A 57671-nucleotide genomic window follows, 5' to 3' on the forward strand; every position below is an offset into this window, starting at 1 on the left:
GAACCGGCGGACCTGCCGTCCGCCGACGAACTGGGCCGGGAGTTCGAGCGGTTCCTCGCGGAGCGCGAGGGAGACCTCTGACGAGGGCCGGGCGTTGACCGCCGTAGTCGGCGAGAGGTCCGCGGGTCGCGCCGCCCGCGGACCTCTTACCGATGGCGCGGGCGGCATCCCCTAGGCTGCCGCTCATGCTGAAGGTGGGCCTGACCGGCGGAATCGGCGCCGGCAAGAGCGAAGTGTCGCGGATGCTCGTCTCCTACGGGGCGGTGCTGATCGACGCCGACAAGATCGCCCGAGAGGTCGTCGAGCCCGGAACAGCGGGTCTGGCGGCGGTGGTCGAGGCGTTCGGCAGCGGGATCCTCGCGGCGGACGGCACCCTGGACCGTCCCGCCCTGGGCGCGATCGTCTTCGCCGACCCCGCGAAGCTCGCGGTCCTGAACGGCATCGTCCATCCGCTGGTGGGCGCGCGCTCGGCGGAGCTGGAGGCGGCCGCGGGCCCGGACTCGGTCGTGATCCACGACGTCCCGCTGCTGACCGAGAACGGCTTGGCGCCCCTGTACGACCTCGTGGTGGTCGTCGACGCCGCGCCCGCCACCCAGCTCGACCGGCTGACCCGGCTGCGCGGCATGGCGAAGGCCGAGGCCGAGGCCCGGATGGCGGCCCAGGCGACGCGTGAACAGCGCCTCGCCGTCGCGGATCTGGTCATCGACAACGACGGCCCCCTGGAGGCGCTGGAGCCGCAGGTCGCCGAGGTGTGGGCCGAGCTCGTGGAGCGCGCCGACGCCCGCTAGGCTCCGTCGGCGGGAAGTCTCAAATCGCCGCCCCGCCGCGCCTCCCGGGATTACGATCCCGGTGTGCTCTTCGTACTGGCGGGTTTCACGGTCTTCGGCGGGCTGGTGGCGCTGCTGGCCGGTGCGTACGGACTGCGCGAGACCCGGCGCCTTGCGGCGGCGGGCGACGCCGTCTGGGCGCTGGTCAAGCCCGCCCCGCCCGGGTCCGGGCGCCCCCTCCTCCAGTACGAGACGGCCGACGGCCGCGTCCTGGAGCTGCCGTCCCCCGTACCGCCCACGCGCCGCGAGCCGCTGACGCCCGGCGGCCGCGTCCACCTCTCCTACGACCCGGCCGACCCGCGCGAGGTCGTTCTGCTGGGCCGGGAACGAACCGGCCTCGACCGTACGTTCATAGCGGCGGGAGCCGCCGTAGTGGCAGTGGGCCTGATCCTGGCGGTCGCCGCGCTGTGAGCGGGCCTCGCACTCCGCGACGGAGGGAAGGAGTACGGAATAGGGGAACTGGGCAGTGCGTTGTCAACGCGCAGCGAGGGAAAGGACTCGACCGTGGCCGAGAGCACCCCGGAAACGCACGTCATCGACTTCCGCGCGGCGGAGCAGCTGCTGGCCGCCCGGGATCCTCGCGGCGCGGTGAAGCTCCTCGACTCGGTCATCGCGGCCCACCCGGAGAACACCGCCGCCCGCCTCCTGCGCGCCCGCGCGTTCTTCGCCTCGGCGCAACTGCGCGCGGCGGAGCTGGAGTTCCAGCTGGTCCTGGAGCGCGAACCGGACAACGCCTTCGCCCACTTCGCCCTGGCCCGCACCTACGAACGGACGGCCCGGCCCGACCAGGCCGTCCGCCACTTCCGCCTCGCCGCCGCCCTGGACCCCAAGCCGGAGTACGTGGAGGCGGCCCGGTTCGACACGGACGAGGGCTAACGCCGTCGCGGCGGCTCGTACGGGGGGATGTCCGGGCCCGGCTGGTAGTGAGGTCCCTGGTGGATGTGGTGAACGATCATCGCCAGGTCGACGGTGACCAGCAGGGCGAGGGCCGCGCACGCGGCCGTCCACCCGGGGCGGCCCTCCAGGGCGAAGCCCGCCGTGCCCGCCAGGGCCCAGATCAGACCCCACACGCTCAGCCAGAACCGCATCCGCAGCGGACTGCGTGCGGTCGAGGGTTCACTCCCAGTGCGCATGGTCATCGCCTCTTCCAGGGAAATTTTACCCATGGGGTGGCTGGTTCGAGCGGTCCGGTGGGAGCCGGCTTCTGGGGTGATCCGCCCCTTCCTCACCCGAGTCCCGCATAGGGTGACGCGCATGGTGGACGAGGACGCCCGGTTACCGGCGGGGGACGAGCTGCCCGAGATGCTGCTCGACCTCGCCGTGCCGCACGAGGACATCGACGAACTGGTGGGCGTCGCGCGGCGGGTGGAGAGCGACCCGGACGCCCGCAGGCTGCTGGGGGAGTCCGTGCGGGCGCTCGTCCGCGAGATCGGGAACGTGGGATTCCAGCCGGACCTTCCCCCGGTTCCGCAGGACCTGGGGGGCTCGCAAGGGGGCCCGGGGGCGGCGGTCCGGCGCCTCTTCCCCGTCCTCACCCTGCTCGCCGCACTGCCGCATACGCGCGCGTACCACGAGGAACGGGCCGTGCCCGCGGACATCGCCCGCCGCACCCTCGCCGACTTCGGACGCTGTCTCGCCCTCACCCGCCGGCGCCACGGCAGCACCGGCCTGATGGCGCCGCACTGGCTCTGGCACCACTTTCGCGGTGAGCTCTACCAGCTGGGACGGCTTCAGTTCCAGCGCGCCCGGCTTGGCCGGCGCACCGGAGAGGCGGTGCGGGCCGCCGGGCTGCCGCTCGGCCCCGGAGACGCCTGCCTCAGCATCCACGTCCCGGGCTGCCGCGGACCGCTGACGCCCGAGGCGTGCGATGCCTCCCTCGCGCTGGCCAAGGACTTCTTCGCGCTCCACTACCCGGAGGAGTCCTATCGCGTCGCCGTCTGCCACTCATGGCTGCTGGACACACAGTTGGACAGATACCTGCCCGAGCAGTCGAACATCGTCCGCTTCCAGCGCCGGTTCCACATCCCGTACCGGGAGACGGAACCGGACGACGGAACTCCGGTCTTCTTCGTCTTCGGGGATCCGGACCTGCCCGTGGAGACCCTGCTCCAGCGGACGGCCGTGGAACGCGCGGTCGCGGGCCATCTGCTCGCGGGCGGGCACTGGTACGGCGGCCACGGATGGTTCGAGCTGTGACCCGGCGGCCGGACGGGCGGGATGGTGCCGGGCAGTGGCCCCCGCGCCGTCAGTGCACGAACGCGTAGCTGCGCCAGGGCGGTGTGTTGGGCGCGATGTTGTCGCCGAGGCGGCTCGGGACGTACGTCATCTCCTTGCCGCGGCAGTCGAGGGTCCGGTACAGGCGGACGTCCGCCAGCGTGTTGTTGTGGACAGTCGTCGCACCCGTCGGCGCCATCCGGTGGCAGCCCTTGACGGGCGGACTGCCGATCTTGACGACCCGCTCCGCCGACGTCGCGTACGAGAAGGTGCCGACCGCCGTACGGTCGAGGTTGGCGCAGGCCGAGGCGGCGAGCGTGAGGAGCGCGGCCCCGCCGGTGAGGGCGAGCCGCCCGGCGGACGCCGATCGCGGCCGGGGGGAGCGCCGGGCCGCGGACGGGGACGGCTCGGAGGGGCGCGGCGCGGGCGGGGACACAGGCACGGACATGGGCGGTCCTCGTCTGTACGGAGTACGGCGGGTGGTACGGCGGTCAGTACCGTCACCCTGCCCGCTCGGCGCCACCCGGGCATCCCGTGCGCGGCCGGCCGGGCGACCCGCCCCCTGCGGCCCCGGCCGATGGCTCCCCATGTGAGCGTCCCCATACCCGCCGGTCCGCTTATGTGGTGCGCACACATCCCGTACTCCCGTACCGCCTGCCTAGCGTCAGGGTCGTAGCCAGATCAGCCTAGGCAAGGGGGCCCGGACGTGCGCAGCAGACACCGTGGGGGATGGAGAGCGGCTCTGGCCGTGACAGCGGCACTCGGCGCGCTCCTGGCGTCCGGAGGGGCCGCCAGCGCCGGAAGCACGGCCGTCACCACAAGCACCGCCACCGCCGGGGCCACGGCCGCGGGGAGCGGCACCGCCGCCCCGCCCTCGTACCTGTCCCTGGAAGCCTCCTACGGCTCCGGCACGGTCACCAACGGCTGGGAGAGGGTCGAGCGCTACCGCGACACCACCCCGGGCTTCCAGACGGCCGGCGCCGAGGGCTATCCGCCGGACGGGCGGGGCAACCAGGACGGCGTCCGGGTCACGTACTTCGGAGGCGTCGCCCGCCCCACCTCGGACCGCTTCCTGCTCTACTCGGCGCCCGGCTGGAACACCGGCGCCAAGGCCACCCCCGTCCTGCTGGTGCACGGCGCCAACGACTCCGCCGACCGGGCCTGGGCCAACCCCGGCGAGTCCGGCGGCTACGGCTGCGGCGCCCTGTCGTGCCCCTCGACCGGGATGATGCAGTACCTCGCGGCCCGTGGTCACCGTGTCTTCGCCATCGGTTTCGCCCACAAGCAGGGCGACAACCTGATGCAGGCGCAGGCCGTCGGGGACGCCGTCGCCCTCATCAGGGCGAAGCTGGGAGTCGCCCGCGTGGATCTGGTCGGCTGGAGCAAGGGGGAGCTTTCCGCGCGCGCGTACGTCTCGTCCCTCAAGCCGGCCTGGGGGCGCGCCTATGCCGGTGACGTACGGAAGCTGATCACGCTCGGCGGCCCCAACGGCGGCTTCGACTACCCGTACGCCCACGGCTGGGCGCACGACTTCTCGATCTGGCCGGAGTGCGGCGGCAAGATCAACGCGCCCTCTCCGCACTCCCGGATGACCTGCTACGGGACCTACACCGCGCACCCCGAGTTCTCCATGACGCCCTCCGGCGGCTACGACGACTACCCCGGGCAGCGACAGATGCTGGCCCGCTGGGACGGCGTGTACGGCGTCGACCAGGCGGCGCAGGACTGGTACACGACGTACTACGGAGGCCAGGGCTTCTACACGGCCGGCGACGGCATCCAGCCGGCCATCGACGCGGGTTCGCTCGTCGCCCCGTTGCAGCGGGCCGGAGTCCCCGCCTCCGTCACCACGTACCTGCTGGCGGGCGGCTCGCCCGACGTCGTGGGCATCTTCAACGAGAACCGGGGCCCGAGCGACGGCGTCGTCTTCGTCTCCAGCGCGCTCGACACGACCGGTGTCGCCACCGTCGGCGGCAAGGCGACCGTGACCGGCGCCAACCACCTCGAACTGGGCTGGGACAGCGCCTCGCAGGCCCAGGTCGCCACCTGGCTGGGCTGAGCCCTCACCGTCCCGCCGCATCCGTACCACTGCCTCCGCAGGAGAGCCCGAAGTCGAAGGACGGCCCGTATGCCCCCGCTCACCGCACGCCGGGTACCGACCGCCCGGCTCACCCAGCACATCCTGGAGGACGCCTCCAGGAACGCGGGTGAGCCGGTCGTCTTCGTGCACGGAAACGTCTCCTCGTCCGCCTTCTGGCAGGACGCCATGCTCGCCCTGCCCGAGCGCTACCGCCCGGTCGCGGTCGACCTGCGCGGGTTCGGCGGCACCGATCCGCTGCCGGTGGACGCCACCCGTGGGCTGCGCGACTACGCCGACGACCTGGCGGCACTCCTTGAGGCGTTGCATATGGAGCGCGCACACCTCGTTGGCTGGTCCATGGGCGGCGGTGTGGTGCTGCAACACATGCGGGACCGGCCCGCCCTGGTGCGGTCACTGACACTCGTCAACCCGGTGTCCCCGTACGGCTTCGGCGGCACCAGGGGGGTGGAGGGCCGCCTCAACGCGCCGGACGGGGCCGGTTCGGGCGGTGGCACCGCAAGCCCCGAGTTCGTGCGGCGGCTGGCGGAGGGCGACCGGGGCGAGGAGTCACCGCTCTCGCCCCGCAGCGTGCTCGCGCGCTGCTACGTCCGGCCGCCGGTACGGCCGGACCGGGAGGACGACTACGTGGAGGCGATGCTGAGCACCCGGCTCGGCGATGACCACTACCCCGGTGACAGCAGGCCCAGCGAGGCCTGGCCCGGCGTCGCCCCGGGCACGCGCGGGGTGCTCAACTGCCTCGCCCCGACCCACTTCCGCCTCGACGACCTGCACACCGCTCTCGCCGGGCTCCCCGCGAAGCCACCGGTGACCTGGGTGCGCGGCGAGGACGACGTGATCGTCTCCGACACCTCGCTCTTCGACCTCGCCCATCTGGGCGCGATCGGCGCGGTGCCGGGCTGGGACGGCACCCCGGCGCAGCCCATGATCGCCCAGACACGGCATGTTCTCGCCCTTTACGCGCGCGTGGGCGGCGCGGTACGAGAGATCACGGTGCCCGGCGCAGGGCACGCGGTGCACGTCGAACGCCCCGAGGAGTTCGGCGCCGCCCTGCTGGAGACGCTGGCCGAAGGAGTCTGAGGCGCGGATGGAACCGATCAAGCCGGTGGGACCGATCAGGCCGGTGGAACCGATCAAGCCGGCCGAGGCCGGGGCGCCCAACCCGGCCGAGCCCATGGCACCGACCGGGCCCGAGGGACCCACCGGGTCCGTGGCGCCGCGCAAACCGGCCGAGCCGTCCGCCACGCGCGTGTGCGCGACGCGACAGGGCCTGGTGCGCGGCCGGGCCGTGAGCGAGGCGGTGACGGCCTTCCTGGGCATTCCCTACGCGGCCCCGCCCTTCGGCCCGCTGCGGTTTCGCGCACCGGCTCCGGCCGCTTCCTGGGAGGGCGTACGGGACGCCTTCGAGCACGGCCCCTCGGCGCCCAGGGCCCCGTACGCCCCGCCCATGGACGCCCTGATCCCGGACGCCGACGGCGGCCAGGGCGAGGACTGCCTCAACCTCAGCGTCTGGACCCCGCACCCCGGCCCCGGCGGCGGTCTGCCGGTGATGGTCTGGCTGCACGGCGGCGCGTTCTCCAACGGATCCGGCGTGGGCCCCGCGTACGACGGCACCGCCTTCGCGCGCGACGGCGTGGTCTGCGTCAACGTCAACTACCGCCTCGGAACGGACGGCTTCCTGCGGCTGCCGGGCCGTCCGGACAACCGGGGGCTGCTCGACCAGATCGCCGCCCTGGAGTGGGTGCGCGACAACATCGAGGGCTTCGGCGGCGACCCGGACCGCGTGACCGTGTTCGGCGAGTCGGCGGGCGCGATGAGCATCGGCGTCCTGCTCGCGCTGCCCCGCGCGCGTGGACTGTTCCGCCGGGCGATCCTCCAGAGCGGCGCCGCCCACCACTTCCTGCGGCCCGCCACGGCCGACCTGATCACCGCACATTTCGCGGCCGAGCTGGGCATCGAGGCGACCGGGACGGCGCTGACCGAGGCGTTCACCCGCGTGCCCTTCGCGCGGCTGCTGCCCGCCCAGGCCGGACTGCGGGCCGCGGTGGGCGCCCGCCCGGACCCGCGGCTGTGGGGCGAGGCGGTGCTCAACATGATGCCCTTCGAGCCCGTCCTGGACGCCCTGCCGCTGCCATCCGCCGACTGCGGGGTGGACCTGCTCGTCGGCAGCAACCGGGAGGAGTACCGCCTCTTCCTGGTTCCCACCGAGCGGCTGCGCCTGCTGGGCGAAGGGAAGCTGCGCGGCACGGCCGAGGCGTACGGCCTCGACCCCGACAAGGCACTGCCCGTCTACGCCGGAGGCCGTCCCGGCGCGGCGCCCGGCGAGCTCTTCGACGCGATGGCGACCGACTGGTTCTACCGGATCCCGGCGATCCGCGTCGCCGAGTCCGTCCCCGGTACACGGGTGTACGAGTTCGCCTGGCGCTCGCCGCGGTATGACGGGGAGCTCGGCGCGTGCCACGGCGCCGAACTCGGTTTCGTCTTCGACAACCTGCGCGACCCCGTGTACGCCCCGATGCTCGGCGACCGGCCGCCGCAGGATCTCGCGGACGCGATGCACGGCGCGTGGGCCGCCTTCGCGGCGACCGGCGACCCGGGCTGGGACGCCTACGACCGCACGACCCGTACGACGATGGTCTTCGGCGGCTCGCCCCGCACCCCGACCGAGCTGGTCCGGGACCCGCGTCCGGCGGAACGTGCCTTGTGGGAGGGGGTGCGCTGAGGCGCGGTGCCCGATTGTCAGACCCCGCCCGTAAGGTCGTAGAGCAGTCGCGGACGACGCGCTGATCCACGGCCCTGCGCACGAGGGGAGGTGACCTGACATGACGCGATCCGAGCGGACGCCGCCGCCCACGGCGCGGCCCGGTGTGTCCGCGGCGGCGGTGTTCCTGCCCGCGGGACTGCCCCGTGAGGGCAAGGTCGCCTTCTGGGACCCCGCGGGCGGCCCGCTGCCCGGCGAGGAGGGCGGCGTGGGGGAGGTCGCCGAGCTGACCGTGGTGCGGCGCCACGGCGGCGGCGCCGCACGGCGTGTCGTCATGGCCCGTCTGCTGCCCGTCACCGAGGCGCTCCCCCTGCTCGTCCGGGCCCGGCACCACCCCGCCGCTCACCCCGCGGCCGCCTGCTGGGGCGCCGCCGCGCTGCACGCCCTGCACCTGGTCGCGCGCGGCAGGCTGCTGCCCGGCCTGACCGGCACCGACCATGACGCCTGGCGGGCCGGCCCCCTGGACGCCGACGACATCGCCCAGCTCCGCGCCATCGCCGCCGCCATGCCGTACGAGGCCTACGGAGTGCCGGTGCCCGGCCGGGGCCCGCTGCGGCTGCCCGACCCCGAGGCGCTGGTGCGCGCGTTCCTGGACGCGGTGGCGGACGGCCTGCCGCGCACCCCGGCCGCCGCCCACGCGGTGGGCCCGGCGTTCGCGGCGGCCGCGCCCCAGCACCTGCCCGGCGCGCGCGTCTGGGCGGCCGAGGCGGCGGCGGGCATGGACGCGGGCGTGCGGGTCTCCCTGCGCCTGGACCTGTCCGGGTACGGGCTGTTCGACAGCGGCGACGAGGAGGACGCCCGGCGCGCGGGCTCCGCGATCGTCCAGGTCCACAGCCTCGCCGACCCCACCCTGGTCGTCGACGCGGCCGAGCTGTGGGAGGGGCAGCGGCCCGAGGCGTTCGGACCGCGCGCGCGGATCGACGCCCTCCTCGCGCTGCGCCGGGCCGCGCGGGTGTGGCCGCCGCTGGGGCTGCTCCTGGAGCGGCCGGTGCCGGACGTGCTGGCGCTCACCGAGAGCGAGCTGTACGACCTGCTCGGCTCCGCCGCGACCCGCCTGGACGCGGCGGGCGTCGCCGTGCACTGGCCGCGTGAGCTGGCCCGCACCCTGAGCGCCACCGCTGTCGTCCGCCCCGCGCCGGGTTCGGCAACGGACGGCACGGCGTTCTTCGACGCGGGGGAGCTGCTCGCGTTCAACTGGGAGCTGGCGCTCGGCGGCGAGCCGCTCAGCCAGTCCGAGATGGACACGCTCGCCGAGGCCCACCGCCCGATCGTGCGGCTGCGCGGCCAGTGGGTGGTGGCCGACCCCGAGCTCGTGCGCAGGGCGCGCAAGCGCGACCTGGGGCTGCTCGACCCGGTGGACGCGCTGTCCGTCGCGCTCACCGGCACCGCCGAGGTCGACGGCGAGACGGTGGAGGCGGTGCCGACCGGCGCGCTGGCCGTGCTGCGCGACCGCCTCACCCAGGGTCCGCGGGCCGCGGTCCAGCCCCCCGGCCTGGACGCCACCCTCCGCGACTACCAGCTGCGCGGCCTCGCCTGGCTGGACCTGATGACCTCGCTCGGCCTCGGCGGCTGCCTCGCGGACGACATGGGCCTGGGCAAGACGATCACCGTGATCGCGCTCCATCTGCGGCGCGCGCGTCCCGAGCCGACCCTGGTGGTCTGCCCGGCCTCGCTGCTCGGCAACTGGCAACGGGAGATCGCCCGGTTCGCCCCGGGCGTCCCCGTGCGGCGCTTCCACGGCAGCGACCGGAGCCTCGCGGACACGGAGGGCGGCTTCGTCCTCACCACGTACGGCACGATGCGCGGCAGCGCACCCCAACTGGCCGCGCACATCTGGGGAATGGTCGTCGCGGACGAGGCGCAGCACGTCAAGAACCCGTTCTCGGCGACGGCGAAGGCCCTGCGCACCATTCCGGCGCCCGCGCGGATCGCCCTCACCGGCACACCGGTCGAGAACAACCTCTCCGAGCTGTGGGCCCTGCTCGACTGGACGACTCCCGGGCTGCTGGGCCCGCTGAAGTCGTTCCGCGCCCGCCACGCGCGCGCGGTGGAGAACGGCGAGGACGCGCAGGCGGCCGAGCGGCTGGCCCGGCTGGTCCGCCCCTTCCTCCTGCGAAGGAAGAAGTCCGACCCGGGCATCGTGCCCGAGCTGCCGCCCAAGACGGAGACCGACCACCCCGTCCCGCTCACCCGCGAACAGGCCTCGCTCTACGAGGCGGTCGTCCGGGAGGCCATGGCCGGGGTCGAGGCCGCCGAGGGCATCGCCCGCCGAGCCCTCATCATGAAGCTGCTGACGGCCCTCAAGCAGATCTGCAACCACCCCGCGCAGTACCTGAAGGAGACGGCGCCCCGGCTGCACGCCCGCTCCGGCAAGCTCACCCTCCTCGACGAGCTGCTCGACACGATCCTCGCCGAGGACGGCTCGGTCCTGGTCTTCACCCAGTACGTGTCGATGGCCCGGCTGCTCTCCGCGCACCTCACCGCGCGCGGAGTCCCCTCCCAGCTCCTGCACGGCGGGACGCCGGTGGCGGAGCGGGACCGGCTGGTGGACGCGTTCCAGTCCGGCGAGGTCCCCGTCTTCATCCTCTCCCTGAAGGCGGCCGGCACCGGCCTCAACCTCACCCGCGCGGGCCATGTCGTCCACTACGACCGCTGGTGGAACCCGGCCGTGGAGGAGCAGGCCACCGACCGCGCCTACCGCATCGGCCAGACCCAGCCGGTGCAGGTCCACCGTCTGATCGCCGAGGGCACCGTGGAGGACCGCATCGCCGAGATGCTCGCCGCGAAACGCGCGCTGGCGGACGCGGTCCTGGGCTCGGGCGAGAGCGCCCTGACCGAGCTCACCGACCGCGAGCTGGCGGACCTCATCTCCTTGCGGAGGAGCGCGTGAACGGATACCCGCGCCCCGAGCGGCCCGCGCCCACGGCAGGCGCCCCCGCGCGCACGACGGGCGGCGCCCCCGCGCGCCCGCACGGCCATCCGGCAGGCGGGCACCCGGCGCCCGGCTCCGACCACCCCGCCCCCGGAAGGAGGCCCGTATGAGCCCGCTCCCGGCGACCCGGTACGACGACCGCCGCCGCACGTTCCCGGCCCTGGGTGCCCGGTCGGAGCGGACCGGCACCTGGTGGGGCGGGGCCTGGATCGAGGCGTTGGAGAGCCTCGCTCTCGACCCGGCCCGGCTGGCCCGCGGCCGCAGGTACGCGGAGGCGGGCCATGTGGACGCGATCACCGTCACGCCCGGCCGCATCACCGCGTACGTGCACGGCTCCCGCCCCCGCCCGTACCGTACGGAACTGCGCCTGCGCACCCTGCCCGACCGGGCGTGGGAGGACTTCCTCGACACGGCCGCGCGGAACCCCTCCCACATCGCGGCGCTGCTCGACAAGGACCTGCCGCACGCCCTCGCCGACCAGGTCGACCTGCTGCCCGCCTCCGGCGACCTGGTCCCGGACTGCTCCTGCCCCGACGACGGCTATCCGTGCAAGCACGCGGCGGCGCTCTGCTACCAGACGGCCCGGCTCCTCGACGAGGACCCGTTCGTCCTGCTGCTGATGCGCGGCCGGGGCGAGCAGGAGACGCTCGCCGCGCTGGCCCGCCGCAACACCGCCCTGTCGGCCGTGGAGCGGCGGACGCCCGCGCCCGAACTGCCCACCGTCGCCGCCCGGGAGGCGGTCCGGTCCGGCACCCGGCCCGAGCTGCCGCCCCCCTTCCCGCCCCCGGAGCGCGCGGGTCATCCGCCGGCCTTCCCCACCCTCCAGGGCGCCCCCGACCCGCTCGCGCTCGACCTGCTGGCGACGGAGGCGGCGGCCCGGGCGCACGCCCTGCTGACCACCGGCGAGGACCCGATCGCGCGCCTGTCGACCTGGCAGGACGCGGTCCGCCTTGCGGCGGCGCACCCCGGCTCCGGCGTGACCTCCACGACCCGGGCGCTGTACGCGGCGCTGTCCCGGGCCACCGGCCGCACACCGACCGACCTGGCCCGCGCGGTGGCCGCCTGGCGCCAGGGCGGACCGGCGGCGCTCGCCGTCCTGGAAGCCCCCTGGGACCCACCGGCGGGCCCGTTCGACCGCGCCCGCCCCGCCCTGACGGCCGCCGGCCACCCCGGCTTCCGCCCCTGGCGCAACCACCTCTCCACCGCCGCCACCCAGCTCCGCTACGGCCGCGACGGCCTCTGGTACGTGTACGAGTCCGACCCGGGGAGGGAGGACTGGTGGCCCCGGGGGATACCGGCGACGGACCCGGTGGCGGTGCTGGAAGCCCGGTCGGACCGTTGAACCATCGCCGAGGGAAGGGGAGGTCAGGCGGTGGCTTCCAGCATCGGCGCGGACTTGGGGCGCCGGGGGGCCCGCTGGTCCAGCCTGGCCACGACCGTGGTGTGGAAGCGGTCGACCGCCGCGTCCACACTGCGGATGAAGCCGCTCTCGGAGTTGCCGCGGGTATTGCCGACGCTCTTGGAGAGTGACAGCCGGAATCCGGTGATGCGCTCCGGTCCCTTCGCGAGCAGGTCTCCCGGCTCCAGCCGGAGCTTCTCCAAGGTTCCGCGCGGCCCGGCCACTTCGCCCTCCAGCAGTGTCTGTACATGGAGGTCCGCCGGCGCTTCGCTGAGCTGCTTCATCAGCCGCTTCACCCAGGAGAGCGGGTAGCCCTGCTCGGGGGCGGCCACCTCGATGGAGGTCCGCAGCCTGCCCATGCGCAGGTCGGCACTGATGGCGAGAATGCCGGGTACGCCGTCGATCCGGATCTCGGCGTCCAGCTTTCCGTCCACGCAGAACCGGTCCGCCACCTCGATGCGCCGCGCCCGCGGGTCGGTTCCGCGCTTGGCACGCTGGACCGGTACGACCTTGGCGCCGAGTTCCCCGCCGATGCGGAGGCAGACCTGGCGTACCAGCCGCTCCCAGCTCTCCACGACCTGCACCGTCCGGGGGTCGCCCGGCGACAGGGTCTCCTCGTCGATCCCGTTGCGCACCGGGACCCAGGCCGGGCCCATGTTCTGGAAGCCGTGGCAACCGGAGTTCTCGTGCTGGAGGTAGTGGAGGAGTTCCTGCAACAGCCAGGCGTGCGACTCCTGGCGCACGCCTTCGTGGCGGAGCAGCATCTGCGCCTGCTGGGTCACCTCGGCCCAGGAGAGGTGCCACAGCGTGACCTTGTGCTTGCGCCGTCCGTCGACCTTCACGTCGACGAGAGGGCTTCCTTCGAGGGCCACGTCGTTCGAGAGCGTGATGACGGCCTCGTAACCGCGGCGTGAGGCGATGTCCATGTAGTCCTGGATCTGCTCGGGCTTGAGCGCGTTGCCGTTCGTCTTCGTCTCCACGAGAGCGGTCCACAGTTTCCCGGCCCGCTCCACACGGAGGATCCCGTCAGGGCGCTTCGGGCTCTCGCCGTGGGGAAGCGAAACCTCGGTGAAGGTCTCCATGCGTCCGGCGGGCGCGCCGAAGGCGGCGGTGAGCCGACGCCCGAACTCGGGGACCTGGGCCATCACCGACAACAGGATGGATGTCGCCCGCACTTCGCGCTCACGGTCGCTCTTGAGCGAGGAGGCGGGGAAGAGACGGGCTGTCCGCCAGCTGTCGTTCTCCGCCAGGGAGGGCTTCACCGTCCGGGGGAGGGTGACCTTCTGCTTGGCCGTACGCACCCGGCGCGCCGGGGCAGGGGCTGTCGGCTCCGGTCCCCGGGGCGCCGGGATGGGAAGGGGTGCGGCGACGGGCTCCGCGACGGCCGCTGTCCCGGCCACGACCGGCCGCCCGCCGAGCGAGGGGGCGGCCGGACCGTGCTCCTCGGCGTCCCGTGCGCCGACATCCTGGGCTTCGACCGCACTGACGGTCCCGTCGTCCGGGTCGTCGTCCTCGTCGACCTCGATGCCGTAGTCGGTGGCCAGCCCCGCCAGACCGGTCTCGTAGCCCTGGCCGACGGCCCGGAACTTCCACTCGTCGTTGCGCCGGTAGATCTCACCGAAGACGAAGGCGCTCTCCACGGTCGCGTCGTCGATGGAGAATCCCAGGACGTCGTCGCCCGAGCCGTCCTTGAGGGTGAGCCGAATGCCCTCCAACTCGCCGAAAGGGGCTCGTCGGTGCCGGCTCGCGGCGATGACGGCGCGGTCCACGTCGGCGGGGAGCGGCGTGAGATCCAGCCGGATGCGGTCCTCGGTGCCGTTCTCGGTGGGAGTCGATCCCAGGAGCTGCACACTGCCGTCGGCGGCGGTGGGGTTGTTGTAGAAGTAGAAGTCGCCGCTGCCGCGGACCTTCCCGTCGGCGCCGAGCAGGAGTACGGAGACATCGGCGTCGCCTTCGCCGCTGGGACTGCTCCAGCTCAGACTCACCATCACCGAGTCGGCGTGCTCGCTGAGCGAGGACAGGCTGACGTTGGAACCCTTGGCCATTTCGTGCACGCGAGATCCCCCCACGGGACGCGAGGGCGGTACGGGCAGAGCCGAACTGCCCTCTCTTTCACGGGATGTTGCGGCTCTCTCCCCAAGAGCCGGAAGTGCAGCTTACTGATCCGGAAGCCGCAGACCACGTCATATGAGGAAAGACGTCACACCGTCATCCATGGGGCCCGGACCTGCCGGACGGGTCGTCGGTGAGAAGCGCGCCGCTCGACGGACCGCCTCCAAGCGCTACGCCCGCCCCGCGGCCCACCCCTCCAGCACCCCCGCGACCCGTGCCGCCACCCGCGCCCGGGCCCGGTTGCGCGGGACCCTGGACATCAGGAGTTCGTCGTAGGGCGTGTCCAGGTGGCGTACGGAGGCGCGGACCGCCGCCGTCACCGCCTCCTCGTCCAGGGCGCGGCCCGCCGCGGTGCGGCCGACCCGGCCGCTGCCGCGCACCGAGGTGTGGACCGCGATGTCATGGGCCCGCTCGGGTGGGCAGCCGGGGAACAGGCGCAGGATCTCGGCCTCCAGTGCCGCGGTGAGGCGGACGTCCTCGGCGGCGCGTCGGAGCGCGTCGCGGGCGCGGCGGCGTGCGCGGGCCTCCGCGTCGGCCAGGCAGCGCTCCTCGGCGGCGGCGAGCGCCGCCTCCTCGACGAGTACGCCCTGGCGCTCGTAGCGGCGCCGGCGGCGGTGGTAGCGGACCACGACGGCCGAGAGCGTGCCCTCCTCGCGGGCGCGGCGCGTCAGGGCCGTGTCGCCGCGCGGCAGGAACACGAGGTGCCCGAGGTCGGCGCAGTCCAGGCAGCGCGGGGCGCCCGTGTCCAGGACCAGCCGGGGGAGCGGGCCCCGGTCGCAGTCGGCGCAGCGGTGCCGCCTTCGGGGTTCTATGACGAGAATGGGCCGCCTCCCTCGCGCGCCCCCCGGCTCCCCTCTCCTCGATCCCTCAATGAGCGCCCGGCCAAACCGTGCCGGGCACGGCGGTGCTCACTGGCGGTATCCGCTGAGGAAGCGCCCGATCCGGCTGATGGCCGCGTCCAGGTCGTCGGCGTGCGGCAGGGTCAGGATCCGGAAGTGGTCCGGGCGCGGCCAGTTGAAGCCCGTCCCCTGCACCACCTGGATCTTCTCCCGCAGCAGCAGGTCAAGGACGAACTTCTCGTCGTCTTCGATCGGGTGAACCTTGGGGTCGATCCGGGGGAACGCGTACAGGGCGCCCTTCGGTTTCACACAGGACACGCCGGGGATCTCGTTCAGCTTCTCCCAGGCCCGGTCGCGCTGCTCGTGCAGCCGCCCGCCCGGCGCGGTCAGTTCCTTGATGGACTGACGGCCGCCGAGCGCGGCCTGGATGGCGTACTGGGCGGGCGCGTTGGGGCACAGCCGCATGGAGGCGAGCATGGTCAGCCCCTCCAGGTAGTTCCTGGCGTGCTGCTGCGGACCGCTGACGACCAGCCAGCCGGAGCGGAACCCCGCGACACGGTACGTCTTGGACAGCCCGCTGAAGGTGAGGACGACCAGGTCGGGAGCGAGGGCCGCGGCACAGTGGGCGACGGCGTCGTCGTAGACGATCTGGTCGTAGATCTCGTCGGCGAACACCATCAGCTGGTGGCGGCGGGCCAGGTCGAGGATGCCCTCGATGACCTCCTTGGGATACACCGCGCCCGTGGGGTTGTTGGGGTTGATGATGACGACGGCCCGGGTGCGGTCGGTGATCTTCGACGCCATGTCGTCGAGGTCGGGGTACCAGTCGGCGGACTCGTCGCAGAGGTAGTGGACGGCCCTGCCGCCCGCGAGCTTCGTGACGGCCGTCCAGAGCGGGAAGTCCGGAGCGGGGATGAGGACTTCGTCCCCGTCCTCCAGGAGCGCCTGCACGGCCATGGAGACCAGTTCGGAGACGCCGTTGCCGAGGAAGACGTCGTCGACGGAGACGTCCGGCAGGCCCATCGCCTGGTAGCGCTGGGCGACGGCGCGGCGGGCCGAGAGGATGCCGCGCGAGTCCGTGTAGCCGTGCGCCCGCGGCAGCATCCGGATCATGTCCTGGAGGATCTCCTCCGGTGCCTCGAAGCCGAAGAGCGCCGGGTTGCCGGTGTTGAGGCGCAGCACGCTGTGGCCCGCCTCCTCCAGCGCGTTGGCGTGCTCGATGACCGGGCCGCGGATCTCGTAACAGACCTCGCTCAGCTTGCTCGACTGCCGGAACTCCATGCCGTGGCCCTCCCGGGGTGCCCAGATTTCTCTGGCGTGACTCGCCTGTCCTGCGTCACTCGAATTGCGTCACTTGGTTTTACCAAGTGGGAGCTTGGAAAGTCCAACATGTTGTCTAGACTGCGTCGTATGCCACGTCAGCCACGCCGTCGAAGCTACGACCAGTACTGCGCCGCCGCCCGCGCCCTCGACGCGGTCGGGGACCGGTGGACGCTGCTGATCGTCCGGGAACTCCTCGCGGGACCGCGTCGTTATACGGATCTGCACGCGGATCTCCCCGGCGTCTCCACGGACGTGCTGGCCTCCCGCCTCAAGGACATGGAGCGCGAGGAGCTGGCGACCCGCCGCAAGCTGCCCCCGCCGGCGGCCGCGACGGTGTACGAACTGACCGCGCGCGGACGCGCGTTGCTGCCCGTGCTGACCGCGCTGGCCGCCTGGGGCGCGCCGGACCTCGCCGAGCGCCGGCCCACGGACGCCGTGCGGGCGCACTGGTTCGCGATCCCGCTGATCCCGCTGCTGCGCCGCCTCCCGCACGGCCCGGCGGTCCTCGACGTACGCCTGGACGAGGGCGAGTTCCACGTCCGGACCGATGGGGGCGAGGGAGACGGCGCCGGCGGTCCGGTGTACGGGGAGGGGCCGGCGCCGGACGCCGACGCCCGGCTCGTCCTGGACGCCGACACCTGCCGTGCGCTCGCCGAGGGGACGCTGACGGTCGAGGAGGGCGTCAAGGACGGACGGATCGAGGTGACGGGCGAGGGGCCCGTCGCCGCGGCACTGCGGGGCGCGTGAGCGCGGCCGCCCTCCGGGCGGCCGCCGCGTGCGCCGGAGCGGACCGCATCATGGAGGCGTGCGACTCGAAGCGATCACCTGGGAACGGCTGACCGAGGCCCTGGCGGAACGGACCGTGGACGCGCTCTCCGAGGGCGGCGGCCCCTGGCTGCGCGTCGGCGTCGACGGCGCGCCCGCGGCCCGGCCCGGCGAGCTGGCGCAGTCGCTGGCCGAGGCGCTGCGCGTACGGGGGCGTTCGGTGCTCGTCCTGTCCACCGAGGGATTCCTGCGGCCCGCCTCGCTGCGTTTCGAGTACGGCCGCGAGGACCCGGACACGTACGCCGACGGCTGGTTCGACACGGCGGCCCTGTGGCGGGAGGTGTTCGACCCGCTGGAGGCTCAGGGCAGCGGCCGGGTGTTGCCCGACCTGTGGGACCCGGTGACCGACCGGGCGACGCGCAGCGGCTATCAGGTCCTGCCCAAGGGGGGCGTGCTGGTGGCGCACGGGCCGCTGCTCCTGGGGCGCTGGTTCCCCTTCGACCTCACCGTCCACGTCCGTCTCTCGCCGGGCGCGCTGCGGCGGCGCACGCCGGAGCGGGACCGGTGGACGCTCCCCGCGTTCGAGCGGTACGAGGAGGAGGTGCGGCCGGCCGAGAGCGCCGATGTCGTCGTGCGCGCCGACGACCCGAGGCACCCGGCGTGGGACGGCGGCGACCGCTAGCGGATCAGTCGCGTAGGGGCGGTCAGTCGCGCAGAGGCGGCCGGCCGCCCACCACCGTCACCGCCCGCGCGCCCGCCCGGCAGCCGGCCCCGGCAGCCTCGACCGGACCCGCGCCCGCCAGGAGGGCGGCGAGGAAGCCGCCCGTGAAGGCGTCACCCGCGCCCGTGGAGTCCACGGCGGCCGTGTCCGGCGCCGGAGCGGCCACCCGGGCGACCACCTCGCCGCCCACCGCCACCAGCGCCCCCGCCGCCCCGAGCGTCACCGCGACCAGCGGGAACCTGCGGCTCAACGCGGCCGCCGCGCCTTCCGGCCCGGCGACGCCGCTGAGCAGCCGCGCCTCGTCGGCGTTGGGCAGCAGCGCCTCCACGCCCTCGGCCGCCGCCAGGAACCGCTCGGTGCCCAGCTCGGCCAGGAACCCCGCCGACGCCGGGTCCAGGCTCACCGGAATCCCGGCCTCCACCGCGGAACGGCACGCCGTGAGGGCCAGTGCGCGGCTCGCGTCGGCGAAGAACAGATAGCCCGAGAGGTGCAGCCGGCCGACGCCGTCGAGGAAGGCCGGGTCCCAGTCGGCGGGGGATATGCGCAGCACGGCGCCGCTGTCGGTGAGGAAGGTGCGCTCGGCGGTCGCGGTGTCGACCAGCGAGACCACGGTGGCGGTCGGCGCCCCCGGATCCGCGACCAGCAGCGGCCGTACGCCCGCCTGCCGCAGCAGCCGCTCGTGCCAGGCCAGCGCGTCGCTCCCGACCCGGCCCAGGACCCGCACGTCCGCACAGCCCGAACGGGCCGCCCAGCAGGCCGCGTTGGCCCCGGCGCCGCCCGGGACCGTGCGGATCTCGGCCGCCGTGTCCGTGGCCGGAGCCAGTGGCCCCCGGTGCCGGGCGACGACGTCGGTCACCACGTCCCCGACGACCAGGAGGCCCCGGGCCGGGGCGGCCGGCCCGGACGGCGCGTCCCTCACAGCGCCGCCGCGATGGCCGCCGCCAGCCGTACGTTGCCGCGCACGGCCGCCACGTTCGCCTCCAGCGACGCCCCGCCGGTGTGCCGCACCAGATGGTCGAGCAGGAACGGGGTGACGGCCTGGCCCGTGACGCCCTGCTCGCGGCAGGCGGCCAGGGCCTCGCCCAGCACGCGGTCGTGCAGCTCCGGATCGAGCTGCTCGGCCTCCGGGACCGGATTGGCCACGATCAGCGCCGAGTCGGGGCCGATGGCCTCATGGGACCGCAGGACGTCGGCGACCTCCTGCGGGGTGTGCACCGTCCAGTCGACCGGCTCGCCGGAGTCGGCCAGATAGAAGCCCGGGAAGCGGTCCGTGCCGTAGCCGACCACCCCGATCCCCAGGGTCTCCAGCCGCTGGAGCGTCGCGGGCACGTCGAGGATCGACTTCACCCCCGCGCAGACCACCGCGACCGGTGTACGGGCCAGGAGCTGGAGGTCCGCCGACTCGTCCTGGGTCTCGGTCCAGCCGCGGTGGACACCGCCGAGCCCGCCGGTGGCGAAGACGCGGATGTCCGCCCAGTGCGCCAGATAGGCCGTCGCGGAGACGGTGGTGGCCCCGCTCGCGCCCGTGGCCAGTGCCATCGGCAGATCGCGGTGGCCCAGCTTGCGCAGACCGCCGCCCGCGACCCGCTCCAACTGGTCCTTGTCCAGGCCGACATGGGGCCGCCCGTCGAGCACCGCGACCGTGGCGGGGACGCCGCCCCGCTCCCGTACCAGCTCCTCCAGCTCCGTCGCCACCCGCAGATTGCGCGGGCGCGGCAGTCCGTGCGCGATGATCGTGGACTCCAGAGCGACCACGGGACGCCCCTGGGCCAGGGCTTCCCGCACCTCGGCGGACACCTTGAGTACGTCGTCGTAGGACATGCCCCCATCCCTGGCGCGCCCGCGCACCGCGTAAACGTCCCCGGGGCGATCACCTGTGCGAGGCGCGCGGAGGCGGCGGCCGCGAGGGCCTACGGGGCCCGCCCCCGCGACCCACTCACCCGGAGTCTGCTCCCGGCGGGCCGTTCCGGCCAGAGGCGGCGTCGGGGACTCCGCGGCGGCTGGCTAGATTGGCGCGCCATGACGACCCATGACCCCCTCGCGACCCCTTCCGCCGACGCCCTCGCACCGGCCTCCTTCGTGGTCCACATCCCGGACGCCGAGCTGGAGCCCGAGCCGCTGGACCCCGCCCAGATCGTCTCCGGCACCCCGGAGGTCACCGGCAAGGTGCTCTGGGAGTCGGCCGACGGCACGCAGGTGCGCGGCATCTGGCAGATCACCCCAGGCGTGGTGACAGACACCGAGGCCAACGAGCTCTTCGTGGTGGTCAGCGGGCGGGCGACCGTCGAGGTGGCGGGCGGCGACACGCTGGAACTCGGGCCCGGCGACGCGTGCGTGCTGCGCGAGGGCGACCGGACGACCTGGACCGTCCACGAGACGCTGCGCAAGGCGTACCACATCAGCCTCTGACCCCCGGGGGGCCAGCGCCGGCCGGGGGCTCGCCCCGGAGCGCTCAGAACAGCGGCTGCGGCAGCACCCCTTCCAGGGCGAGCAGCCGCCGCTTGGTCTCCAGGCCGCCGCCGAACCCGCCCAGCCCGCCGTCGCTCTCCACCACCCGGTGGCAGGGCACCACCACGGGCAGCGGATTGGACCCCATCGCGGCGCCCACCGCCTGCGCCGCCCGGGGCTGGCCGACCCGGTCGGCGAGGTCGCCGTACCCCACCACCGTCCCGTACGGAACGGTCGCCTCCAGCTCGCGGAGCACCTGGCGGTTGAAGCCGGAGGACAGCGACCAGTCCAACGGCAGCGCGAAGGCCCGCAGGTCTCCCGCGAAGTACGCCCGGAGCTGCCGTATGGGCTCGGCGAGCGGGCCCGGCCGGTCGGGGCGGGCCGGGGACGGTGCGGCCCCCAGCCGGGCCGCCAGGGCCCGCAGAGCCCGGTCCCTGACCGCGTCCTCCGCGTGGAAGACCACGCTCACCAGCCCCTGGTCGGTCGCGGCCAGGAGCAGGGGGCCGATGTCGCTGCCCACGACCGCCCACTCCACCCGCCCGGTCCCCCGCGGGGGCCCCTCCAACCGCTCGTCGCTGTCCATGCCGTCACCGTACGGCCCGCCACTGACAACGCCCTCCGGTGACCGGACGGACCGGCCCCGGGCGCCGGTCCGTCCGGTCACCGGAGGGCCGTGGGCCGTCCATCGGACGGGTCCGTTCGCGACCGGGAAACCACGGAGAATGAGCCCCTCGGGTTCAAGGTGTCGACAAATTGGCGCGAAAATGTTTGCCTGGCGCTCGGCGCGCCTTAATGTCGCCCCGAAACCAGGGCCTCCGCGACAGCAGTGGGCCTCTTCAGTCGGTAGTCGGTACGGGGTGAAGGGCACACGATATGCACGGGACGGTCGACGGCTTCACCTACGGCCTCGTCACGCCGGTAGTGGCGTTTCTCATGGCCTGTCTGGGCGGCGCGCTCGGGCTGCGCTGCACGGCCAGGTCCCTACGGGCCGACCGGCCCTTCAGGGCGCTCTGGCTGGCACTCGGGGCCACCTCCATAGGCTCCGGCATATGGACCATGCACTTCATCGCGATGATGGGCTTCTCGGTCCGCCAGGAGGTGCTCGGCTACGACCGGCCGATCACGTTCGCCAGTCTCGGCCTCGCCGTCGTCATGGTCGGCATCGGCATCTTCATCGTCGGCTACCGGGGCGCCACCCCCATGGCGCTGGTCACCGGCGGGACCATCACCGGGCTCGGGGTGGCGTCGATGCACTACCTCGGGATGGCCGGAATTCGCCTGCACGGTGAGTTCGCGTACAACACCCTCACCGTCAGCCTCTCCGTGGTGATCGCGGTCGTCGCCGCCACCGCCGCGCTGTGGGCGGCCGTCTCGGTCCGGGGCTTCCTCGCCAGCCTGGGCGCCAGCGTCGTCATGGGTCTGGCCGTGAGCGGTATGCACTACACGGGCATGGCCGCGCTCAGCGTCCATCTGCACGAGGGCGCGGGCACCGCCACGGGGGAGTCCCCGGCCACCGTGCTGGCGCCGATGCTGATCGGTCCCGTGGCCTTCCTGGTGCTCGCCGGCGTCGTCGTGATGTTCGACCCCCTCGTGGTGATGGGCAGGCCCGAGTGGGAGAAGCGGCCGCCCCGCCCCGCGCCCGTCCCCCGCCACCTGCCGTCCTTCCCCGAGCGCACCCAGTGGGCCGCCCCGCACCGGCCCGGCGAGGGCTCCTCGTCCCCGCACGACTGGTGAACCGGGGCCGCGGGCACCCCGCCCGCGCCCCCGCCGACGGGCCGATCCCGCCCGACTGTCAGTGGGGGGTCGTACGGTGGTTGCATGCGGCCCGTTTCCAAGATCGAACGTACGGTGGCGCCTTTCGAGGTCGTCAGCCCCTACCAGCCCAGCGGCGACCAGCCGGCGGCCATCGCCGAGCTGGAGCGGCGCATCCGCGCAGGTGAGAAGGATGTCGTCCTGCTCGGCGCGACCGGCACCGGAAAGTCGGCGACGACTGCCTGGATGATCGAGAAGCTCCAGCGCCCCACGCTGGTCATGGCGCCGAACAAGACGCTGGCGGCCCAGCTGGCGAACGAGTTCCGCGAGCTCCTGCCCAACAACGCCGTCGAGTACTTCGTCTCGTACTACGACTACTACCAGCCCGAGGCGTACGTCCCGCAGTCGGACACGTACATCGAGAAGGACTCCTCGATCAACGAGGAGGTCGAGCGGCTGCGCCACTCGGCCACCAACTCGCTGCTGACCCGCCGCGACGTGATCGTGGTGGCCTCCGTCTCGTGCATCTACGGCCTGGGCACGCCGCAGGAGTACGTGGACCGGATGGTGCAGCTGAAGGTCGGCGAGGAGATCGACCGCGACCAGCTGCTGCGCCGCTTCGTCGACATCCAGTACACACGCAACGACGTCGCCTTCGCGCGCGGCACGTTCCGGGTGCGCGGCGACACCATCGAGATCTTCCCGGTCTACGAGGAGCTGGCCGTCCGCATCGAGATGTTCGGCGACGAGATCGAGGCGCTGTCCACCCTCCACCCGCTGACCGGCGAGATCATCAGCGAGGACCGGGAGCTGTACGTCTTCCCCGCCAGCCACTACGTGGCGGGACCCGAGCGCATGGAGAAGGCGGTCACCGGCATCGAGCAGGAGCTGGAGCAGCGCCTGGCCGAGCTGGAGAAGCAGGGCAAGCTCCTGGAGGCCCAGCGGCTGCGGATGCGCACCACGTACGACATCGAGATGCTGCGCCAGATCGGCAGCTGCTCGGGCGTCGAGAACTACTCGATGCACTTCGACGGCCGCGAGCCCGGCACCGCGCCCAACACCCTGCTCGACTACTTCCCGGACGACTTCCTGCTCGTCCTCGACGAGTCGCACGTGACCGTCCCCCAGATCGGCGCGATGTACGAGGGCGACGCCTCCCGCAAGCGCACCCTGGTCGACCACGGCTTCCGGCTTCCCTCCGCGATGGACAACCGGCCGCTGAAGTGGGAGGAGTTCCTGGGCCGCGTCGGCCAGACCGTCTACCTCTCCGCGACCCCCGGCAAGTACGAGCTGTCGCGCGGCGACGGCTTCGTGGAGCAGATCATCCGCCCCACCGGCCTGGTCGACCCCGAGGTCGTGGTCAAGCCCACCGAGGGCCAGATCGACGACCTGGTGTACGAGATCCGCAAGCGCACCGAGAAGGACGAGCGCGTCCTGGTCACCACCCTCACCAAGAAGATGGCCGAGGACCTCACCGACTACTTCCTGGAGATGGGCATCCAGGTGCGGTACCTGCACAGCGACGTCGACACCCTGCGCCGGGTGGAGCTGCTGCGCGAACTGCGGGCGGGCGAGTACGACGTGCTGGTCGGCATCAACCTCCTCCGGGAGGGCCTGGACCTGCCCGAGGTGTCGCTGGTCGCCATCCTCGACGCCGACAAGGAGGGCTTCCTGCGCTCGGGCACGTCGTTGATCCAGACCATCGGCCGCGCGGCGCGCAACGTCTCCGGCCAGGTCCACATGTACGCCGACAAGATCACCCCGGCGATGGAGAAGGCCATCGAGGAGACCAACCGCCGCCGGGAGAAGCAGGTCGCGTACAACAAGGAGCGCGGCATCGACCCGCAGCCGCTGCGGAAGAAGATCAACGACATCGTCGCGACCATCGCGCGCGAGGAGGTCGACACCGAGCAGTTGCTCGGCTCCGGCTACCGCAAGGCCAAGGACGGCAAGAGCGCCAAGGCGCCGGTGCCCGCGCTCGGCGCCAAGGCGGCCAAGGCGAAGGCCAAGGCGGGCAAGGGCGGCGCGGTCCTCACCGACCGCCCCGCGGCCGAACTCGCCGAGCAGATCGAGGAGATGACCGAGCGGATGCGCGCCGCCGCCGCCGAGCTCCAGTTCGAGATCGCCGCACGGTTGCGCGACGAAGTCGGGGAGCTGAAAAAGGAGTTGCGCCAGATGCGGGAGGCGGGTCAGGCCTGACCGTCCAGGCCCCGGTGTGTTGCAAGACCGACACAAATCCGCCCCGCGCGGTGGCGCACATCGCGCCACTGCGTAGGGTCGGGGCCGAGAACGTAGGAATGCGGAGAGGGGACAGCGCGTGACGGTCAATCTGACCAAGGGCCAGGCCATCAGCCTGGAGAAGCAGGGTGGCGGCACCCTGACCGCGGTGCGGATGGGGCTCGGCTGGCAGGCGGCGCCGCGCCGCGGCCTGTTCGGCTCGCGCACCCGGGAGATCGACCTGGACGCGTCGGCGGTGCTCTTCGCCGACAAGCAGCCGGTGGACGTGGTGTTCTTCCGCCACCTCGTCAGCGACGACGGCTCGGTGCGCCACACCGGCGACAACCTGGTGGGCGGCGCGGGCCAGGGCGGCGACGACGAGTCGATCCTCGTCGACCTCCAGCGGGTCCCGGTCCACATCGACCAGATCGTCTTCACGGTGAACTCCTTCACCGGCCAGACGTTCCAGGAAGTGCAGAACGCGTTCTGCCGCATCGTCGACGAGACCAACGGCCAGGAGCTGGCGCGCTACACGCTGGACGGCGGCGGCCAGTACACCGCGCAGATCATGGCGAAGGTGCACCGCGCGGGCGCCGGCTGGCAGATGACCGCCATCGGCAACCCGTCCAACGGCCGCACCTTCCAGGACCTGATGCCGGCGATCCTGCCGCACCTGTAGACGCGGCTCCCGCAGGCACCACCGGCCCACCACGGCCGCAACCGCAGCTCCCGGAGGCAAGGCCGCCGGGAGCTGCCCCGCACCACCGTGCACCACCGGCACTCGACGAGGGGACGAAGCGATGACGGCCGAGCTGGTACGGGGGCAGAACCACCCCCTGCCCCGGACCCGACTGGAGATCCGGGTGTCGGCCGGCACACCGATCGTCGCCGGAGCCACCCTGGGCGACGAGCACGGCACCGTGCGCGGGACCGAGTGGGTGGCCCACCCCGGCACGCCCACCCTGCCGGGCCTGGAGGTCTCCCGGCAGGCCGCCGCCGACCACCGCCTCGCCGTGGACCTGGAGGCGCTGCCGCAGGGCGTGCACCGGGTGAGCGTGCTGCTGGCGCTGCCGCCCGGGGCGGGCCCGAGCCGCTTCGCGGCCGTCGCCGCGCCCTTCGTGGCCGTCACCGGCCTCGACGGCACCGAGGTCGCCACCTACACGATCACCGGTCTGGACGCGGAGTCGGCGGTGGTCGCCCTGGAGCTCTACCGGCGCGCCGGCGTCTGGAAGGTCCGCGCGATCGGCCAGGGCTACGCGGGCGGCCTCGCCGACATGCTCGTCGACCAGGGCCTGCCGCAGGCCCGCGAACTCGCCGCCGTCGTCCTGGACGCGGTCGCCCTGGGCGCCTCCCGCTCGGTCGCCGCGCCCCCGCCCCGTACGGCCGACGAGGGACGGGTGCGCACCGGTGGCGCCTCCGGCGCGCGCGGGAGCGACGAGGTCCCCGCAGGCGCCGCGCCCTCGTCCGAGGCGCCCCAGCAGCCCCTGACGGACAGCGGGCCGGTCGACTACGCCCACCCGCGCCGCAAGAACACCGCGCCCCCGCCGCCGCCTCCCACCGCGCCCCCCGCGGCGCCCGGTGAGCCCGCGCCCCCGGTGGCGGGCGACGCCACCGGCTGGTCCATGGAGGAGCGGCTCTACAACCAGGTGTGGGGCATGTTCGAGGACCTGGCCCGGACCACCGCCGCGTACCGCAGCGCCGTCGACTTCGCGGACTCGCGGATGGAGCAGGAGCTCGACCGGGCCCTGGCCGATCCGCGCAGCCGGATCGGTTCCACCGGCGACCTGGCCCGCCAGGAGGCCGCGACCCGCCGCGAGCAGCTCGTCGACCGCGCGCGCGAGGCGTTCGACCGGGACGTGGCCCACCTGACCGCCGAGTCCGAGGTCGTCGAGCCCGCCCTGCCGGCTGCCTACGCGCGCTGGGACAACCCCGTCTGGCACGCCTACCGGGTGCCGATGGAGATCCCGATGGCCCTGCGCGTCGGCGACCTGCGCCTGCCGGAGCGGCCGGAGCTGCGCATCCCGATGCTGGTGCGGCTGCCGCTGGAGCGCGGGCTGTGGATCGACTCCGGCCGCTCCGGCTCCGAGGCCGCCGCCTTCATGGACGCCGAGCAGGTCAGGCGTCTCGCCGGGGAGACGGCGGTGGCGCTGGCGGCCCGCCTCCTCGCGGTGTACCCGGCGCACGAGTTCGCGGTGCACGTCGTGGACCCGGCCGGGACGGCGGCCGGGGCGTTGGCGCCCCTGACGCGCGCGGGGGTGCTCGCCGCGCCGCCCGCGGCCGGGGCCCAGGGGGTTGCGGACGTACTCGCCCGGCTCACCCAGCGCGTCGACCTGCTCCAGATGGCCGCCCGGGGCGGCGCCGGGGCGGACGCGCTGCCGCCCGGCACGGACACCGCCGAACAGCTCCTGGTCGTCAACGACTTCCCGCACGGCTTCGACGACCGCGCGGTCAACCAGCTGCGCTACCTCGCCGACGAGGGCCCCTCGGTCGGCGTCCATCTGCTGATGGTGGCCGACCGCGAGGACGCCGAGGCGTACGGACCGGTGCTCCAGCCCCTGTGGCGTTCGCTGCTGCGGCTCACGCCGGTGCCGGAGGACCACCTGGCGGACCCCTGGGTGGGCCATGCCTGGACGTACGAGCCGCCGCTGGTGCCGGCCGGCAGCGCGATCCTGGAGCAGGTGCTCGGCCAGGTCGCGGACGCGAGGCGCGCCTGGCCGCGCTGACGTCCTCCCCTCCTGCTCAGCGGCTCGCACGACAGCCGTCTTGGTTCTTCTTTACCCTTCCCTTTACCTTCTCTTGGTGATTGGGGTAGGGTTCTTGGTGCGGAGGGGAGTACTCCCGACTGCGGCGTTCCCGTCAGTACGGACCGACCTGACCGGTTCCGGGGCGCCGGCCCACGTGCGAGAGCACGACCGGGTGGAGGAGACCTCCGGCAGCGACGACGCTGATCTGTAGCGGTACGAAGCCGGAGGCACCGTGGACGTTTCGATGACCCTGTGGGTACTGACCATTCTTGGTCTGTGCGCCCTGATCGCGGCCGATTTCTTCATCGGGCGCAAACCCCATGACGTGTCGGTCAGGGAAGCCGGGATCTGGACGGTCGTCTGGATCGTGCTCGCCGCGCTCTTCGGCGTCGGCCTGCTGGTCTTCGGCGACAGTCAGGCGTCCGGCGAGTTCTTCGCCGGCTTCATCACCGAGAAGTCGCTCTCCGTCGACAACCTCTTCGTCTTCATCCTGATCATGGCGAAGTTCTCGGTACCGACCCACCTCCAGCAGCGCGTCCTGCTCTTCGGGGTGCTGATAGCCCTGGTGCTGCGGGCGGTCTTCATCGCGGCCGGCGCCGCCATCATCGCCAGCTTCTCGTGGGTCTTCTACCTCTTCGGCGCCTTCCTGATCTACACCGCCTGGAAGCTCATCCAGGAGGCGCGCTCCGACGAGGAGGACGAGGAGTTCGAGGAGAACCGGCTGCTCAAGTCCGTCGAGCGCAAGTTCGGTGTGGCCGACCGGTACCACGGCACCAAGCTCTTCATCCAGGAGCACGGCAAGAAGGTCATGACGCCGCTGCTCGTCGTCATGCTCGCCATCGGCATGACCGACGTGCTGTTCGCGATGGACTCCATCCCGGCGATCTTCGGCCTGACCCAGGACCCGTACATCGTCTTCACCGCCAACGCCTTCGCGCTGATGGGCCTGCGCCAGCTGTACTTCCTCATCGGCGGACTGCTCCAGAAGCTGGTCCACCTCAGCTACGGCCTCTCGGTGATCCTCGGCTTCATCGGCGTGAAGCTCGTGCTGCACGCCCTGCACGAGAACGGGGTGAACGTCCCCGAGATCTCCATCCCCGTCTCGCTGGGCGTCATCTGCGGCGTGCTGGTGATCACCACGGTCACCAGCCTGATGGCCGCGAGGAAGCAGGCACCGGCCGAGGCCGACGACAAGAGCGGCGTCGGGGTCTGACCCCGCAGCGCGCGGTGCGTCCGCACCGGCGCGCGCACCGGCCGAGCGGGCGCCCGGTTGCCGGACCCGCCGGCCGGTGCTTGCTTGGACGGGAGGAGCTCCCGGTCCGCGGGGGCACCGCGGACCAGGAGGACCCCATGAAGTTCGCGCAGATCATCGACTTCGAGACCGAGCGGGCGGACGAGATGCGCGAGCTCATCCGTCAGTACGAGGAGCGGGCGCGCTCGGAAGGCCGCAAGCTCGGGCCCACGCACCGCACCCTGCTGCGCGACCGGTCCAACCCCAACCGCTATCTGGCCGTGGTCCAGTTCGACTCGTACGAGGAGGCCATGGCCAACAGCGACGCTCCGGAGACGACCGAGCTCTCCCAGCGGCTCGCGGCGCTGTCGACGCGCCCACCCGCCTTCACGGACTGCGACGTGGAGGAGTCGGAGGCGCTGTAGCTACCAGCCGCGCGCGTGCCACTCCGGCAGCTTCGGGCGCTCGTCGCCGAGCGTGGTGTCGTTGCCGTGGCCCGGGTAGACCCACGTCTCGTCCGGGAGGACCGCGAAGAGCTTGGTCTCCACGTCGTGCATCAGGCTGGCGAAGGCCCGCGGGTCCTTGTGGGTGTTGCCGATCCCGCCCGGGAAGAGGCAGTCGCCGGTGAACAGGTGCGGGTGGCCGTGCGGGTCGTCGTAGACCAGGGCGATCGAGCCGGGGGTGTGGCCGACCAGATGGCGGGCGGTCAGCTCGACCCGGCCCACGCGGATCGTGTCCCCGTCCTCGACGGGGACGTCGGTCGGTACGGGGATGCCCTCGGCGTCGTGGCGGCCCGCGTAGGTCCTCGCGCCGGTGGCGGCGACGACCTCGGCGAGCGCCTGCCAGTGGTCGCCGTGGCGGTGGGTGGTGACGACGGACTCGATGCCGTCGTCACCGATCAGCGTCAGCAGGGTCGAGGGCTCGGCCGCCGCGTCGATCAGGAGCTGCTCGCCCGTGGCCCGGCAGCGCAGCAGATACGCGTTGTTGTCCATCGGGCCCACCGCGACCTTGGAGATCATCAGATCGCCGAGCTCGTGGACATCCGCAGGACCGCCGACCTTGACCGCTCCGCTGTACGTCATGGACTCAGCGTAGCCCGGCGCCTACAGGGGCGGCAGGGCGGGCAGCGGGCCGCCGGTGACCTCCAGGGCCGTCCCGCTCCTGCGGCCCGCGAGCCAGCCCAGGAGGTCCCACGCGGGGCCGCCCACGGTCACCGCGGGGCCCTGGGTGCCGCCCGTGCGCAGGGTGTGGCCATTGCCGCCGGTGAGGGTGACGGGCGGGAGCGAGGCGTGCCCGGAGAAGCGGTCGGCCAGGAACTGGATCTCGCGCCGGACGAACTCGTCCGGCAGGTCCTCCAGCTCGTAGCCGGTGCCCAGGTCGACGTGGTGCAGCTCGACCTCGATCAGCCGCCGGAAGGGGATGCGGGCGGCCTGGTCCAGGACGCCGTTGCGCAGCTCGACGGTGCGGGTCCAGTCGGCGGCCCTGGCGCCCTCCTCCTGGAAGCGGGCCGCGCTCTCGCGCAGGTCGGCGAGGTGGACGTCGAGCGGGCGCGCGGCGTCGCGCGCGATGTCGGCGTCGCGGGCCTCGGCGCTCTCGTACATGGGGCGCCCCGCGAGCACGTTCACCAGCGCGTCGGCGTTGCGGGCGAGGTGTGCGAGCACGTGCCCGCGGGTCCAGCCGGGAAGCCGTGACGGCTCGGCGAGCGCCGCGTTGTCCAGTTTGCCCGCTGCGGTGAGCAGCCGTTCGGTGGCTTCCCGTACAGAGTCCAGGTCGTGCGCATGATCAATCATGGCGCCGACGATAGTCCCGCCACTCATTCGGGTGAAGCCGCTGGGACGAGTCCGTAAATCGAATGCGCGTGCTATAGGCTCGTCAGTGGCATCAGGCATCCTTGGTAATAGCAATCCATCGCCCAGGCGACCCCCCATAGTCTGAGACGGGGGCTCCGCCCCCTGCTTCTCTTCAAGAAAGGTGCGGACCGGCGTGGCCGACCGTCTCATCGTCCGTGGCGCGCGCGAGCACAATCTCAAGAACGTCTCGCTCGACCTCCCGCGCGACTCCCTCATCGTCTTCACCGGGCTCTCGGGGTCGGGCAAGTCGTCCCTCGCGTTCGACACGATCTTCGCCGAGGGGCAGCGCCGCTACGTCGAGTCGCTCTCCTCGTACGCCCGCCAGTTCCTCGGCCAGATGGACAAGCCGGACGTCGACTTCATCGAAGGTCTGTCGCCCGCGGTCTCCATCGACCAGAAGTCGACCTCGCGCAACCCGCGCTCGACGGTCGGCACCATCACCGAGGTCTACGACTACCTGCGTCTGCTCTTCGCGCGCATCGGCAAGCCGCACTGCCCCGAGTGCCGCCGGCCGATCACCCGCCAGTCGCCGCAGGCCATCGTCGACAAGGTGCTCGAACTGCCCGAGGGCAGCCGCTTCCAGGTGCTCTCGCCGCTGGTGCGCGAGCGCAAGGGCGAGTTCGTCGACCTCTTCGCCGACCTCCAGACCAAGGGCTACAGCCGCGCGCGCGTGGACGGCGAGACGATCCAGCTCTCCGAGCCGCCCAAGCTCAAGAAGCAGGAGAAGCACACCATCGAGGTGGTCATCGACCGCCTCACCGTGAAGGACTCCGCCAAGCGCCGCCTCACCGACTCGGTGGAGACCGCGCTCGGCCTGTCCGGCGGCATGGTGGTGCTCGACTTCGTCGACCTGGCGGCCGACGACCCCGAGCGCGAGCGGATGTACTCGGAGCACCTGTACTGCCCGTACGACGACCTGTCCTTCGAGGAGCTGGAGCCGCGCTCCTTCTCCTTCAACTCGCCCTTCGGCGCCTGCCCCGACTGCACCGGCATCGGTACGCGCATGGAGGTCGACCCCGACCTGATCATCCCGGACGAGGACAAGTCCCTCGACGAGGGCGCCATCTCCCCGTGGTCGCTGGGCCACACCAAGGACTACTTCGCCCGGCTGGTCGGCGCCCTCGCCGACGAGCTCGGCTTCCGTACGGACATCCCCTGGGCGGGGCTGCCCCAGCGCGCCAAGAAGGCGCTGCTGAACGGCCACAAGACCCAGATCGAGGTGCGCTACCGCAACCGGTACGGACGGGAGCGGGCCTACACCACCGCCTTCGAGGGTGCGGTGCCGTTCGTCAAGCGGCGCCACTCGGAGGCGGAGTCCGACGGGGCGCGCGAGCGCTTCGAGGGTTACATGCGCGAGATCCCCTGCCCGACCTGTCAGGGCTCGCGACTGAAGCCGCTGGTCCTCGCGGTCACCGTGATGGACCGCTCCATCGCCGAGGTCGCCGCGATGTCGATCAGCGACTGCGCCGACTTCCTGGGCGAGCTCAAGCTCAACGCGCGCGACAAGAAGATCGCCGAGCGCGTCCTGAAGGAGGTCAACGAGCGACTGCGCTTCCTCGTCGACGTCGGCCTCGACTACCTCTCGCTCAACCGTGCCGCCGGGACGCTCTCGGGCGGCGAGGCCCAGCGCATCCGCCTCGCCACCCAGATCGGCTCCGGCCTGGTCGGCGTGCTCTACGTACTGGACGAGCCCTCGATCGGTCTGCACCAGCGCGACAACCACCGTCTGATCGAGACGCTGGTCCGGCTGCGCGACATGGGCAACACCCTGATCGTCGTCGAGCACGACGAGGACACCATCAAGGTGGCCGACTGGGTCGTCGACATCGGCCCGGGCGCCGGTGAGCACGGCGGCAAGGTCGTCCACAGCGGCCCCTTGAAGCAGCTCCTCGCCAACAAGGAGTCGATGACCGGGCAGTACCTGGCGGGCAAGAAGTCCATCCCGCTGCCGGAGCTGCGCCGTCCCGTGGACCCCTCGCGCAAGCTCACCGTGCACGGGGCCAAGGAGAACAACCTCCGGGACATCGACGTCTCGTTCCCGCTCGGCGTGCTGACCGCGGTCACCGGTGTCTCCGGCTCCGGCAAGTCGACCCTGGTCAACGACATCCTCTACACCCACCTCGCGCGCGAGCTCAACGGCGCGCGAACCGTGCCCGGGCGGCACACGCGCGTGGAGGGCGACGACCTGGTCGACAAGGTCGTCCACGTCGACCAGTCGCCCATCGGCCGTACGCCCCGGTCCAACCCGGCGACGTACACCGGTGTCTTCGACAACGTGCGCAAGCTGTTCGCCGAGACGATGGAGGCGAAGGTGCGGGGCTACCTCCCGGGCCGCTTCTCCTTCAACGTCAAGGGCGGCCGCTGCGAGAACTGCTCGGGCGACGGCACCATCAAGATCGAGATGAACTTCCTGCCGGACGTGTACGTGCCGTGCGAGGTCTGCCACGGGGCGCGCTACAACCGGGAGACGCTGGAGGTCCACTACAAGGGCAAGTCCATCGCCGAAGTCCTCGACATGCCGATCGAGGAGGCGCTGGAGTTCTTCGAGGCGGTGCCCACGATCGCCCGCCACCTGCGGACGCTGAACGAGGTGGGGCTGGGATACGTCCGGCTCGGCCAGTCGGCGCCGACGCTGTCGGGCGGTGAGGCCCAGCGAGTGAAGCTGGCCTCCGAGCTCCAGAAGCGGTCCACGGGCCGGACGGTGTACGTGCTGGACGAGCCGACGACCGGTCTCCACTTCGAGGACATCTCGAAGCTGATCAAGGTCCTGTCGGGGCTCGTCGACAAGGGGAACTCGGTGATCGTCATCGAGCACAACCTCGACGTCATCAAGACCGCGGACTGGGTCGTGGACATGGGGCCCGAGGGCGGCAGCGGGGGCGGACTGGTGATCGCCGAGGGTACGCCGGAGCAGGTCGCGTCCGTGGCGGCGAGCCACACCGGGAAGTTCCTGCGGGACATCCTGGGGGCGGACCGGATCAGTGACGCGGAGTCGGTCGCGCCCGTGTCGTCGGGGCGGCGGGGGGTCAAGCGGGCGCCGGCGAAGAAGATGGCGGCCAAGGGGGCCGCCACCGCGGCGGGTGCGGGTTCTGGCAAGGCTTCTGCGAAGGTGCCGGCCAAGAAGGCGGTTTCGCGGGCGCGGAAGGGCTGAGCGTCTCTGTCCCGGGGGGTTCGGCCCCCCGGGGGCCCCTGGCTGGCCGGTTTGTTTCCTGCGGATCCGGCTGGCTGGGTGGGGCGCCTGCGGCGGGCTGTTTTTCCCACCCCGCCCTTCCCGTAAGCCCTCGCCGGGCGGCCGGGTTTTTGGCTGCGGGTTGTGGGGGGCTGGTTGCGCAGTTCCCCGCGCCCCTGGGGGGTGGGGGAGGCGGTCGGTTTTTGGGTGCGGGTTGTGGGGGGCTGGTTGCGCAGTTCCTCGCGCCCCTGGGGGGTGGGTGAAACGGTCGGTTTTTGGGTGCGGGTCGTCAGGGGCTGGTCGCGCCGTTCCTCGCGCCCCTTGGGGGTGGGGGGGTGTGGCTGGTTGCGTTGTTCCCCCGTGCCTCTGGTCCTGTGAGTGAGGCGCAGCCTGGGAATCAGGGGAGGTGTGGCTTGGGGGGCATTTTTGATGCGTGCGGTGGGTCCGCGCCTTGGTTTGTGCAGGTCAGGGCTGCCGCGTGGGCCGCGTAGGCCAGCGCCGCCCGCCAGCCCGTCGCCGACAGCGGGAGTCGTCCCGCCACCACGTGCAGCAGCGCCGCGTTCACCGTGTCCCCCGCCCCGATCGTGTCGACCACCTCGACCCGCTCGCCGGGGACGGAGACCTCCTCGCCGGAGCGGGTCCACACCGTCAGGCCCGCCGCGCCCCGCGTCAGCACCACCGCCTCCGGGCCCGCCGCCAGCCACGCGCGCACCCCGCCGCCCAGCCACTCCGCGTCCTCCTCGGACAGCTTCAGCAGGGACACGTACGGCAGCCAGGAGCGGAAGCGCGCCCGGTAGGCGTCCGGGTCCGGGACCAGGCCGGGACGGATGTTGGGGTCCAGCAGGGTGAACAGGCCGCGCCCCGACTCCCGCCGCAGCAGCGCCTCGTACGCGCTCGCCCCGGGCTCCAGGACCAGCGAACACGTGCCGAGGGCCAGTGCCCGTACGCCGGAGGGGAGGTCGGGCGGCAGCCTGAAGAGGCGGTCCGCGGTGCCGGAGGCGTAGAAGCCGTACCCGGCGCCCCCGTCAGAACCCACCGTCGCCACCGCCAGCGTCGTCGGCTCGGGGCCGCGCTGGACCAGCGAGGTGTCGACACCGGCGGCGTGGAGCCCGTCGAGCAGGGCCTCGCCGAAGCCGTCCGTCGACACCCGGGAGCAGAAGGCCGCCTCGGCGCCGAGCCGTCCCAGGGCCACGGCCGTGTTGTACGGACCGCCGCCGCGCCGGGGCGACAGGGGGCCAAGCCGGTCGCCGGGGCGCTCGGGGACCAGGTCGATGAGGGCTTCTCCGGCGACGACGATCACGCGGCCGAACGTACACCCATCCGGGCCCGCCCGACTCACCCCGGGCGGTGGCACCACCCCACCCCTGGCCCCACCTGCCCCGCCGGTATCGTCGGATACGTCACCAGCCCCCCATGACCCGTGGAGACCCCATGTCCGGCCAGCCCGCCGCCCGTCGCACCGTGCTGAAAGGCGCGGCCCTCGCCGGGGCCGCGGGGCTGGGTGTGGCCGCCTGCTCCACCGACTCCAAGCTCGGCCACGCCGAGACGCCGACCCCGACCGCGCCGGTCGCCCTGGGCGCGCCCGAGGAGGTCCCGGTGGGCGGGGCCAAGCTCTACCGCGAGCAGCGGCTGATGGTGTCCTGCCCGGCCAAGGGCGAGTACAAGGCGTTCAGCGCCCAGTGCACCCACGCCGGCTGCGTCCTGGACAAGATCGAGGACGGGCACGGCAACTGCCCCTGCCACGGCAGCCGCTTCGACGTCATGACCGGCCGGGCCGTCCACGGCCCCGCGACCGTGCCGCTGCCGGCCGTCCCGGTGAAGGTGAAGGACGGCAAGCTGGTGGCCGGTCCCGACGCCTGACAGTCCCGACGGGGGCGTCCCGCCGCCCGCGCCCGGGCCTGACAGGGGCGTCCCGCCGTGTCTGCGCTCAGGCCCTGACGGGGACGTCGCGTCGCTTGCACCCAGCGCCCGACAGGCCCGCAGCGGGCGTCCCGCCGCCTGCCCCCAGGCCCGGCGGGGGCGTCCCGCCCTCTACGCCCAAAGCCCGACACAGGCATCTACGCCCAGTCCCAGTCGATCCCCAGGATCCCCGGCCGCACCCCCTGCTCGACCAGGTGGACCGTCCGGTGCTGTCCGCTGAGCGTCAGGTCGCCCCGGTCCGAGCGGGCCGAGCCGGCCGAGGAGCGGGCGAAGCGGCGGCACCGTACCGGCAGCGCGTGCTCGTCGAAGCGGACCTGGAGCACGTACTGCCCGCCCGCGAAGCTGAAGCCGCGTACGTACTCGCTGCTCGGGCCCGCCGTGCCGTCCTCGAAGCCGTAGCCGAAGAGGTACGTCTCCCCGGCCCGCAGCCGGGCGTCGAAGAGCAGTTCGGCCACCAGGACGCCGGTTTCGGCGTCCCAGCGCACCCGGCCGGTGCGGCAGTTCTCGGCGGCCCGCACCCGTACCCGGGACGGGTCGCAGCCGGGGTCGCCGTGGTGGATGGCGAGATAGCGGTCGATGCCGTCCCGGTGGGCCCGTACCACCTGCTGGGAGTCGCGGCCGAGCAGTTCGCGGCCCGCCCCGACGCGTACCCGCTCGTGGTGGCCGACCGTGTGCAGTCCGCCGTCCACCGGTGACTCCAGGTCCGTGATCAGCCGCTCGACGACTCCGGAGGCCTCCACCAGCGAGCGGTAGGAGCGGCCCGCCGGACGCTCCGCCCCGTCGCGGGCCTCGCCGCCGTCGAGCAGCCGCAGCAGCGAGCGCTCCGGCAGCCCGAGGACCTCCTCCAGGGCGCGCACGGCCCGCAGCGACTCGGCGCGCTGCGGCCGCCGGGCGCCCTGCTGCCAGTAACTGAGGCTGGTCACGCCGACCTTGACCCCGCGCCCCGCGAGATGGTGCTGGACGCGCTGGAGCGGAAGCCCGCGGACGGCGAGCGCGGTGCGCAGGGCCAGGTGGAACGGGCCGGTGTGCAGCACCTGGGCCAGATCGGCATCGGTGTGGAGCATGGGGGACTCCCTCGGGACTGCTTCGGATCCGGTGGGGGGTGGCCGCACGGGTCCGGTCCGGCCGCGCGGGGCGGTCGGGGCGGCCGTACGGACCTGGTTCAACCGCGCTGCCGGTCAGGGGGCTTCGGGCCGCACAGTGAACGTTCACGGCGGGGGGTGGTCACGGGTCGCCGCGGGACCCGGGTGGCCTGGTGGGCCCGGAAGGCCTGTTCACAGGGGAGGCCACTCCGTTCACACCCGCGTCTCACCCCGCATTGAAGCGCGTTGACCAGCTCACGACAACGTTCGATGCTCACCGAAAGCGTCCGGACGCGCTCCTCCAATCCCCACACCCCCCGCTTCGGGAGGAACGCGATGCACAACCGCAAGAGACGGCTTCCGGCCCTCGCCCTCGTGGTGACGGCCCTGCTCGCCGCCCCCACGGCGAGCGCCGTCGCATCCCCGCACCACCACGGCACCACCGCAGCCGCCACGTCCACGACCCCCGCGTCCACGACCGCCGCCGACATCCCCACCACCGCCGCCGGCCCGGCGTCCGCCACGGCCGCGACATCCAAGCGCCTCGACATCACCATGCAGGCCCAGCAGAAGGACAACTGGTGCTGGGCCGCCAGCGGCAACACCATCGCCACCTGGTTCGGGCGCGCCTACAGCCAGAACCAGTTCTGCAACGCCGCCTTCGGGCGCCAGCAGGGCTACGACTGCCCCAACTGGCAGGCCGACCTGGGCAATGTGCAGAACGCCCTGCGCTGGGCCGGGATCAGCTCCGGCTCGTACGTCAGCGGCTGGCTGCGCTACGCGACCGTCCAGACCGAGATCAACGCCAACCGGCCGATGGAGACCCGCATCCAGTGGTCGAGCGGCGGCGGCCACATGCATGTGATCTACGGGTACGACACCGCCAACAGCTGGGTGTACTGGGGCGACCCCTGGCCCTCCAGCAACCGCTACAACTGGGCCTCGCACGCCTGGTACGTCGACAACGACTCGTTCTCCTGGACCCACTCGCTCTACCGGATCGGGGCGTGACGCGATGACGCTGCGACGTCTGTCCTCCTCCTGCGCCGCCGTCGCGGCGCTGCTCACCGGCCTCGCCGGCCTCTGCGCCCCGGGCGCGGCGGCCGACGAGCGCCCCACCGCGGCGGCGGACTCCAGGGCCGCCGCCCACCGGGCGGCCTCGGCGCCCGAGACCCTCGCCACGCTCTCCCGCTTCTTCGCCCGGGACGGCAAGGTGTCCCTGGCCGCCGCCGCCCCGCGCGTCCAGGGCGACGCGGTGCCCGTCTACACGCTCTCCCCGGAGTTCGTCGCCGGGCGGGCGGGGGCGCCGCCGGCGAAGCTGGAGTACCTCGCCTCCACGGCCGTCGCCTCGGACGGCCAGAAGGCCTCCCTGTGGACGGTTCCGCGGGGCGGTACCTGGCAGGTGGTGAACATCGCCACCGGCGACGACGAGGCCCGCTACACCGCGGCCGGCGCGCGCCGGCTGCCGGGCGGCACGGTCTTCCAGGAGCCGCAGATCAACGCCTGGTACGTCCAGAAGGGCGCCACCGTGCTCCCGCTGGACGAGGACGCCGTGCGCGCCGTCGGCGCCCGCGGCACCACACTGGCCGCCTACCGGCAGCGCGTCCAGCGGGCCTACGGCGACAAGCTGCCCGGCTCCGCGTACGCGAAGTCCGGCAAGGCCGGAGGGTACGGGCAGAGCCCCGAGGAGGCCCGGGCCCAGGCCGCGGCCGCCGCGTCCGTCCCCGCGGGCCACGACGGCCCGGCCACGGCCGTCTCGGTGACCGCCGGCGCGGGCGCGCTCACGGCGGCGGGCCTGGGCGCGGTGGTCCTGCGCCGCCGCAGGCGCGGGGCGGACCCGGCGTAGGCATCGGCGGACCGTGTGGCCGGCCGCGGACCGTACGCGGCCGGCCACGCGGTTCCCCGCGTCCCCGAAGAGGGCCGCGCCCCGTGAAACCGCGTTGTCGGTCCCCGCCAGTAGGGTGGTGGCCATGGCAGACCCCTCCACCTACCGCCCCAAGCCGGGACAGATCCCCGACTCGCCGGGGGTCTACAAATTCCGGGACGACCACCGCCGGGTGATCTACGTCGGCAAGGCCAAGTCCCTGCGCCAGCGGCTGGCGAACTACTTCCAGCCGCTCACCAGCCTGCACCCGCGCACGGCGACGATGGTCACCACGGCGGCGTCGGTGGAGTGGACGGTCGTCTCCACGGAGGTCGAGGCGCTCCAGCTCGAGTATTCGTGGATCAAGGAGTTCGACCCCCGCTTCAACGTCAAGTACCGCGACGACAAGAGCTATCCGTATCTGGCGGTCACCCTCAACGAGGAGTTCCCGAGGGTCCAGGTGATGCGCGGCGCCAAGAAGAAGGGCGTGCGCTACTTCGGTCCGTACGCGCACGCGTGGGCGATCCGCGAGACCGTGGACCTGATGCTCCGCGTCTTCCCGGTACGGACGTGCTCCGCCGGGGTGTTCAAGCGCTCCACCCAGATCGGGCGGCCCTGTCTGCTCGGCTACATCGGCAAGTGCGCGGCCCCCTGCGTCGGCCGGGTCACGCCCGAGGAGCACCGCGAACTCGCCGAGGACTTCTGCGACTTCATGGCCGGGCGCACCGGCACGTACCTGCGCCGCCTGGAGAAGGACATGGCGGCCGCGGCCGAGGAGATGGAGTACGAGCGGGCCGCGCGGCTGCGCGACGACATCGGGGCGCTGCGCCGCGCCCTGGAGAAGAACGCGGTGGTCTTCACCGACGCCACCGACGCGGACCTGATCGCGGTCGCCGAGGACGAGCTGGAGGCGGCCGTGCAGATCTTCCATGTGCGCGGCGGCCGGGTCCGCGGCCAGCGCGGCTGGGTCACCGACAAGGTCGAGGCGGTCGACACGGCCGGCCTGGTGGAGCACGCCCTCCAGCAGCTGTACGGGGAGGAGACCGGCGACTCCGTACCGAAGGAGGTGCTGGTCCCGGCGCTGCCGGAGGACGCCGAGGCGGTCGGCGCGTGGCTGGCGGGGCGGCGCGGGTCGCAGGTGTCGCTGCGCATCCCGCAGCGCGGCGACAAGAAGGACCTGATGGCCACGGTCGCGCGCAACGCGCAGCAGGCCCTCGCGCTGCACAAGACCAAGCGCGCCTCCGACCTGACCACCCGCTCCCGGGCCCTGGAGGAGATCGCGCAGGCCCTGGAGCTGGACAGCGCGCCGCTGCGGATCGAGTGCTTCGACATCTCCCACCTCCAGGGCGAGGACGTGGTGGCCTCCATGGTCGTCTTCGAGGACGGCCTGGCCAGGAAGAGCGAGTACCGGCGCTTCCAGATCAAGGGCTTCGAGGGCCAGGACGACGTCCGGTCCATGCACGAGGTGATCACCCGCCGCTTCAAGCGGTACCTGGCCGAGAGCGCCCGGCTGGGGGAGTGGGCGGACGGCGAGGAGGGCGCCGGGGCCGGACCGGCTCCCTCCGGCGAGGTCCCGGCGCCCGGCGAGGCCCCGGCGGAGGCCGGGCCGCGCACCGAGGACGGACGGCCCAAGCGGTTCGCCTACCCGCCGCAGCTCGTGGTGGTCGACGGCGGGCAGCCCCAGGTGGCCGCCGCCAAGCGGGCCCTGGACGAGCTGGGGATGGACGACGTGGCGGTCTGCGGGCTCGCCAAGCGCCTGGAGGAGGTCTGGCTGCCGGACGACGAAGACCCGGTCGTCCTGCCGCGCTCCAGCGAGGGGCTGTATCTGCTCCAGCGCGTGCGGGACGAGGCCCACCGGTTCGCCATCACCTACCAGCGGGTCAAGCGGACCAAGCGGTTCAAGGCGAGCCCCCTGGACGACGTGCCGGGCCTGGGCGAGTCCCGCAAACAGGCTCTGATCAAGCATTTCGGCTCGGTGAAGCGGCTGCGGTCGGCGACAATCGAGCAGATCTGTGACGTTCCCGGGATAGGCCGCAAGACGGCCGAGACCGTGGCGGCGGCCCTGGCCCGGTCGGCTCCGGCCGCACCCGCCGTGAACACGGCTACAGGAGAGATCATTGAAGAGGACGACGGGGGATCCGCGACATGACTGAGCACGACCGAACAGACGCAGAAGCTGGAGCCGCACACGTGAGTACGGGCACGACGAACGACGCCGCAGAGCCGGCCATCCCCGAGCTGGTGATCATCTCCGGCATGTCCGGCGCCGGACGCAGCACCGCCGCCAAGTGCCTGGAGGACCTCGGCTGGTTCGTCGTCGACAACCTGCCGCCCGCGCTGATCCCCACCATGGTGGAGCTCGGCGCCCGCTCCCAGGGCAATGTGGCCCGCATCGCCGTCGTCGTCGACGTGCGCGGCCGCCGCTTCTTCGACAACCTCCGCGAGTCGCTGGCCGACCTGGACTCCAAGCAGGTCACCCGGCGGATCGTCTTCCTGGAGTCCTCCGACGACGCGCTGGTGCGCCGCTTCGAGTCGGTCCGCCGCCCGCACCCCCTCCAGGGCGACGGCCGGATCGTCGACGGCATCGCGGCCGAGCGCGACCTGCTGCGCGAGCTGCGCGGCGACGCCGACCTGGTGATCGACACCTCCAGCCTCAACGTCCACGAGCTGCGCGCCAAGATGGACGCCCAGTTCGCCGGGGACGAGGAGCCGGAGCTGCGCGCCACGGTGATGTCGTTCGGCTACAAGTACGGTCTGCCGGTCGACGCCGACCTGGTGGTGGACTGCCGCTTCCTGCCGAACCCGCACTGGGTGCCGGAGCTGCGCCCGTACACGGGCCTGAACGAGGAGGTGTCGGGGTACGTCTTCAACCAGCCCGGCGCCAAGGAGTTCCTCAACCAGTACAGCGAGCTGCTCCAGCTGATCGCCACCGGCTACCGCCGCGAGGGCAAGCGCTATGTGACGGTCGCCGTCGGCTGTACCGGCGGCAAGCACCGCTCCGTGGCCATGTCCGAGAAGCTGGCCGCCCGCCTCGCCTCCGAGGGGATCGAGACCGTCGTCGTCCACCGGGACATGGGGCGCGAGTGAAGGTGTACCGACGGCGCACGCGCGGACCGGTGCGCCGCACCGGCCGCGGGCGCGGCGCCCAGCCCAAGGTCGTCGCCCTCGGCGGCGGCATGGGCCTCTCCGCGTCGCTCGCGGCGCTGCGCCGGATCACCGGCGACCTGACCGCCGTCGTCACCGTGGCCGACGACGGCGGCTCCAGCGGCCGGCTCCGCGAGGAGCTGGGCGTGCTGCCGCCGGGCGATCTGCGCAAGGCCCTGGCGGCGCTCTGCGGCGACGACGACTGGGGCCAGACCTGGGCCCGGGTCATCCAGCACCGCTTCCAGTCCCAGGGCGAGCTGCACGAGCACGCCGTCGGCAATCTGCTGATCGTCGCCCTGTGGGAGCAGCTGGGCGACCACGTCCAGGCGCTCGACCTGGTCGGCAAGCTCCTCGGGGCGCACGGCAGGGTGCTGCCGATGTCCGCGGTCCCTCTGGAGCTCCAGGCGCTGGTGCGGGGCCACGACCCGGACCGCCCCGACGACGTGGACACCGTCCGGGGCCAGGCCACGGTGGCGCTCACCCCGGGCGAGGTGCAGTCCGTCAACCTGGTACCGCACGACCCGCCGGCGGTCCCGGAGGCGGTGGAGGCCGTCCTGGACGCCGACTGGGTGGTGCTGGGGCCCGGCTCCTGGTTCTCCTCCGTGATCCCCCATCTGCTGGTGCCCGAGCTGCTCGACGCGCTGACGGTGACCAAGGCCCGCAAGGTGCTCTCGCTGAACCTGGCACCCCAGCCCGGCGAAACCGATGGCTTCTCTCCGCAGCGTCATTTGGAGGTTTTGGGACGACACGCCCCTAAACTCGCCCTGGACGTGGTGCTGGCCGACGTGGCCGCCGTGCCCGACCGCGAGTCCCTCGCCGACGCCGCCAAGCAGCTCGGCGCCGTGGTCGAGCTGGCGGCGGTCGCCGCGCCCGACGGGTCCCCCAAGCACGACCGGGAGCTGTTGGCAGCCGCGTACGACCGTATTTTTCGGATGCATGGAAGGATCGGCCCATGGCGATGACGGCAGCGGTGAAGGATGAGATCTCCCGGCTTCCCGTCACCCGGACCTGCTGCAGAAAGGCGGAGGTCTCGTCGATCCTGCGGTTCGCCGGCGGCCTCCACCTGGTCAGCGGCCGCATCGTGATCGAGGCGGAGCTGGACACCGCGATGGCGGCGCGCCGCCTCAAGCGGGACATCCTGGAGATCTTCGGCCACAGCTCCGAGCTGATCGTGATGGCTCCGGGCGGACTGCGCCGCGGTTCGCGCTTCGTCGTACGGGTGGTGGCGGGCGGCGACCAGCTGGCGCGCCAGACCGGCCTCGTCGACGGCCGGGGCCGCCCCATCCGGGGCCTCCCGCCCCAGGTGGTCTCGGGGGCCACCTGTGACGCCGAGGCGGCCTGGCGCGGGGCCTTCCTCGCCCACGGCTCGCTCACCGAGCCGGGCCGCTCCTCCTCCCTGGAGGTGACCTGCCCGGGTCCGGAGGCCGCCCTCGCGCTGGTCGGCGCGGCCCGCCGGCTCCAGATCGCCGCCAAGGCCCGCGAGGTGCGCGGGGTGGACCGCGTGGTCGTGCGCGACGGGGACGCGATCGGCGCCCTGCTCACCCGCCTCGGGGCGCACGAGTCGGTGCTGGCCTGGGAGGAGCGGCGGATGCGCCGCGAGGTCCGGGCCACCGCCAACCGACTGGCCAACTTCGACGACGCCAATCTGCGCCGCTCGGCGCGGGCCGCCGTCGCCGCCGGTGCCCGGGTGCAGCGCGCCCTGGAGATCCTCGGCGAGGAGGTGCCGGAGCATCTGGCCGCCGCCGGGCGGCTGCGCATGGAGCACAAGCAGGCCTCCCTGGAGGAGCTGGGCGCGCTCGCCGACCCGCCGCTGACCAAGGACGCGGTCGCGGGCCGGATCCGCCGGCTGCTGGCCATGGCGGACAAGCGGGCCCAGGACCTGGGCATCCCCGGGACCGAGTCCAATCTGACCGAGGAGATGGCGGACGGCCTGGTCGGCTGATCGGGGGAGCGCCCCTCCGCTTGGCGTCGGCCCCGTTCTCGTACCGCCGGCGCACCCAGGCCTCACCCTTGCGTGAACGGCGCCCACTTGGTGGGCGCCGGTTCCGGTTCCCCCTCCCTCGCGCAGTATTGACATGATCATGAAGTGTCATGAGCCTGTCGTCTGTCCACTTTCGTGGCACACAACAGCAAGGGGGGCCAATGAGACGCAGAGCGAGAGCGATCCTCGCCGCGGCTTCACTGCTCACGGCCGGACTGGCGGCGGTACCAGCCGCCCACGCGAGCCCGGGCGGCAAGGGCGCCACCGGCGAAGGACTGTCCGTCTGGTACGCCGACGTCACCAAGGCGCAGCTGCCGCTCCTGCTCGCGCAGGGCGCGGACGGCCAGGAACTGACCGCCCAGGTACCCGCCGAGGGGACCGCGAAGGTCGAGCTCTACCTCACGAAGACGCAGGCCGGCACGTTGCGCAAACAAGGCGTCGACCTCACCGAGCACACGGTTCCGGCCGCGACCGAGAAGCGCCTCAAGGCCCAGGGGGACGGTGTCTTCCGCCCCTACAGCGGGGCGAACGGACTGCGGCAGGAGATCGTCGACACCCAGCGCGCCCACCCCGGCCTCACCAAGGTCGAGTCGATCGGCAAGACGGTCAAGGGCCAGGACATCCTCGCGCTCAAGCTCACCAAGAACGCGAACAAGGCCAAGGACGGCTCCAGGCCCTCCGTGCTGTACATGTCGAACCAGCACGCCCGGGAGTGGATCACCCCGGAGATGACCCGGCGGCTGATGCACCACTACCTGGACAACTACGGCAAGGACCCGCGGATCACCAGGATCGTGGACTCCACCGAGCTGTGGTTCGTCCTCTCCGCCAACCCCGACGGGTACGACTACACCTTCACCGGCACCCAGCAGCGGCTGTGGCGCAAGAATCTGCGCGACAACAACGGCGACGGGAAGACCGCACCGGGCGACGGCGTCGACCCCAACCGCAACTTCCCGTACAAGTGGGGCTACGACAACGAGGGTTCCTCGCCCGACCCCGCCGACGAGACCTACCGCGGCCCCTCCGCCGGCTCCGAGCCGGAGACCAGGGCGCTGGACGCCTTCGAGAAGCGGATCGGGTTCTCCTACGCCATCAACTACCACTCCGCGGCCCAGCTGCTGCTGTACGGCGTGGGCTGGCAGGTCGCCACCCCCACCCCGGACGACGTCCTCTACAAGGCGCTGGCGGGCACGCCCGACAAGCCCGCGATACCCGGCTACCACTCGCAGCTCTCCTCCGAGCTGTACACCACCAACGGCGAGGCCGACGGACACGCGGGGAACGTCAACGGGATCCACATGTTCACCCCGGAGATGTCGACCTGTCAGACGGCCTCCCGGATCGACCCCGACGACCAGTGGAAGCCCGGCGACTGCCAGTCGGTCTTCAACTTCCCCGACGACGAGAAGCTGATCCAGCAGGAGTTCGCCAAGAACATCCCGTTCGCGCTGGCCGTCGCCGACACCGCGCGCCACCCCGACCAGCCGGTCTCCCCGGTCGGCATCGACGCCCCGGACTTCACCCCGGACGCCTTCACCACCTCGTACGCCCGCGGCGGGGACCAGGAAGTCGCCGTCACCGCCCGCAGGTCGGTGCGCGACAAGAGGCTCAACTACCGCATCGACGGCGGACGTACGCACACCGAACGCCTGCGCGCCTGGAAGGGCGGCGACGTCTACGGCGGCGAGGACAACATCCACTTCGACCAGTACCGGGCCACCGTCGAGGGGGCGGACACCGGATCCAAGGTGGAGGTCTGGTTCACCGGGCGCACCCGCGCCGGCAAGCGGACCTCCAGCACGCCCTTCACCTACACGGTGGCCGCCCGGCCCAGGGGCGACACCCTGGTGATCGCGGAGGAGGGCGGCACCGCGCCCGCCCGGCACGCCGGGGCGTACACCAAGGCCCTCGCCGACAACGGCCGCAGGTCCGCGGTCTGGGACGTGGCCACCCAGGGCACCCCGAGCGCGCTCGGCGTGCTCAGCCACTTCCGGACGGCCGTCTGGTACACGGGCGCCGAGCGGCCCACCGCCGCCGTCACCCTGGCCGTGCGCGACTTCCTCAACGAGGGCGGCCGGCTCGTCAACGCCGGTGAGAAGGCGGGCGGCACGGTCGACCTCGGCGGCGCCGACTCCGACGACTTCGCCCAGTACTACCTCGGCGCCTACAACCGCGTCGGCCTGAAGTCGCCGCCGGCCTTCGAGGGCGCCGGAAGCCTGGCGGGCGCCAGGGCGACGCTGGGCAACGCGAGCGACAACCCGCTGGACCTGGCCGGGGCGTACACGATCACCTCGGACACCCTCAAGCCCGACCGGTTCCCGCAGTTCAAGAGCGCCGCCGCGGGCACCTACCCGGGCATCCGTACCCCGTTCGAGCCGGCCGCGGGCGACTGGTTCGCGGCGGCCCAGCACCAGGACAGCGCCTATATGCGGCTGTCCAGGACCGTCGATCTGAGCGGCACGGCGGCGGCCGACCGGCCGAGCCTGGGGTTCCAGCTCAGCTATGACACCGAGCCCGGCTTCGACAACGTGATCGTCGAGGCGCACACCGTGGGGCAGGAGGACTGGACGACCCTGCCGGACACCAACGGCGGCACCAGCCAGGCGGTCCCCGCCCAGTGCGAGCAGGGCTACTACGTCCAGGGGCACCCCTTCCTGGCGCACTACCTGACCGTGGGCGCGAGCGCCTGCACGGCGAGCGGCACCTCGGGCGCCTGGAACCGGTTCACCGGCTCCTCCAACGGCTGGCAGCCGGTCTCGGTCGACCTCAGCCCCTACGCGGGCAAGCGGGTCGAGGTCTCCATCTCCTACGTGTCGGACCCCGGCACCGGAGGCGTGGGCGCCTTCGTCGACGACACCAGACTCGTCATCGGGGGCACCGCCCAGGGCGCCGAGGGCTTCGAGACGGCGCTCGGCCCGTGGAGCGTGCCGGGACCGCCGGCCGGCAGCCCCGGCAACGCCGGCGACTGGGCCCGATCCCAGGCGCTCTTCCACTCCCAGGCGGCCGTCACCACCCACGACACCGTGCTGCTGGGCTTCGGCCTGGAGCACGTGCCGTCCGCCGCCGACCGCAAGAATGTGATCGGCAGGGCGCTCCGCTCCCTGCGGGACTGAACCGGAGCGGACCGGGCACCCGCGTGCTGAGACCACGGGGGTGCCCCTCGCCCGCCCATCACGCTCCGTAGTCGGGACGAAAGTCCCCCCGGCGGCCCTTACCCGTTGGTAGGTATGGGCCGTCGGCCATGTCCGGCTGTCGTGGCCGGTGAGGGGAGTGCGCTCGATGTCACTCCACGGCTCCGGGAGAGGTAGGGTCATAAGCGGTCGGGGACATCCCATACAACTCGCCGGCGTCGAAAACCGGCGTACCTAACGAGGAGATCGGTTCGTGACGATCCGCGTAGGCATCAACGGCTTTGGCCGCATCGGGCGCAACTACTTCCGCGCGCTGCTGGAGCAGGGTGCTGACATCGAGATCGTGGCTGTCAACGACCTGGGTGACACCGCGACCACTGCTCACCTGCTCAAGTACGACACGATCCTGGGCCGCCTCAAGGCCGAGGTCACGCACACCGCCGACACCATCACCGTGGACGGCCACACCATCAAGGTGCTCTCCGAGCGCAACCCGGCCGACATCCCCTGGGGTCAGCTGGGCGTCGACATCGTCATCGAGTCGACCGGCATCTTCACCAAGAAGGCCGACGCCGAGAAGCACATCGCCGGTGGCGCCAAGAAGGTCCTCATCTCGGCTCCGGCCAAGGACGAGGACATCACCATCGTGATGGGCGTCAACCAGGACAAGTACGACGCGGCCAACCACCACGTCATCTCCAACGCCTCCTGCACCACCAACTGCGTGGCGCCGATGGCCAAGGTCCTCGACGAGAACTTCGGCATCGTCAAGGGCCTGATGACGACCGTCCACGCGTACACGAACGACCAGCGCATCCTGGACTTCCCGCACTCGGACCTGCGCCGCGCCCGCGCCGCCGCCGAGAACATCATCCCCACCACCACCGGTGCCGCCAAGGCCACCGCGCTGGTGCTGCCCAAGCTCAAGGGCAAGCTCGACGGCATCGCGATGCGCGTCCCGGTCCCGACCGGCTCGGCCACCGACCTCGTCGTGGAGCTGGAGCGCGAGGTGACCAAGGACGAGGTCAACGCCGCGTTCAAGAAGGCCGCCGAGGGCGAGCTCCAGGGCATCCTGGAGTACACGGAGGACGCGATCGTGTCCTCCGACATCGTCGGCGAGCCGGCCTCCTGCACCTTCGACTCCTCCCTGACCATGGTCCAGGAGGGCAAGTCGGTGAAGATCCTCGGCTGGTACGACAATGAGTGGGGCTACTCGAACCGCCTCGTCGACCTCACCGTCTTCGTGGGCGGCCAGCTCTAAGTCTGATAAGTCTCAGGGCAGGCAACTCGATGTGAGCACAGGGCTCGGGCAGCGCGACGATGCGCCGCACGAGCCCTGTCGCTTGCCTCGTCCTTCTCCAAGGAGTCGCAGAAACACATGAAGACGATCGACGAACTTCTCGCCGAGGGCGTCTCCGGCAAGCGGGTATTCGTCCGCGCCGACCTCAACGTGCCGCTCGACGGCACCTCCATCACCGACGACGGCCGTATCCGCGCCGTCCAGCCGACGATTGCCCGGCTCGCCGAGGCCGGCGCGCGCGTGGTCGTCGCCTCGCACCTGGGCCGCCCCAAGGGCGCCCCGGACCCGGCCTTCTCGCTCGCCCCGGCGGCGAAGCGGCTCGGTGAACTGCTGGGCGCCGATGTCGCCTTCGCCACCGACACCGTGGGCGACTCCGCGCGGGAGACCGTCGCGGGGCTGGCCGACGGCCAGGTCGCCGTCCTGGAGAACCTGCGCTTCAACGCCGGCGAGACGAGCAAGGACGACGCCGAGCGCGGCGCCTTCGCCGACCGGCTCGCCGAACTCGCCGACCTCTACGTCGGCGACGGCTTCGGCGCGGTGCACCGCAAGCACGCCTCGGTCTTCGACCTGCCCGCGCGGCTGCCGCACGCGGCCGGCTTCCTCATCGCCACCGAGGTCGGCGTCCTGAAGAAGCTCACCGACGACGTCAAGCGCCCGTACGTGGTCGTCCTCGGCGGTGCCAAGGTCTCCGACAAGCTCGCCGTCATCGACCGGCTGCTCGCCAAGGCCGACCGCATCCTCATCGGCGGCGGCATGGCGTACACCTTCCTCAAGGCCCAGGGCCACGAGGTCGGCATCTCGCTGCTCCAGGAGGACCAGATCCCGGTCGTCACGGAGTACATGGAGCGCGCCGAGAAGAGCGGCGTCGAGCTGGTCCTGCCGGTCGACATCCTGGCCTCGTCCGACTTCCCGGACCTGAAGACCAAGGCCCCGGCCGACTTCGTCACCGTCGACGCGGACAAGATCCCCGCCGACAAGGAGGGCCTGGACATCGGCCCCCGGACCCGTGAGCTGTACGCGTCGAAGATCGCGGACGCGGAGACGGTGTTCTGGAACGGCCCGGTCGGCGTCTTCGAGCACCCCGACTACGCGGGCGGCACCCAGGCCATTGCGCGGGCCCTGCTCAACTGCGACGGCTTCACCGTCGTGGGCGGCGGCGACTCGGCCGCCGCCGTGCGCACCCTCGGCTTCGACGAGAACGCCTTCGGTCACATCTCGACCGGCGGCGGCGCGAGCCTCGAATACCTTGAGGGCAAGACCCTTCCCGGCCTTGCCGCACTGGAGGACTGAACACCGTGACCACGCGTATGCCGCTGATGGCCGGCAACTGGAAGATGAACCTCAATCACCTCGAGGCCATCGCGCACGTCCAGAAGCTCGCCTTCGCCCTGGCCGACAAGGACTACGACGCCGTCGAGGTCGCGGTCCTGCCGCCCTTCGTGGACCTGCGGTCGGTCCAGACCCTGGTCGACGGCGACAAGCTCAAGATCAAGTACGGCGCCCAGGACATCTCGGCGCAGGACTCCGGTGCCTACACCGGTGAGATCTCGGGCGCGATGCTGGCCAAGCTGAAGTGCACCTATGTGGCCGTCGGCCACTCCGAGCGCCGCCAGTACCACAACGAGAGCGACGAGCTCTGCAACGCCAAGGTCAAGGCCGCCTTCAAGCACGGTCTGACCCCGATCCTCTGCGTCGGCGAGGGCCTGGACGTCCGCAAGGCCGGTGACCAGGTCTCCTACACGCTGGCCCAGCTGGACGGCGGCCTCAAGGACGTCCCGGCCGAGCAGGCCGAGTCCGTGGTGATCGCGTACGAGCCGGTGTGGGCCATCGGCACCGGCGAGGTCGCCACGCCCGAGGACGCCCAGGAGGTGTGCGGGGCCATTCGCACCCGTCTCGCGGAGCTCTACTCGCAGGAGCTGGCCGACAAGGTCCGCATCCAGTACGGCGGCTCCGTCAAGGCCTCGAACGTGGCCGCGATCATGGCGCAGCCGGACGTCGACGGTGCTCTCGTGGGCGGCGCGGCACTGGACGCGGACGAGTTCGTCAAGATCGTCCGCTTCCGCGACCAGTGAGTATGCGGTAGCGCGGATCCGTCGTACCCTTGCGGGGGTCGGGCTCGGGATTATGGAATACGTCCCCCCGGCCCCCGTCGCCATATCAGTCCTAGGAAGTTGGTCCAGCCGTGATTGTCGGGTTCTCGATTGCCCTGATCGTCTTCAGCCTGCTGCTGATGCTGCTGGTGCTGATGCACAAGGGAAAGGGCGGCGGCCTCTCCGACATGTTCGGTGGTGGAATGCAGTCGTCCGTCGGCGGTTCCTCGGTCGCCGAGCGCAACCTCGACCGCATCACCGTCGTGGTCGGTCTGCTGTGGTTCGCGAGCATTGTCGTTCTTGGTCTCCTGATGAAGCTGGACAACTGATCTGTCGTCTCCGCGTTCCGGAGCGGGTGTAACCACAATCGCTGGACGCGCGTTGGGCCTTACGTAGACTGGGGCATCTTCGAGCACCATCACGCAGGGAGTTACGACCGTGGCAAGTGGCAACGCGATCCGGGGAAGCCGGGTCGGAGCGGGGCCGATGGGTGAGGCCGAGCGCGGCGAGTCCGCGCCGCGCCTCCGCATCTCCTTCTGGTGCTCGAACGGGCACGAGACGCAGCCGAGCTTCGCCAGTGACGCACAGGTTCCGGAGACGTGGGACTGCCCGCGCTGCGGTTTCCCGGCCGGCCAGGACCGGGACAACCCCCCGGACCCGCCGCGCACGGAACCGTACAAGACCCACCTCGCCTACGTGCGGGAGCGGCGCAGCGACGCGGACGGCGAGGCGATCCTCGCGGAGGCGCTCGCCAAGCTCCGCGGCGAGATCTGACAGTGAGGGGCCCGGTGGGCGAACACGGTTCGCCCACCGGGCCCTTCGGTATTCCCCCAGGTCAGCGCCGATTGTCAGTGGCTCCCCCTACCGTGTGAATCAGCCGATCACCTGGGGGAGTTGTGGCCGTACTGGAGAGCGCCGCCGACGCGGCGGCCGAGGCGCCCGCGTGGCGCGGGGGGTGCGGGCGGCTGTGGTCGGCCGCGGTCGTCTCCCGGTTCGGCGACGCGCTGCGCACCGCCGCGCTGCCGCTGCTCGCCGCCTCGCTCACCACCGATCCGATGCTGGTCGCGCTGGTCACTGCGGGCGGCTTCCTGCCCTGGCTGCTCTTCGGACTGCTGGGCGGCGCCGTCGCGGACCGGGCGGACCAGCGCCGGGCCATGTGGGCGGTCGACCTGGTGCGCGGGGTGCTCATGGCCGCCTTCGCCGCCGCCGTGGCCCTGGGGCATGCCTCCATAGCCCTGCTGATCGCGCTCGCCTTCGCCCTGACCGCCCTGGAAACGCTCTTCGACAACGCCGCGACGGCCCTGCTGCCCGCGCTGGTGCCGCGGCCCGCGCTCGGCCGCGCCAACGCCCGGCTGATGACGGGCCAGCAGCTGGCCGGCGGCTTCCTCGCCGCGCCCCTGGTGCCCCTGCTCCTGACGGCGGGCGACGGCGTGCCGTACGTGGCGGACGCGCTCACCTTCGCCCTCGCGGCGGCGCTGGTGGCCTCGCTGCGTACGCCGGCCCCCGAGCGGGCCGCCCGCAAGCCCGGCTCCACCCTGCGCACCGAGACGGCCGAGGGGCTGCGCGCGCTGTGGGGGGAGCGGAGCCTGCGCGTGCTCTGCGTGGCCACGACGCTCTGCAACACGGGGGTGGGCGCGCTGGTCGCCACCCTGGTCCTGCACGTCACCGGCTGGCTCCACGCGGGCCACGGAGGCTACGCGGCGGCGATCGCGGCCTACGGGGCGGGCAGCGTGGCCGGCGGTCTGCTCGCCACCGGGGTGGCGCGCCGGCTGGGCCGGCTGGGCAGCGTGCTGCTCGCGGGCGTGATCCAGACGGTGTGCCTGGCGGCGATCGGGTCCATACGGGAACTGTGGGTATCGATCGCGGCGATGGCGGTGTTCGGGGTCATGGGAATGGTGTGGAACGTCAACCAGGTGACCCTGATGCAGGAGCGCACCCCGCAGGCCATGCTGGGGCGCACCAGCGCGGCCTTCCGCACGCTGGCCGTGGCGGGGGCGCCGCTGGGCGCGCTGCTGGGCGGGGCCGCGGCCTCCTCCTGGGGGCTCAACACCCCCGCCCTGGTGGCGTCCGGATTGTTCCTGGCCGCCGTGGCCGCTCTGATTCCTGCCCTTACGTCCTGATCAACTAGGTTGGAGGGGCAGCGGGGCAGGTACGTACGCGAGTACGAGGAAGTGGGCTGATGTCACAGATGAACGCAGAAGGCCGTACCAGGCTCAACCGGATGCCCGAGTGGACCGCGCTGGGCAAGCACCGCGAGCAGATGGGCGACACCCATCTGCGTGAGCTGTTCGCCGCCGACCCCGGCCGCGGCACCGGGTACACCCTGACGGTCGGCGACCTGTACCTCGACTACTCCAAGCACCTCGTCACCGACGAGACCCTGCGGCTGCTGCGCGAGCTGGCCGCCGCGGCCGACGTGGCGGGGCTGCGGGACGCCATGTTCCGCGGCGAGAAGATCAACACGACCGAGGACCGCGCGGTGCTGCACACCGCGCTGCGCGCGCCGCGCGGCACGGTCGTCGAGGTCGACGGCGAGGACGTGGTGCCGGGCGTGCACGCCGTTCTGGACAAGATGGCGGCCTTCGCCGGCCGCGTGCGCTCCGGCGAGTGGACCGGCCACACCGGCAAGCGCATCAGGAACGTCGTCAACATCGGCATCGGCGGATCCGACCTCGGTCCGGCGATGGCGTACGAGGCGCTGCGCGCCTTCACCGACCGCGACCTGACGGTCCGTTTCGTCTCCAACGTGGACGGCGCCGACCTCCACGAGGCGGTCCGCGACCTGGACGCGGCGGAGACGCTGTTCATCATCGCGTCGAAGACCTTCACCACGATCGAGACGATCACCAACGCCACCTCGGCGCGCGACTGGCTCCTCACCGAACTGAGGGCCGATCAGGACGCGGTCGCCAAGCACTTCGTGGCGCTGTCCACCAACGCCGGCAAGGTCGCGGACTTCGGCATCGACACGGCCAACATGTTCGAGTTCTGGGACTGGGTCGGAGGGCGCTACTCGTTCGACTCCGCGATCGGCCTCTCGCTGATGATCGCGATCGGCCCGGACCGCTTCCGCGAGATGCTGGACGGCTTTCACCTGGTCGACGAGCACTTCCGCACCGCGCCCGCCGAGGCCAACGCGCCGCTCCTGCTCGGCCTGCTCGGTGTCTGGTACGGGGCGTTCTTCGACGCCCAGTCGCACGCGGTGCTGCCCTACAGCCACTACCTGTCGAAGTTCACCGCCTACCTCCAGCAGCTCGACATGGAGTCCAACGGCAAGTCGGTGGACCGCGACGGCAACCCGGTCGACTGGCAGACCGGACCGGTCGTCTGGGGCACCCCGGGCACCAACGGCCAGCACGCCTACTACCAGTTGATCCACCAGGGCACCAAGGTCATCCCGGCCGACTTCATCGGCTTCGCCGAGCCGGTCGCCGACCTCCTGCCGGGCCTGGTCGCCCAGCACGACCTGCTGATGGCCAACTTCTTCGCCCAGACGCAGGCCCTGGCCTTCGGCAAGACCCCCGAGGAGGTCCGGGCGGAGGGCGTGGCCGAGGAGCTGGTGCCGCACAAGACCTTCCGCGGCAACCACCCGACCACGACCATCCTGGCGCGCGAGCTCACGCCGTCCGTCCTCGGCCAGCTCATCGCGCTGTACGAGCACAAGGTGTTCGTCCAGGGCGCGATCTGGAACATCGACTCCTTCGACCAGTGGGGCGTGGAGCTGGGCAAGGTGCTCGCCAAGCGCGTCGAGCCCGCGCTGACCGAGGGGGCGGACGTGCCGGGCCTGGACGGGTCCAGCAAGGCCCTGGTCGCCAAGTACCGGGCGCTGCGGGGCCGGTGAGCCCATGGCGGGGCAGGGGGTGGTGCTGAGACCGCCGAGGAACGCGCTGGACCCGGCGGCCGTCGGCTGGTGGCGCGCGCAGTGGCTGGCGCTCACCGCGGGGCCGGTGGCGGTCCTCGCGGTCCTCGGCGCGCTCATCGCCCCCGCCCGGCCGTGGCTGCTCGCGGCGGCGGCCGGGCTCGCGGCGGCGGGCGCGCTCTGCGCCGCCCTGCTGCCCCCGTGGTGGTACCGGGTGCACCGCTGGGAGGTCACCGACGACGCGGTGTACGTACGGACGGGGTACCTCTGGCGTGAGTCGCGGATCGCGCCGATGTCCCGGATCCAGACCGTGGACACCGTGCGCGGCCCGCTGGAGCGGTCGTTCGCGCTGGCCACGGTCACCGTCACCACCGCCTCCGCCAAGGGCGCCCTGAGGATCACCGGCCTGCACCACGAGGTGGCGGCGGAACTCGCCGAACGGCTGACGAGAATCACGGGAGCGACCCCGGGGGACGCCACATGAGCGGCGCCGGGCCCGGCGCCCCCGCTCCCGCCGACGCCTGGCTGCGGCTGGACCGGCGGCGGGTGCTCGTCTTCACCGCCCTGGGAGCCGGACTGGCCGTGGGCGCCGGGCTGCCCACGGCGCTCGCGATGCTGGGCCGGGCGTCGGGCGGCTGGGCCGTCGCCGTGGTCCTCGGCTGGCTCGTACTCCCGCCCGGCTGCGGCGCCCTCGCCGGATACGTGGGCTGGCGCCGCACCCGGTACCGGATCGACCCCGAGCGGGCCGAGCTGCACTCCGGGCTGCTCCTGGTGAAGCGCCGCTCGCTGGCCCGCGAGCGGATCCGCAGCGTCGACCTCACCGCCAACCCGCTGCTGCGCGTCCTCGGCCTGGTCAAGGTCAGGATCGGCACCGGCGAGCACAGCGGCGGCGAGTCCACCCTCGAACTCGACCCCGTCACCCGGGCCGAGGGCGAACGGCTGCGCCGGGTGCTGCTGGTCCGCGTGGCACCCGGGCCCGACGCCGCCGGCGGCACGGGCGAGCTGGCGGCGCTGGACCCGGCCTGGATCCGGTACGCGCCGGTGTCGTTCGTGGCGCCGGCCCTCGCCGGGGCCGCGCTCGGCGGACTGATGCAGCTCAGCGACTGGTTCGGCGTCCAGGACGAGGTGCTGGACTGGGCCGGGGACCGCTTCCACCACACCCCGCTCGGCTGGATGATCCTCACCGTGGTCGTCCTGGCGCTGGTGGTGGGTGTGGCCGGTGCGCTCGGCCTCTGGGTCGAGATGTGGTGGAACTACCGCCTGGAGCGGGAGCCGGGCGGCACCCTGCGGGTGCGCCGGGGCCTGTTCACCTCCCGCTCCCTGTCCATCGAGGAGCGCCGGCTGCGCGGAGTGGAGCTGGTCGAGCCGCTGGGCGTCCGGCTCTGCGGCGCGGCCCGGCTCGACGCGATCGCCACCGGCCTGGCCCGCGGCGAGGACGACGAGCACGCCGACCACGACACCCTGCTCCCGCCCGCGCCCCGGGCGCTCGCCGCCGAGGTGGCCGCCCGGGTGCTGCGCGAGCCGGCCGCCCCGACCGCAGCCGCGCTCGCCGCGCATCCGCGTGCGGCCCGGACCCGCCGGGTGCGGTGGGCACTGCTCGCCGTCCTGGTCCCGGTGGCGCTCCTGGCCCTGCTCGGGGCCCTGCTGACCCCGGTGCTGCTCTACGGGGCCGCCGGGGTCGCGGTGCTGGGCGTGCCGCTCGCGGTGGCTCTCGCCCTGGACGCGTACCGGAGCCTGGGGCACGGCGTCGACGGCGCCTATCTCGTGGCCCGTTCCGGCACGGTCCGCCGCTCCACCGTCGCCCTCCAGCGCGGCGGCGTCATCGGCTGGACGGTCAAGCAGTCCGTCTTCCAGCGCCGTGCGGGGCTCCTCACCCTGACCGCCACGACGGCCGCAGGCGCCGGCGCCTACGCGGTACGGGACGCCGCAGAGGCCGAGGGGCTGGCCTTCGCGGCGGAGGCGGTCCCGGGGCTCCTGGAGCCGTTCCTGATACGGCAGCAGGCGCAGGCGCCGGAGCCGGGCGGACCGGCTGACGTGCGCTGATACGGCCGGAAATGGACCCCGCCGGAGTTCACCCGTACGGCGCAGGGATCATTGCGTCCATGACTACTACCAGCCGCCGTACGGTCCTCACCGCCCTCGCCACCGCCACCGTCGCCGGTCCGCTGATGAGCGGGCTCGGTGCGAGCGCCGCCCACGCCACCGGGGCCAACGACCTCTACGCGTCCAACACCGACCTCTACACCCAGCTCGCCGGAAAGGAGGGCACTGACTTCGCCAGACGGTACAAGCGCCACGAGCAGCTCGACAGCGACCAGAAGACGGCCGTCCGGTACGGCCGTACGGCTGTCCTCGCGCTGCACGGCGGCGGGATCGAGGGCGGCACCTCCGAGCTCTGCCTGGGCATCGCCGGATACGACCCGGCCACGCTCGTCGCCAAGGGCGGCCCGGCGTACGACTACTGGATGTTCGAGGCGATCCGCAGCACCAACAACAGCGAGCTGCACGTCACGTCGAAGAACTGCGACGACAAGGTGGCCCTGTCCATCGCCGCCGCCAACCTCAACGTGCTCAGCCTGCACGGCTGCACCGCCTCCCAGGCCGGGGCGCCCAGCACCCGTCCCGAGGCGGTCGTGGTCGGCGGTCTCAACGGCACCTTCAAGACGTATCTGCACGACGCGCTGCGCGCCGCCGGGTTCCAGACCATCGACGGTTCGACCGAGCCGGACCTGGCGGGTGTGGAGCCGTCCAACATCTGCAACCGGACCCTGCTCGGCAAGGGCGCCCAGCTGGAGATCACGACCGAGCTGCGCAAGTCCATGTTTAGCGTGAACACCATCGCGGGCCGCGCGACCAGCACCACCCCTGTCTACGACGCCTTCGTGGCGGCGGTCCGTACCGCCATCGCCCGGCTGGAGGCGTCCGGCGGCGAGCAGATCATCCTCTGACACCCGCTCCGGCATCCGGCCGGAACACGGACGGGCCCGGCCCACCGGAAGGTGGACCGGGCCCGTCCGCGCGTGCGGCACCGGGGTCAGGGCGACGCCGGCGGGTACAGCGCGCGCGGCAGCCGGGAGGCCGCCGCGGAGTCGAGCAGCCAGAGGGTGCGGCCACGGCCGTACGCACCCGCGGCCGGAGCCTGCACCTCGCCCGCACCGGACAGGGCGATGGCCGCGGCCCGCGCCTTGTCCTCGCCCGCCGCGAGCAGCCACACCTCGCGGGCGGCCCGGATCGCCGGGAGGGTCATCGAGACCCGCACCGGCGGCGGTTTGGGCGCGCCGTGCACCCCGACCACGGTCCGCTCGGTCTCGCGCACCGCGGGCAGCTCCGGGAAGAGCGAGGCCACATGGGTGTCGGGGCCGACGCCCAGCATCAGCACGTCGAACGTCGGCACCCCGCCGTGGTCGCCGGGACGGGCCGCGGCGGCCAGCTCCTCGGCGTAGGCCGCGGCGGCGGCGTCGACGTCCTTGCCGTACGGGCCGTCCGAGGCGGGCATCGCGTGCACCCGCTCCGGGGCGACCGGTACCGCGTCGAGCAGCGCCTGACGCGCCTGGGTGACATTGCGCTCCGGATCGCCCTCGGGCAGGAAGCGCTCGTCACCCCACCACAGGTCGATCCGCGACCAGTCGATCGCGTCCCGGGCCGGGGAGGAGGCGAGGGCCGCGAGCAGCCCGTTGCCGTTGCGGCCCCCGGTGAGGACCACGGACGCCGAACCGCGGGCGGCCTGGGCGTCCACGATCTTCGTGATCAGCCGGGCCGCCGCGGCCTGCGCCATCAGCTCCTTGTCGCGGTGGACGACGAGCTGAGGGGTACTCACTTCGTCGCCGCCTTCTTGGCCGGAGCCTTCTTGGCGGCGGGCTTGGCGTCCGAACCGTTCGCGTCACCCGAGGCGTCC

General features: G+C 72.6%; 52 protein-coding genes (2 of these 52 only partly in view). 38 read left to right on the forward strand and 14 right to left on the reverse strand.

All coding sequences use genetic code 11. The features are described 5' to 3' along the window. From ABZ404_RS14385 to ABZ404_RS14400, 4 genes are all read left to right on the forward strand, one after another. Window positions 1–81, forward strand: the end of a protein-coding gene (locus ABZ404_RS14385; RefSeq protein WP_358834890.1) for a PAC2 family protein. It extends 858 nt beyond the left edge of the window; the window shows 81 of its 939 coding nt (coding positions 859–939); the start codon falls outside the window, past its left edge; it ends in the stop codon at window positions 79–81. A gap of 104 nt (window positions 82–185) precedes the next feature. Beyond that, on the forward strand, window positions 186–788 hold the full coding sequence (gene coaE / locus ABZ404_RS14390; protein ID WP_358834891.1) for a dephospho-CoA kinase: 603 nt from the start codon (window positions 186–188) through the stop codon (window positions 786–788). A gap of 63 nt (window positions 789–851) precedes the next feature. Continuing rightward, a complete protein-coding gene (locus ABZ404_RS14395) occupies window positions 852–1238 on the forward strand; it encodes a DUF3592 domain-containing protein (protein WP_358834892.1) in 387 nt (128 codons plus the stop codon). Between the two features lie 93 nt (window positions 1239–1331). After that, a complete protein-coding gene (locus tag ABZ404_RS14400; RefSeq protein ID WP_358834893.1) occupies window positions 1332–1703 on the forward strand; it encodes a tetratricopeptide repeat protein in 372 nt (123 codons plus the stop codon). Here ABZ404_RS14400 and ABZ404_RS14405 read toward each other — a convergent pair. Further along, a complete protein-coding gene (locus ABZ404_RS14405; RefSeq protein ID WP_358834899.1) occupies window positions 1700–1960 on the reverse strand; it encodes a DUF6343 family protein in 261 nt (86 codons plus the stop codon). The two genes, ABZ404_RS14400 and ABZ404_RS14405, sit on opposite strands and share 4 nt — an antisense overlap. A gap of 121 nt (window positions 1961–2081) precedes the next feature. Here ABZ404_RS14405 and ABZ404_RS14410 point away from each other — a divergent pair, with 121 nt between their 5' ends. Beyond that, entirely contained in the window at window positions 2082–3023 is a 942-nt protein-coding gene (locus ABZ404_RS14410) for an acyltransferase domain-containing protein (RefSeq protein ID WP_358834894.1), read from the forward strand. A 49-nt stretch (window positions 3024–3072) separates the two neighbouring features. On the opposite strand, the gene ABZ404_RS14415 is transcribed toward ABZ404_RS14410, so the two are convergent. Further along, window positions 3073–3489 carry a hypothetical protein gene (locus ABZ404_RS14415; protein WP_358834895.1) on the reverse strand — a complete coding sequence of 139 codons (417 nt, stop codon included), beginning with the start codon at window positions 3487–3489 and terminating at the stop codon, window positions 3073–3075. 300 nt (window positions 3490–3789) lie between these two features. Here ABZ404_RS14415 and ABZ404_RS14420 point away from each other — a divergent pair, with 300 nt between their 5' ends. The 5 genes from ABZ404_RS14420 to ABZ404_RS14440 all read left to right on the forward strand — a co-directional run bounded on the left by ABZ404_RS14420 (window position 3790) and on the right by ABZ404_RS14440 (window position 12174). Next, entirely contained in the window at window positions 3790–5100 is a 1311-nt protein-coding gene (locus ABZ404_RS14420) for a lipase (protein WP_358834896.1), read from the forward strand. A gap of 69 nt (window positions 5101–5169) precedes the next feature. After that, window positions 5170–6219, forward strand: a complete 1050-nt coding sequence (locus ABZ404_RS14425; RefSeq protein ID WP_358834897.1) for an alpha/beta hydrolase — start codon at window positions 5170–5172, stop codon at window positions 6217–6219. 7 nt (window positions 6220–6226) lie between these two features. Further along, window positions 6227–7861, forward strand: a complete 1635-nt coding sequence (locus ABZ404_RS14430; RefSeq protein WP_358834898.1) for a carboxylesterase family protein — start codon at window positions 6227–6229, stop codon at window positions 7859–7861. A 100-nt stretch (window positions 7862–7961) separates the two neighbouring features. Continuing rightward, a complete protein-coding gene (locus ABZ404_RS14435) occupies window positions 7962–10790 on the forward strand; it encodes a DEAD/DEAH box helicase (protein WP_358990436.1) in 2829 nt (942 codons plus the stop codon). A 148-nt stretch (window positions 10791–10938) separates the two neighbouring features. Continuing rightward, complete coding sequence (locus ABZ404_RS14440) at window positions 10939–12174, forward strand: SWIM zinc finger family protein (RefSeq protein WP_358835908.1); 1236 nt, start codon at window positions 10939–10941, stop codon at window positions 12172–12174. Window positions 12175–12197: 23 nt separating this feature from the next. Here ABZ404_RS14440 and ABZ404_RS14445 read toward each other — a convergent pair whose 3' ends face one another. From ABZ404_RS14445 to ABZ404_RS14455, 3 genes are all read right to left on the reverse strand, one after another. Then, window positions 12198–14276, reverse strand: coding sequence for a TerD family protein (locus ABZ404_RS14445; protein WP_358835917.1), 2079 nt, complete (start codon window positions 14274–14276; stop codon window positions 12198–12200). A 237-nt stretch (window positions 14277–14513) separates the two neighbouring features. Beyond that, window positions 14514–15164 (reverse strand): DUF2293 domain-containing protein, encoded by a 651-nt coding sequence (locus tag ABZ404_RS14450; RefSeq protein ID WP_358835918.1) that lies wholly within the window; start codon window positions 15162–15164, stop codon window positions 14514–14516. A gap of 87 nt (window positions 15165–15251) precedes the next feature. Further along, window positions 15252–16463, reverse strand: a complete 1212-nt coding sequence (locus tag ABZ404_RS14455; protein WP_358835909.1) for a pyridoxal phosphate-dependent aminotransferase — start codon at window positions 16461–16463, stop codon at window positions 15252–15254. 129 nt (window positions 16464–16592) lie between these two features. Between ABZ404_RS14455 and ABZ404_RS14460 the strand changes: the two genes are divergently transcribed. Further along, window positions 16593–17252, forward strand: a complete 660-nt coding sequence (locus ABZ404_RS14460) for a helix-turn-helix domain-containing protein (protein WP_358835910.1) — start codon at window positions 16593–16595, stop codon at window positions 17250–17252. A 58-nt stretch (window positions 17253–17310) separates the two neighbouring features. Continuing rightward, window positions 17311–17952 (forward strand): uridine kinase, encoded by a 642-nt coding sequence (locus tag ABZ404_RS14465; protein WP_358835911.1) that lies wholly within the window; start codon window positions 17311–17313, stop codon window positions 17950–17952. Window positions 17953–17974: 22 nt separating this feature from the next. Here ABZ404_RS14465 and ABZ404_RS14470 read toward each other — a convergent pair whose 3' ends face one another. Beyond that, the gene (locus tag ABZ404_RS14470; protein ID WP_358835912.1) at window positions 17975–18910 is read right to left on the reverse strand and encodes a PfkB family carbohydrate kinase; all 936 of its coding nucleotides are present in this window, start codon (window positions 18908–18910) and stop codon (window positions 17975–17977) included. After that, a complete protein-coding gene (locus ABZ404_RS14475) occupies window positions 18907–19812 on the reverse strand; it encodes a pseudouridine-5'-phosphate glycosidase (RefSeq protein ID WP_358835913.1) in 906 nt (301 codons plus the stop codon). Before ABZ404_RS14475 ends, ABZ404_RS14470 begins: the two co-directional genes overlap by 4 nt. A gap of 198 nt (window positions 19813–20010) precedes the next feature. On the opposite strand from ABZ404_RS14475, the gene ABZ404_RS14480 reads away from it, so the two are divergent. Further along, window positions 20011–20400, forward strand: coding sequence for a cupin domain-containing protein (locus ABZ404_RS14480; RefSeq protein ID WP_358835914.1), 390 nt, complete (start codon window positions 20011–20013; stop codon window positions 20398–20400). Between the two features lie 43 nt (window positions 20401–20443). On the opposite strand, the gene ABZ404_RS14485 is transcribed toward ABZ404_RS14480, so the two are convergent. Then, the gene (locus ABZ404_RS14485; protein ID WP_358835915.1) at window positions 20444–21022 is read right to left on the reverse strand and encodes a methylated-DNA--[protein]-cysteine S-methyltransferase; all 579 of its coding nucleotides are present in this window, start codon (window positions 21020–21022) and stop codon (window positions 20444–20446) included. Window positions 21023–21312: 290 nt separating this feature from the next. On the opposite strand from ABZ404_RS14485, the gene ABZ404_RS14490 reads away from it, so the two are divergent. From ABZ404_RS14490 to ABZ404_RS14515, 6 genes are all read left to right on the forward strand, one after another. After that, on the forward strand, window positions 21313–22173 hold the full coding sequence (locus ABZ404_RS14490) for an MHYT domain-containing protein (protein ID WP_358837258.1): 861 nt from the start codon (window positions 21313–21315) through the stop codon (window positions 22171–22173). Window positions 22174–22257: 84 nt separating this feature from the next. Then, window positions 22258–24390 carry an excinuclease ABC subunit UvrB gene (uvrB, locus tag ABZ404_RS14495; RefSeq protein ID WP_358837259.1) on the forward strand — a complete coding sequence of 711 codons (2133 nt, stop codon included), beginning with the start codon at window positions 22258–22260 and terminating at the stop codon, window positions 24388–24390. 118 nt (window positions 24391–24508) lie between these two features. After that, window positions 24509–25087 carry a TerD family protein gene (locus tag ABZ404_RS14500; RefSeq protein ID WP_101387801.1) on the forward strand — a complete coding sequence of 193 codons (579 nt, stop codon included), beginning with the start codon at window positions 24509–24511 and terminating at the stop codon, window positions 25085–25087. A gap of 121 nt (window positions 25088–25208) precedes the next feature. Beyond that, the gene (locus ABZ404_RS14505) at window positions 25209–27131 is read left to right on the forward strand and encodes a TerD family protein (protein ID WP_358990439.1); all 1923 of its coding nucleotides are present in this window, start codon (window positions 25209–25211) and stop codon (window positions 27129–27131) included. A gap of 253 nt (window positions 27132–27384) precedes the next feature. Then, complete coding sequence (locus tag ABZ404_RS14510) at window positions 27385–28365, forward strand: TerC family protein (RefSeq protein WP_358836161.1); 981 nt, start codon at window positions 27385–27387, stop codon at window positions 28363–28365. 137 nt (window positions 28366–28502) lie between these two features. Continuing rightward, a complete protein-coding gene (locus tag ABZ404_RS14515; protein WP_358836162.1) occupies window positions 28503–28808 on the forward strand; it encodes a hypothetical protein in 306 nt (101 codons plus the stop codon). On the opposite strand, the gene ABZ404_RS14520 is transcribed toward ABZ404_RS14515, so the two are convergent. Further along, a complete protein-coding gene (locus ABZ404_RS14520; RefSeq protein ID WP_358836163.1) occupies window positions 28809–29465 on the reverse strand; it encodes an MBL fold metallo-hydrolase in 657 nt (218 codons plus the stop codon). Window positions 29466–29486: 21 nt separating this feature from the next. Then, window positions 29487–30173: a maleylpyruvate isomerase family mycothiol-dependent enzyme gene (locus tag ABZ404_RS14525; RefSeq protein WP_358836164.1), complete on the reverse strand. Its 687-nt coding sequence runs from the start codon at window positions 30171–30173 to the stop codon at window positions 29487–29489. A 193-nt stretch (window positions 30174–30366) separates the two neighbouring features. Between ABZ404_RS14525 and uvrA the strand changes: the two genes are divergently transcribed. Further along, the gene (gene uvrA, locus ABZ404_RS14530) at window positions 30367–33384 is read left to right on the forward strand and encodes an excinuclease ABC subunit UvrA (protein WP_358836165.1); all 3018 of its coding nucleotides are present in this window, start codon (window positions 30367–30369) and stop codon (window positions 33382–33384) included. Window positions 33385–33799: 415 nt separating this feature from the next. Here uvrA and ABZ404_RS14535 read toward each other — a convergent pair whose 3' ends face one another. Continuing rightward, window positions 33800–34702, reverse strand: coding sequence for a carbohydrate kinase (locus ABZ404_RS14535; RefSeq protein ID WP_358836166.1), 903 nt, complete (start codon window positions 34700–34702; stop codon window positions 33800–33802). 131 nt (window positions 34703–34833) lie between these two features. Here ABZ404_RS14535 and ABZ404_RS14540 point away from each other — a divergent pair, with 131 nt between their 5' ends. Then, window positions 34834–35262 carry a Rieske (2Fe-2S) protein gene (locus ABZ404_RS14540; RefSeq protein WP_358836167.1) on the forward strand — a complete coding sequence of 143 codons (429 nt, stop codon included), beginning with the start codon at window positions 34834–34836 and terminating at the stop codon, window positions 35260–35262. 197 nt (window positions 35263–35459) lie between these two features. On the opposite strand, the gene ABZ404_RS14545 is transcribed toward ABZ404_RS14540, so the two are convergent. Beyond that, window positions 35460–36386, reverse strand: coding sequence for a hypothetical protein (locus tag ABZ404_RS14545; protein ID WP_358836168.1), 927 nt, complete (start codon window positions 36384–36386; stop codon window positions 35460–35462). Between the two features lie 354 nt (window positions 36387–36740). Here ABZ404_RS14545 and ABZ404_RS14550 point away from each other — a divergent pair, with 354 nt between their 5' ends. The 17 genes from ABZ404_RS14550 (at window position 36741) to ABZ404_RS14630 (ending at window position 56724) form a co-directional block, all read left to right on the forward strand. Then, the gene (locus ABZ404_RS14550) at window positions 36741–37415 is read left to right on the forward strand and encodes a papain-like cysteine protease family protein (protein WP_358836169.1); all 675 of its coding nucleotides are present in this window, start codon (window positions 36741–36743) and stop codon (window positions 37413–37415) included. 4 nt (window positions 37416–37419) lie between these two features. After that, the gene (locus ABZ404_RS14555) at window positions 37420–38250 is read left to right on the forward strand and encodes a hypothetical protein (protein WP_358990441.1); all 831 of its coding nucleotides are present in this window, start codon (window positions 37420–37422) and stop codon (window positions 38248–38250) included. Window positions 38251–38374: 124 nt separating this feature from the next. Beyond that, window positions 38375–40417 carry an excinuclease ABC subunit UvrC gene (uvrC, locus tag ABZ404_RS14560; protein WP_358835961.1) on the forward strand — a complete coding sequence of 681 codons (2043 nt, stop codon included), beginning with the start codon at window positions 38375–38377 and terminating at the stop codon, window positions 40415–40417. Further along, window positions 40414–41355 (forward strand): RNase adapter RapZ, encoded by a 942-nt coding sequence (gene rapZ, locus ABZ404_RS14565; protein ID WP_358835962.1) that lies wholly within the window; start codon window positions 40414–40416, stop codon window positions 41353–41355. Before uvrC ends, rapZ begins: the two co-directional genes overlap by 4 nt. Continuing rightward, window positions 41352–42374 (forward strand): uridine diphosphate-N-acetylglucosamine-binding protein YvcK, encoded by a 1023-nt coding sequence (yvcK, locus tag ABZ404_RS14570; RefSeq protein ID WP_358835963.1) that lies wholly within the window; start codon window positions 41352–41354, stop codon window positions 42372–42374. The genes rapZ and yvcK overlap by 4 nt, the downstream gene beginning before the upstream one ends. Further along, window positions 42365–43354, forward strand: a complete 990-nt coding sequence (gene whiA / locus ABZ404_RS14575; RefSeq protein ID WP_101387789.1) for a DNA-binding protein WhiA — start codon at window positions 42365–42367, stop codon at window positions 43352–43354. The genes yvcK and whiA overlap by 10 nt, the downstream gene beginning before the upstream one ends. Window positions 43355–43554: 200 nt before the next feature. Continuing rightward, a complete protein-coding gene (locus ABZ404_RS14580) occupies window positions 43555–46509 on the forward strand; it encodes a M14 family zinc carboxypeptidase (protein ID WP_358835964.1) in 2955 nt (984 codons plus the stop codon). Window positions 46510–46780: 271 nt separating this feature from the next. Next, on the forward strand, window positions 46781–47788 hold the full coding sequence (gene gap / locus ABZ404_RS14585; RefSeq protein ID WP_358835965.1) for a type I glyceraldehyde-3-phosphate dehydrogenase: 1008 nt from the start codon (window positions 46781–46783) through the stop codon (window positions 47786–47788). Window positions 47789–47905: 117 nt separating this feature from the next. Then, the gene (locus ABZ404_RS14590) at window positions 47906–49117 is read left to right on the forward strand and encodes a phosphoglycerate kinase (RefSeq protein ID WP_358835966.1); all 1212 of its coding nucleotides are present in this window, start codon (window positions 47906–47908) and stop codon (window positions 49115–49117) included. A gap of 5 nt (window positions 49118–49122) precedes the next feature. Then, entirely contained in the window at window positions 49123–49899 is a 777-nt protein-coding gene (gene tpiA, locus ABZ404_RS14595; protein ID WP_358835967.1) for a triose-phosphate isomerase, read from the forward strand. A 110-nt stretch (window positions 49900–50009) separates the two neighbouring features. Next, on the forward strand, window positions 50010–50246 hold the full coding sequence (gene secG, locus ABZ404_RS14600) for a preprotein translocase subunit SecG (protein WP_190088918.1): 237 nt from the start codon (window positions 50010–50012) through the stop codon (window positions 50244–50246). Between the two features lie 109 nt (window positions 50247–50355). Then, a complete protein-coding gene (locus ABZ404_RS14605; protein WP_003976875.1) occupies window positions 50356–50691 on the forward strand; it encodes an RNA polymerase-binding protein RbpA in 336 nt (111 codons plus the stop codon). Between the two features lie 122 nt (window positions 50692–50813). Then, window positions 50814–52037 carry an MFS transporter gene (locus ABZ404_RS14610; protein ID WP_358835292.1) on the forward strand — a complete coding sequence of 408 codons (1224 nt, stop codon included), beginning with the start codon at window positions 50814–50816 and terminating at the stop codon, window positions 52035–52037. A gap of 68 nt (window positions 52038–52105) precedes the next feature. Next, entirely contained in the window at window positions 52106–53758 is a 1653-nt protein-coding gene (gene pgi / locus ABZ404_RS14615) for a glucose-6-phosphate isomerase (protein ID WP_358835293.1), read from the forward strand. Between the two features lie 4 nt (window positions 53759–53762). Continuing rightward, window positions 53763–54260, forward strand: coding sequence for a PH domain-containing protein (locus ABZ404_RS14620; RefSeq protein WP_358835291.1), 498 nt, complete (start codon window positions 53763–53765; stop codon window positions 54258–54260). After that, window positions 54257–55819 carry a PH domain-containing protein gene (locus ABZ404_RS14625; RefSeq protein ID WP_358835290.1) on the forward strand — a complete coding sequence of 521 codons (1563 nt, stop codon included), beginning with the start codon at window positions 54257–54259 and terminating at the stop codon, window positions 55817–55819. Before ABZ404_RS14620 ends, ABZ404_RS14625 begins: the two co-directional genes overlap by 4 nt. Before the next feature lie 59 nt (window positions 55820–55878). Continuing rightward, window positions 55879–56724 (forward strand): poly-gamma-glutamate hydrolase family protein, encoded by an 846-nt coding sequence (locus ABZ404_RS14630; RefSeq protein ID WP_358835289.1) that lies wholly within the window; start codon window positions 55879–55881, stop codon window positions 56722–56724. 86 nt (window positions 56725–56810) lie between these two features. Here ABZ404_RS14630 and pgl read toward each other — a convergent pair whose 3' ends face one another. Beyond that, window positions 56811–57593 carry a 6-phosphogluconolactonase gene (gene pgl, locus ABZ404_RS14635; RefSeq protein WP_358835288.1) on the reverse strand — a complete coding sequence of 261 codons (783 nt, stop codon included), beginning with the start codon at window positions 57591–57593 and terminating at the stop codon, window positions 56811–56813. Then, window positions 57590–57671, reverse strand: partial view of a glucose-6-phosphate dehydrogenase assembly protein OpcA gene (gene opcA / locus ABZ404_RS14640; protein WP_358835287.1) — the 3' end only. Its footprint extends 1022 nt past the window's final position; the window shows 82 of its 1104 coding nt (coding positions 1023–1104); its start codon lies beyond the right edge, outside the window — the gene reads right to left on this strand; it ends in the stop codon at window positions 57590–57592. The genes pgl and opcA overlap by 4 nt, the downstream gene beginning before the upstream one ends.

Source organism: Streptomyces sp. NPDC005878, assembly GCF_040629815.1.
In the GTDB taxonomy this organism is placed as follows: domain Bacteria; phylum Actinomycetota; class Actinomycetes; order Streptomycetales; family Streptomycetaceae; genus Streptomyces.

Coding starts and splice junctions, on each gene's coding strand:
- ABZ404_RS14625 (WP_358835290.1), top strand. CDS start 54,257: ATGAGCGGCGCCGGGCCCGGCGCCCCCGCTCCCGCCGACGCCTGGCTG.
- pgi (WP_358835293.1), top strand. CDS start 52,106: ATGAACGCAGAAGGCCGTACCAGGCTCAACCGGATGCCCGAGTGGACC.
- ABZ404_RS14485 (WP_358835915.1), bottom strand. CDS start 21,022: ATGGACAGCGACGAGCGGTTGGAGGGGCCCCCGCGGGGGACCGGGCGG.
- uvrB (WP_358837259.1), top strand. CDS start 22,258: ATGCGGCCCGTTTCCAAGATCGAACGTACGGTGGCGCCTTTCGAGGTC.
- ABZ404_RS14555 (WP_358990441.1), top strand. CDS start 37,420: ATGACGCTGCGACGTCTGTCCTCCTCCTGCGCCGCCGTCGCGGCGCTG.
- ABZ404_RS14460 (WP_358835910.1), top strand. CDS start 16,593: ATGCCACGTCAGCCACGCCGTCGAAGCTACGACCAGTACTGCGCCGCC.
- ABZ404_RS14515 (WP_358836162.1), top strand. CDS start 28,503: ATGAAGTTCGCGCAGATCATCGACTTCGAGACCGAGCGGGCGGACGAG.
- ABZ404_RS14505 (WP_358990439.1), top strand. CDS start 25,209: ATGACGGCCGAGCTGGTACGGGGGCAGAACCACCCCCTGCCCCGGACC.
- ABZ404_RS14490 (WP_358837258.1), top strand. CDS start 21,313: ATGCACGGGACGGTCGACGGCTTCACCTACGGCCTCGTCACGCCGGTA.
- ABZ404_RS14475 (WP_358835913.1), bottom strand. CDS start 19,812: ATGTCCTACGACGACGTACTCAAGGTGTCCGCCGAGGTGCGGGAAGCC.
- coaE (WP_358834891.1), top strand. CDS start 186: ATGCTGAAGGTGGGCCTGACCGGCGGAATCGGCGCCGGCAAGAGCGAA.
- ABZ404_RS14520 (WP_358836163.1), bottom strand. CDS start 29,465: ATGACGTACAGCGGAGCGGTCAAGGTCGGCGGTCCTGCGGATGTCCAC.
- ABZ404_RS14435 (WP_358990436.1), top strand. CDS start 7,962: ATGACGCGATCCGAGCGGACGCCGCCGCCCACGGCGCGGCCCGGTGTG.
- ABZ404_RS14410 (WP_358834894.1), top strand. CDS start 2,082: ATGGTGGACGAGGACGCCCGGTTACCGGCGGGGGACGAGCTGCCCGAG.
- ABZ404_RS14580 (WP_358835964.1), top strand. CDS start 43,555: ATGAGACGCAGAGCGAGAGCGATCCTCGCCGCGGCTTCACTGCTCACG.
- ABZ404_RS14440 (WP_358835908.1), top strand. CDS start 10,939: ATGAGCCCGCTCCCGGCGACCCGGTACGACGACCGCCGCCGCACGTTC.
- ABZ404_RS14620 (WP_358835291.1), top strand. CDS start 53,763: ATGGCGGGGCAGGGGGTGGTGCTGAGACCGCCGAGGAACGCGCTGGAC.
- uvrC (WP_358835961.1), top strand. CDS start 38,375: ATGGCAGACCCCTCCACCTACCGCCCCAAGCCGGGACAGATCCCCGAC.
- whiA (WP_101387789.1), top strand. CDS start 42,365: ATGGCGATGACGGCAGCGGTGAAGGATGAGATCTCCCGGCTTCCCGTC.
- ABZ404_RS14445 (WP_358835917.1), bottom strand. CDS start 14,276: ATGGCCAAGGGTTCCAACGTCAGCCTGTCCTCGCTCAGCGAGCACGCC.
- ABZ404_RS14480 (WP_358835914.1), top strand. CDS start 20,011: ATGACGACCCATGACCCCCTCGCGACCCCTTCCGCCGACGCCCTCGCA.
- ABZ404_RS14545 (WP_358836168.1), bottom strand. CDS start 36,386: ATGCTCCACACCGATGCCGATCTGGCCCAGGTGCTGCACACCGGCCCG.
- ABZ404_RS14590 (WP_358835966.1), top strand. CDS start 47,906: ATGAAGACGATCGACGAACTTCTCGCCGAGGGCGTCTCCGGCAAGCGG.
- ABZ404_RS14405 (WP_358834899.1), bottom strand. CDS start 1,960: ATGCGCACTGGGAGTGAACCCTCGACCGCACGCAGTCCGCTGCGGATG.
- ABZ404_RS14430 (WP_358834898.1), top strand. CDS start 6,227: ATGGAACCGATCAAGCCGGTGGGACCGATCAGGCCGGTGGAACCGATC.
- ABZ404_RS14415 (WP_358834895.1), bottom strand. CDS start 3,489: ATGTCCGTGCCTGTGTCCCCGCCCGCGCCGCGCCCCTCCGAGCCGTCC.
- ABZ404_RS14630 (WP_358835289.1), top strand. CDS start 55,879: ATGACTACTACCAGCCGCCGTACGGTCCTCACCGCCCTCGCCACCGCC.
- ABZ404_RS14540 (WP_358836167.1), top strand. CDS start 34,834: ATGTCCGGCCAGCCCGCCGCCCGTCGCACCGTGCTGAAAGGCGCGGCC.
- ABZ404_RS14455 (WP_358835909.1), bottom strand. CDS start 16,463: ATGGAGTTCCGGCAGTCGAGCAAGCTGAGCGAGGTCTGTTACGAGATC.
- ABZ404_RS14550 (WP_358836169.1), top strand. CDS start 36,741: ATGCACAACCGCAAGAGACGGCTTCCGGCCCTCGCCCTCGTGGTGACG.
- ABZ404_RS14425 (WP_358834897.1), top strand. CDS start 5,170: ATGCCCCCGCTCACCGCACGCCGGGTACCGACCGCCCGGCTCACCCAG.
- ABZ404_RS14525 (WP_358836164.1), bottom strand. CDS start 30,173: ATGATTGATCATGCGCACGACCTGGACTCTGTACGGGAAGCCACCGAA.
- rapZ (WP_358835962.1), top strand. CDS start 40,414: ATGACTGAGCACGACCGAACAGACGCAGAAGCTGGAGCCGCACACGTG.